51 protein-coding genes (1 of these 51 running past the window's edge) are annotated in these 57,671 nt (G+C 68.6%); 44 read left to right on the top strand and 7 right to left on the bottom strand.

What is annotated here, in order from left to right; genetic code table 11:
• From AB0J55_RS00255 to AB0J55_RS00175, 17 genes are all read left to right on the top strand, one after another.
• Nucleotides 1-808 carry the 3' portion of a helix-turn-helix transcriptional regulator gene (locus AB0J55_RS00255; protein WP_364240545.1) on the top strand. 44 nt of this gene lie to the left of the window's left edge, so 808 of the gene's 852 nt are visible here — the last part of the coding sequence; its start codon lies off the left edge, out of view; it ends in the stop codon at nucleotides 806-808.
• A gap of 138 nt (nucleotides 809-946) precedes the next feature.
• Nucleotides 947-2,089: a radical SAM protein gene (locus AB0J55_RS00250; protein ID WP_364240542.1), complete on the top strand. Its 1,143-nt coding sequence runs from the start codon at nucleotides 947-949 to the stop codon at nucleotides 2,087-2,089.
• The gene (locus tag AB0J55_RS00245) at nucleotides 2,086-2,664 is read left to right on the top strand and encodes an exonuclease domain-containing protein (RefSeq protein ID WP_364240540.1); all 579 of its coding nucleotides are present in this window, start codon (nucleotides 2,086-2,088) and stop codon (nucleotides 2,662-2,664) included. The genes AB0J55_RS00250 and AB0J55_RS00245 overlap by 4 nt, the downstream gene beginning before the upstream one ends.
• Complete coding sequence (gene tmk, locus AB0J55_RS00240) at nucleotides 2,642-3,289, top strand: dTMP kinase (protein ID WP_364240538.1); 648 nt, start codon at nucleotides 2,642-2,644, stop codon at nucleotides 3,287-3,289. The genes AB0J55_RS00245 and tmk overlap by 23 nt, the downstream gene beginning before the upstream one ends.
• 337 nt (nucleotides 3,290-3,626) lie before the next feature.
• Nucleotides 3,627-4,001 carry a hypothetical protein gene (locus AB0J55_RS00235; RefSeq protein WP_364240535.1) on the top strand — a complete coding sequence of 125 codons (375 nt, stop codon included), beginning with the start codon at nucleotides 3,627-3,629 and terminating at the stop codon, nucleotides 3,999-4,001.
• A 7-nt stretch (nucleotides 4,002-4,008) separates the two neighbouring features.
• The gene (locus AB0J55_RS00230) at nucleotides 4,009-4,407 is read left to right on the top strand and encodes a hypothetical protein (RefSeq protein WP_364240533.1); all 399 of its coding nucleotides are present in this window, start codon (nucleotides 4,009-4,011) and stop codon (nucleotides 4,405-4,407) included.
• Nucleotides 4,404-4,835 (top strand): hypothetical protein, encoded by a 432-nt coding sequence (locus AB0J55_RS00225; protein WP_364240531.1) that lies wholly within the window; start codon nucleotides 4,404-4,406, stop codon nucleotides 4,833-4,835. The genes AB0J55_RS00230 and AB0J55_RS00225 overlap by 4 nt, the downstream gene beginning before the upstream one ends.
• An 89-nt stretch (nucleotides 4,836-4,924) precedes the next feature.
• Nucleotides 4,925-5,803, top strand: a complete 879-nt coding sequence (locus AB0J55_RS00220) for a Scr1 family TA system antitoxin-like transcriptional regulator (protein WP_364240528.1) — start codon at nucleotides 4,925-4,927, stop codon at nucleotides 5,801-5,803.
• An 842-nt stretch (nucleotides 5,804-6,645) separates the two neighbouring features.
• On the top strand, nucleotides 6,646-7,101 hold the full coding sequence (locus tag AB0J55_RS00215; protein WP_364240526.1) for a YbaB/EbfC family nucleoid-associated protein: 456 nt from the start codon (nucleotides 6,646-6,648) through the stop codon (nucleotides 7,099-7,101).
• The gene (locus AB0J55_RS00210; protein ID WP_364240524.1) at nucleotides 7,098-7,409 is read left to right on the top strand and encodes a YbaB/EbfC family nucleoid-associated protein; all 312 of its coding nucleotides are present in this window, start codon (nucleotides 7,098-7,100) and stop codon (nucleotides 7,407-7,409) included. The genes AB0J55_RS00215 and AB0J55_RS00210 overlap by 4 nt, the downstream gene beginning before the upstream one ends.
• A complete protein-coding gene (locus AB0J55_RS00205; protein WP_364240521.1) occupies nucleotides 7,406-7,783 on the top strand; it encodes a hypothetical protein in 378 nt (125 codons plus the stop codon). Before AB0J55_RS00210 ends, AB0J55_RS00205 begins: the two co-directional genes overlap by 4 nt.
• Nucleotides 7,780-8,535 (top strand): hypothetical protein, encoded by a 756-nt coding sequence (locus tag AB0J55_RS00200; protein WP_364240518.1) that lies wholly within the window; start codon nucleotides 7,780-7,782, stop codon nucleotides 8,533-8,535. The genes AB0J55_RS00205 and AB0J55_RS00200 overlap by 4 nt, the downstream gene beginning before the upstream one ends.
• Nucleotides 8,532-9,122 (top strand): DUF3558 family protein, encoded by a 591-nt coding sequence (locus AB0J55_RS00195; protein WP_364240516.1) that lies wholly within the window; start codon nucleotides 8,532-8,534, stop codon nucleotides 9,120-9,122. The genes AB0J55_RS00200 and AB0J55_RS00195 overlap by 4 nt, the downstream gene beginning before the upstream one ends.
• Nucleotides 9,123-10,156: 1,034 nt before the next feature.
• Nucleotides 10,157-10,555, top strand: coding sequence for a hypothetical protein (locus AB0J55_RS00190; RefSeq protein ID WP_364240514.1), 399 nt, complete (start codon nucleotides 10,157-10,159; stop codon nucleotides 10,553-10,555).
• A gap of 45 nt (nucleotides 10,556-10,600) precedes the next feature.
• Complete coding sequence (dprA, locus tag AB0J55_RS00185; protein WP_364240511.1) at nucleotides 10,601-11,572, top strand: DNA-processing protein DprA; 972 nt, start codon at nucleotides 10,601-10,603, stop codon at nucleotides 11,570-11,572.
• A gap of 168 nt (nucleotides 11,573-11,740) precedes the next feature.
• Nucleotides 11,741-12,718 (top strand): DUF4192 family protein, encoded by a 978-nt coding sequence (locus tag AB0J55_RS00180; RefSeq protein ID WP_364240508.1) that lies wholly within the window; start codon nucleotides 11,741-11,743, stop codon nucleotides 12,716-12,718.
• 94 nt (nucleotides 12,719-12,812) lie between these two features.
• Nucleotides 12,813-13,337, top strand: a complete 525-nt coding sequence (locus tag AB0J55_RS00175; RefSeq protein ID WP_364240505.1) for a hypothetical protein — start codon at nucleotides 12,813-12,815, stop codon at nucleotides 13,335-13,337.
• Between the two features lie 290 nt (nucleotides 13,338-13,627).
• Here the strand turns inward: AB0J55_RS00175 and AB0J55_RS00170 are convergent, their stop codons facing one another.
• The 3 genes from AB0J55_RS00170 to AB0J55_RS00160 all read right to left on the bottom strand — a co-directional run bounded on the left by AB0J55_RS00170 (nucleotide 13,628) and on the right by AB0J55_RS00160 (nucleotide 22,035).
• Nucleotides 13,628-15,427, bottom strand: coding sequence for a GH25 family lysozyme (locus AB0J55_RS00170; RefSeq protein WP_364240502.1), 1,800 nt, complete (start codon nucleotides 15,425-15,427; stop codon nucleotides 13,628-13,630).
• Nucleotides 15,428-15,603: 176 nt separating this feature from the next.
• Nucleotides 15,604-15,828 (bottom strand): DUF2283 domain-containing protein, encoded by a 225-nt coding sequence (locus AB0J55_RS00165; protein WP_364240499.1) that lies wholly within the window; start codon nucleotides 15,826-15,828, stop codon nucleotides 15,604-15,606.
• Nucleotides 15,829-15,843: 15 nt separating this feature from the next.
• Nucleotides 15,844-22,035, bottom strand: a complete 6,192-nt coding sequence (locus AB0J55_RS00160; RefSeq protein WP_364240496.1) for a PA14 domain-containing protein — start codon at nucleotides 22,033-22,035, stop codon at nucleotides 15,844-15,846.
• 512 nt (nucleotides 22,036-22,547) lie between these two features.
• Between AB0J55_RS00160 and AB0J55_RS00155 the strand changes: the two genes are divergently transcribed.
• The 3 genes from AB0J55_RS00155 (at nucleotide 22,548) to AB0J55_RS00145 (ending at nucleotide 24,520) form a co-directional block, all read left to right on the top strand.
• On the top strand, nucleotides 22,548-23,552 hold the full coding sequence (locus AB0J55_RS00155) for a DUF932 domain-containing protein (RefSeq protein ID WP_364240493.1): 1,005 nt from the start codon (nucleotides 22,548-22,550) through the stop codon (nucleotides 23,550-23,552).
• Between the two features lie 86 nt (nucleotides 23,553-23,638).
• Entirely contained in the window at nucleotides 23,639-24,091 is a 453-nt protein-coding gene (locus tag AB0J55_RS00150) for a hypothetical protein (protein ID WP_364240491.1), read from the top strand.
• Nucleotides 24,092-24,133: 42 nt separating this feature from the next.
• On the top strand, nucleotides 24,134-24,520 hold the full coding sequence (locus tag AB0J55_RS00145; RefSeq protein ID WP_364240488.1) for a hypothetical protein: 387 nt from the start codon (nucleotides 24,134-24,136) through the stop codon (nucleotides 24,518-24,520).
• 55 nt (nucleotides 24,521-24,575) lie between these two features.
• On the opposite strand, the gene AB0J55_RS00140 is transcribed toward AB0J55_RS00145, so the two are convergent.
• The 3 genes from AB0J55_RS00140 to AB0J55_RS00130 are packed head-to-tail and all read right to left on the bottom strand — an operon-like array spanning nucleotide 24,576 to nucleotide 28,178.
• Nucleotides 24,576-27,056: a tyrosine-type recombinase/integrase gene (locus AB0J55_RS00140; protein ID WP_364240485.1), complete on the bottom strand. Its 2,481-nt coding sequence runs from the start codon at nucleotides 27,054-27,056 to the stop codon at nucleotides 24,576-24,578.
• The gene (locus AB0J55_RS00135) at nucleotides 27,049-27,324 is read right to left on the bottom strand and encodes a site-specific integrase (RefSeq protein WP_364240482.1); all 276 of its coding nucleotides are present in this window, start codon (nucleotides 27,322-27,324) and stop codon (nucleotides 27,049-27,051) included. Before AB0J55_RS00135 ends, AB0J55_RS00140 begins: the two co-directional genes overlap by 8 nt.
• A complete protein-coding gene (locus AB0J55_RS00130; RefSeq protein WP_364240479.1) occupies nucleotides 27,231-28,178 on the bottom strand; it encodes a hypothetical protein in 948 nt (315 codons plus the stop codon). Before AB0J55_RS00130 ends, AB0J55_RS00135 begins: the two co-directional genes overlap by 94 nt.
• Before the next feature lie 719 nt (nucleotides 28,179-28,897).
• Between AB0J55_RS00130 and AB0J55_RS00125 the strand changes: the two genes are divergently transcribed.
• From AB0J55_RS00125 to AB0J55_RS00105, 5 genes are all read left to right on the top strand, one after another.
• Nucleotides 28,898-29,248: a helix-turn-helix transcriptional regulator gene (locus AB0J55_RS00125; protein WP_364240476.1), complete on the top strand. Its 351-nt coding sequence runs from the start codon at nucleotides 28,898-28,900 to the stop codon at nucleotides 29,246-29,248.
• Between the two features lie 170 nt (nucleotides 29,249-29,418).
• Nucleotides 29,419-30,444 carry a site-specific integrase gene (locus AB0J55_RS00120; RefSeq protein WP_364243342.1) on the top strand — a complete coding sequence of 342 codons (1,026 nt, stop codon included), beginning with the start codon at nucleotides 29,419-29,421 and terminating at the stop codon, nucleotides 30,442-30,444.
• A complete protein-coding gene (locus AB0J55_RS00115; RefSeq protein ID WP_364240473.1) occupies nucleotides 30,410-31,681 on the top strand; it encodes a hypothetical protein in 1,272 nt (423 codons plus the stop codon). The genes AB0J55_RS00120 and AB0J55_RS00115 overlap by 35 nt, the downstream gene beginning before the upstream one ends.
• Nucleotides 31,678-33,801 (top strand): hypothetical protein, encoded by a 2,124-nt coding sequence (locus AB0J55_RS00110; protein ID WP_364240471.1) that lies wholly within the window; start codon nucleotides 31,678-31,680, stop codon nucleotides 33,799-33,801. Before AB0J55_RS00115 ends, AB0J55_RS00110 begins: the two co-directional genes overlap by 4 nt.
• On the top strand, nucleotides 33,798-34,223 hold the full coding sequence (locus tag AB0J55_RS00105) for a hypothetical protein (protein WP_364240469.1): 426 nt from the start codon (nucleotides 33,798-33,800) through the stop codon (nucleotides 34,221-34,223). The genes AB0J55_RS00110 and AB0J55_RS00105 overlap by 4 nt, the downstream gene beginning before the upstream one ends.
• A gap of 621 nt (nucleotides 34,224-34,844) precedes the next feature.
• Here AB0J55_RS00105 and AB0J55_RS00100 read toward each other — a convergent pair.
• The gene (locus AB0J55_RS00100) at nucleotides 34,845-37,703 is read right to left on the bottom strand and encodes a BTAD domain-containing putative transcriptional regulator (RefSeq protein ID WP_364240466.1); all 2,859 of its coding nucleotides are present in this window, start codon (nucleotides 37,701-37,703) and stop codon (nucleotides 34,845-34,847) included.
• A gap of 195 nt (nucleotides 37,704-37,898) precedes the next feature.
• On the opposite strand from AB0J55_RS00100, the gene AB0J55_RS00095 reads away from it, so the two are divergent.
• From AB0J55_RS00095 to AB0J55_RS00005, 19 genes are all read left to right on the top strand, one after another.
• Nucleotides 37,899-38,459, top strand: coding sequence for a hypothetical protein (locus AB0J55_RS00095; RefSeq protein WP_364240463.1), 561 nt, complete (start codon nucleotides 37,899-37,901; stop codon nucleotides 38,457-38,459).
• Nucleotides 38,460-38,636: 177 nt separating this feature from the next.
• Nucleotides 38,637-40,799 carry a pentapeptide repeat-containing protein gene (locus tag AB0J55_RS00090; protein ID WP_364240460.1) on the top strand — a complete coding sequence of 721 codons (2,163 nt, stop codon included), beginning with the start codon at nucleotides 38,637-38,639 and terminating at the stop codon, nucleotides 40,797-40,799.
• A gap of 2,292 nt (nucleotides 40,800-43,091) precedes the next feature.
• Complete coding sequence (locus tag AB0J55_RS00085; RefSeq protein WP_364240458.1) at nucleotides 43,092-43,850, top strand: hypothetical protein; 759 nt, start codon at nucleotides 43,092-43,094, stop codon at nucleotides 43,848-43,850.
• 266 nt (nucleotides 43,851-44,116) lie between these two features.
• A complete protein-coding gene (locus AB0J55_RS00080; RefSeq protein WP_364240455.1) occupies nucleotides 44,117-44,548 on the top strand; it encodes an ATP-binding protein in 432 nt (143 codons plus the stop codon).
• Nucleotides 44,452-45,156, top strand: a complete 705-nt coding sequence (locus AB0J55_RS00075) for an ATP-binding protein (protein WP_364240452.1) — start codon at nucleotides 44,452-44,454, stop codon at nucleotides 45,154-45,156. The genes AB0J55_RS00080 and AB0J55_RS00075 overlap by 97 nt, the downstream gene beginning before the upstream one ends.
• Nucleotides 45,157-45,591: 435 nt before the next feature.
• Nucleotides 45,592-47,637 (top strand): hypothetical protein, encoded by a 2,046-nt coding sequence (locus AB0J55_RS00070; RefSeq protein WP_364240449.1) that lies wholly within the window; start codon nucleotides 45,592-45,594, stop codon nucleotides 47,635-47,637.
• Nucleotides 47,638-47,785: 148 nt separating this feature from the next.
• Nucleotides 47,786-48,742, top strand: coding sequence for a hypothetical protein (locus AB0J55_RS00065; RefSeq protein ID WP_364240447.1), 957 nt, complete (start codon nucleotides 47,786-47,788; stop codon nucleotides 48,740-48,742).
• Nucleotides 48,739-49,725 (top strand): bifunctional DNA primase/polymerase, encoded by a 987-nt coding sequence (locus AB0J55_RS00060; RefSeq protein WP_364240444.1) that lies wholly within the window; start codon nucleotides 48,739-48,741, stop codon nucleotides 49,723-49,725. Before AB0J55_RS00065 ends, AB0J55_RS00060 begins: the two co-directional genes overlap by 4 nt.
• Nucleotides 49,726-49,739: 14 nt before the next feature.
• Nucleotides 49,740-50,456, top strand: coding sequence for a hypothetical protein (locus AB0J55_RS00055; protein WP_364240442.1), 717 nt, complete (start codon nucleotides 49,740-49,742; stop codon nucleotides 50,454-50,456).
• 191 nt (nucleotides 50,457-50,647) lie between these two features.
• Complete coding sequence (locus AB0J55_RS00050) at nucleotides 50,648-51,253, top strand: hypothetical protein (RefSeq protein WP_364240440.1); 606 nt, start codon at nucleotides 50,648-50,650, stop codon at nucleotides 51,251-51,253.
• Nucleotides 51,254-51,331: 78 nt separating this feature from the next.
• Nucleotides 51,332-51,619, top strand: coding sequence for a hypothetical protein (locus tag AB0J55_RS00045; RefSeq protein WP_364240438.1), 288 nt, complete (start codon nucleotides 51,332-51,334; stop codon nucleotides 51,617-51,619).
• Nucleotides 51,589-52,275 (top strand): hypothetical protein, encoded by a 687-nt coding sequence (locus AB0J55_RS00040; protein ID WP_364240436.1) that lies wholly within the window; start codon nucleotides 51,589-51,591, stop codon nucleotides 52,273-52,275. The genes AB0J55_RS00045 and AB0J55_RS00040 overlap by 31 nt, the downstream gene beginning before the upstream one ends.
• Nucleotides 52,268-52,507, top strand: a complete 240-nt coding sequence (locus AB0J55_RS00035) for a hypothetical protein (protein WP_364240433.1) — start codon at nucleotides 52,268-52,270, stop codon at nucleotides 52,505-52,507. Before AB0J55_RS00040 ends, AB0J55_RS00035 begins: the two co-directional genes overlap by 8 nt.
• A 171-nt stretch (nucleotides 52,508-52,678) precedes the next feature.
• Nucleotides 52,679-53,095, top strand: coding sequence for a hypothetical protein (locus tag AB0J55_RS00030; protein ID WP_364240431.1), 417 nt, complete (start codon nucleotides 52,679-52,681; stop codon nucleotides 53,093-53,095).
• Nucleotides 53,088-53,525, top strand: a complete 438-nt coding sequence (locus AB0J55_RS00025; RefSeq protein ID WP_364240429.1) for a hypothetical protein — start codon at nucleotides 53,088-53,090, stop codon at nucleotides 53,523-53,525. The genes AB0J55_RS00030 and AB0J55_RS00025 overlap by 8 nt, the downstream gene beginning before the upstream one ends.
• Complete coding sequence (locus AB0J55_RS00020; protein WP_364240426.1) at nucleotides 53,522-54,739, top strand: DUF4192 domain-containing protein; 1,218 nt, start codon at nucleotides 53,522-53,524, stop codon at nucleotides 54,737-54,739. Before AB0J55_RS00025 ends, AB0J55_RS00020 begins: the two co-directional genes overlap by 4 nt.
• Before the next feature lie 137 nt (nucleotides 54,740-54,876).
• Complete coding sequence (locus AB0J55_RS00015; protein WP_364240423.1) at nucleotides 54,877-55,920, top strand: DUF4192 domain-containing protein; 1,044 nt, start codon at nucleotides 54,877-54,879, stop codon at nucleotides 55,918-55,920.
• Nucleotides 55,921-56,321: 401 nt separating this feature from the next.
• Nucleotides 56,322-56,825: a single-stranded DNA-binding protein gene (locus tag AB0J55_RS00010; protein ID WP_364240421.1), complete on the top strand. Its 504-nt coding sequence runs from the start codon at nucleotides 56,322-56,324 to the stop codon at nucleotides 56,823-56,825.
• 258 nt (nucleotides 56,826-57,083) lie between these two features.
• Entirely contained in the window at nucleotides 57,084-57,542 is a 459-nt protein-coding gene (locus AB0J55_RS00005; protein ID WP_364240419.1) for a hypothetical protein, read from the top strand.
• Nucleotides 57,543-57,671: the final 129 nt, after the last annotated feature.

Below are 57,671 nucleotides of genomic sequence, written 5' to 3'. Positions count from 1 at the left end.
CCGTGAGCTGCGCCAACGGGCCGACCTGACCGGCAGGCAGCTCGCGGAGTCGTTGTCATGGCAAGCCTCCAAAGTCTCCAAGATTGAGAACGGCAAACAGACTCCCAGCGACGACGACATTGTGGCGTGGACCGAGGCGACCGGCAGCGAACCGGAGCGAGCCGACCTCCTCGCCTCCCTGCACACGCTGGAGGTGCAGCATGCGGAATGGCAGCGGCAGCTTCGGACGGGCTTGAAGCCGCATCAGAACGAGATCGCCGAGATCAACGCCCGGACCCGCCTGTTCCGGGTGTTCGAGTCCACCTACATTCCCGGTTTACTGCAGACTGGCGAGTACGCCCGGTCGCGCTTCGCCCAGAGCATCACCGTCTTCAAGGTGCGCAACGACATTGACGAAGCGGTGCGAGCGCGGATGCAACGCCAAGACGTGCTGTACCGGCCGGAGAAGCGGTTCCACTTCGTGCTTACCGAGGCCGCGCTGCGCTACCGGCTCTGCCCGCCCGAAATCATGCTCGGCCAGCTCGACCGGCTAGTCGCAATGACGTCCCTGCCCAACGTCAAGCTCGGCATCATCGGCTTCGAAACGGCCTACGTGGTCGCGCCTGCGCATGGCTTCTGGCTGCTCGACGACGAGCGGGTCATGGTCGAAACGTTCTCGGCGGAGCTGAACCTCGCCCAGCCCCAGGAGACGAGTCTGTACAGCACGATCTTCGACTCACTGGCCGCGGTAGCCAGCTACGGCCGGTCGGCTCGCGCCATCGTCACGCGCGTCATCGACGACCTTGCGCAGCAACTGCCCTCGGCGTAGCGGCGGGTTGCGTCGATCGTCGACTAGTTTCGCGGTTGCGAGCAATAGTGAGCAACTTGCTGTCCGGTTGGGTAGCCGCGTGCTTACTCTCCAGGAACGCCATTCGCTGACCTGGGAGAAGAGCCAGTGATAACACCGGTGCCCTTGCTCGACGCCGATCACATCGCCCGCTTACCCGCACGCGCCCGGGAGGTGGTGGAGTACCGCAAGAGCGGCTTGAGCCTCAACCACATTCAGGGCTGCCCGCTCGGGTGCGCCTATTGCATCCGCCACACCTACGGCCTGTGGGACGAGAACCAGCCGCGCGCCCTGATGACGGACGCGGCGGCCGTCAAGGAGCTGGTCAACCACCGGTACTTCCAGCCGCACGTCACGCCGATCCAGCTGTTCAACCGGGCAACCGAGCCGTTCCTGCCGAAGGTCCGCCCGCACACCTTCGCCGTACTCGAAGACCTCGACGCCCGCGCCCTGACCAACCACGTCCTCATCATCAGCCGGCACCAGATGAAGCCCGACGACATCGACCGGCTGAACCGGCTGCGGCACGTGAAGGTGACGCTGCTATTCACCTACTCCGGCATCGACAACTCGAAGATCGAGCCGTACCCGTCGCAGGTCGCGGCCGATTCCCTCAAGCTAATGAGCGCACCGCAGCTGCGGAAATACCGCACGGTGCTGTACTGGCGGCCGCTGGTGCCAGGCCTCAACGACACGGACGAACACCTGGCCGCCGCCTACGAACTGAGCCAGCACGCCGACGCTACGGTCTTCACTGGCCTATTCTACCGCGACCAGATCGCCGCGTACTACAAAGCCAACGCCATACCTGAGCCCTACGAGGACACGGCGCGGCGCAAGATCGTTCCGGAGACGCTGGAGCGGCGCGTCCTCGATGCGTTCTCGAACTCGTCGGTGCTGTTTCGCAAGACGTCGTGCGCGGTCAGCTATGCCCACGGGTTGCCGGATTACAACGGTCACTACGGCATCCGCGAGCTGTGCGACATCTGCCCCTTGAGCCAGCTCGAGGTGTGCGCCGGCGCCCATCGCGTGCCGACGCGCGAAGGCATACACCAAGTTGCCCGCGTGCTGCCCGAGGCTGACCGCCTCCGGGTCGTAGACATCACCGAGCGGGCCGCCGTCGTGACCGGCCTGGCCGTGGAGCAACCGCGCTACTTCCTGCAGCACGCGCTCGGCTTCCAGGTCCACGACGCAGGCCACCCGCACCACGCACGCCGACATGGCCGCGCGGACATCGGATGGAAGGACAAGGCCAGCTCATGACGGACTGGACAAGCCTCAGCTACGTCGTCGTCGATGTCGAAGGCAACGGCCAGCAGCCGCCCGACCTGGTGGAACTGGCCGCGGTGCCTATCGTGGCCGGCGTGGTCGGTGAGCCGTCGAGCTGGCTGGTGAAGCCGGACCAGCCGATCACGCCTTTCGCCTGCCGCATCCACGGCATCCGCAACGAGCAGGTCGAGAAAGCACCGACCTTCGCGGATATCGCGGCAGAGGTATTGAAGGCGCTCGACGCCGATGCGCTGATCGCGCACAACGCTCACATCGATGTCGGTGTGCTGCAGCGCAAGCTCGACGACTGGGCCTGCCCCGAGGTCTTCGACACGCTCAAGTTCGCCCGCCGACTGGCACCGGGACAGCCCAGCTACAAGCTCGGCGCGCTGGTCGACGCCTTCGACCTGGCGGACGACCTGCCGCCGGACTTCACGCCGCACCGTGCGACTTACGACGCGACGGTGACAGCCAGGCTGTTCATCCACCTGGCGGGTCGGCGGGCGCTCGAAGAACTGCGCGATCCCCCAACGGAAGGGAGCCAGGATGACATCCCGGCGCTCTTCTGACCGTCAGCACGGCCTGTTCGTCAGCGTCGACGGACCGGGCGGGGCCGGCAAGACCACGATCGTGCGCCACCTGGCCCAAATGCTGGTAGCGAGCGGTGAACACGTGCACGTCACGGCCGAACCGTCCACCAGCGCGATCGGACGGCTGGCCTCCGAGCTGACGCCGACGGTGACGGGACATGCGTTGGCCTGCCTCTACACCGCTGACCGCTACCACCACGTCGAGACCGAGATCCGACCTCGCGTCCGAGATGGCGACATCGTCATCTCTGACCGCTACGTGGCCTCCGGGCTGGTCGTCCAGCGGTTCGACGGCGTCGACCCGGCCTTCCTGTGGCTGCTCAACGAGAAAGTCGAACGACCAGACCTGGCGGTCATCCTCGAAGCAGACCCCACGGTGATTTCCGAGCGGCTGAGCGAACGCGGACCGCACAACCGCTTCCAGCTGACGCCCGGCGGTAGCCAGGCGGAGGTCACGTACTACCGCCATGCAGCCGACGCCCTGATCGAGGCGGGCTTCGAGGTCCTGCGGCTGGACTGCAGTACTCACCCGCCGGAGCAGTCAGCGACGGCGATCCGCGACCGGCTTGCGGCCCTCCTCGAAGCGGGCGAGGTGACCGCATGACTCGCGCGGCGGCCGGTTCAGCCTTGGATTCATCACCGAAGCCACGAAAGACTTCAGACCGGGACAAGTTCTTGTTCGCCGTCGAATGTCTCCGTCGACGAGATGCCGAAAGACAATTTCGAACAACAGACGAGGCGATACCGGTGTCCCACCCCGTCCTGCAATCTGTGCGCCGACCTGCAGACTTCGGCGTCAAGCCCCTGCAGATGTACGCCTTACTGCACGTCTACCTTGTCGTACACCGGCCGTCGACCAAGGACAGTGGCTGCGCCATGTGCCGAACGCCGTGGCCGTGCGCCAAAGTCTGCCAGGCCGCACGCCTGCGGGACGGCTTCTGATGCCGACCGCAACCCTGCTGCCCCAGCGCGCGAACTCCACGGGAAGCCCGGTCGCTCCCCTGGCCTACGGCTACATGCGCGTCCCGGACGGCCTGCCCGACCGCAAGGTATACAGCCTCGAGCAGGCCGTCATCCGATACGCGCACGACCTCGGCCTGCACTTCGTCCGCTTCTTCTTCGAGTTCCACTGCGGTGCCCGCGACGGCTTCGAAGACCTGATCACCGAACTCCGGCGAACTGACGCCCGGCACGTCGTGGTGCCGAGCCTGCGACACCTGGCCCTGAACACCCTCCTGCAAGACGCGATGCGCGAACGTCTCGCCCTCGACACCGGAGCACAGGTACACGCGATGCGCAGCCGGACGGCGGAGTAACCACCCCATGAACCAGCAAACAGCGGAACTGGTGCGGGCACTGGCCGGCGTGACCAAGCACGTACCGGAAGTCAGCCGCGAACTCCTCACCGACACCATGCCCGCCGATCGGGAGCGTGCCTTCGCCGCACTCCTCATGGAACTGGCGGACGTGCTGATGGCCCACGCCGATGACCGGGATGCACCCACGGGCCCGCTGACGCTGGCGGACCGCGTCAGCATCACCGGCCGACAGCTCGTCACCATCGCTGTGCGCCTGCGCACCAAGACCGCGATGCCAGACCAACTCCACGAGACGGCCGGATTGCTGGTGGCACTCGCCGACGTGCTGCAGCTCTACGGCGACAAACTCGGGCCCCCGGCCCCCGCAGACACGACTGACCCACCCGAGCCGCCAGATCAATGAACGTCGGCGTCCTGGTCGTGCTCGCCTGCCTGGCCTCTCCAATGCTGCTGGTCGCCGCGCACATCCGCCGAGACATCACACACAACCGGCAGATCCAACGCAGCCCCAACAGCGTGGCGAACATCCGGCGCAAGGTCGCCGCCGAACGTGCCGAGGCCGACGCCGCCAACGCCCCGACGGAAGTCCTGCCGGTCATTCACCCCGCCACCGCGAAGGAACCCACCGACGTCCTCCCCGCGGTGCCCCTCCCCCGCCAACACCCCTACGGCAGTCCTGCCGAGATCCCGCCCCATCCTCTTCCTCAACCCGACACCGAAGTCATGGCCCGGGTGCTGTACGGCCTGCACCACCTACCCCCGCAATTACCCGCAGCTGCGAGGCCACGGAGGCCAACCGAGCACCCGGACAGCACACGCTTCCCGGACTGACAGGAAGCCACCGCCACCAACGCCCTTTTGACCCCACTATCGCGCCCATCCCGAGCCACGTGAGCACACCACACCCTGAAAGAAGCCGCATGCGCCCGAAAATCCAGGATTCCCCCTACGGCGCGTGCGCCGTGCCGACCCCCGCGGCGGTCGCCGTCGGCCTGGCCCTGCGCGCCCTCCGCACCGCCCGACACATCGGGCTGCGTCAACTCGCCGCCACGCTCGACCTTCGCGCGGCAGACCTGTCCAGCTGGGAAACCGCCAAACGCAACCCCCCCATCACCGCCGTCGCCCACCTCCTCGGCGCACACCACGCCGACCGCGCCACCATCCAGCGCATCCTGGACCAGGCACGCCACATCGACGACCCCGCCCTCGTCGACACCCACGGCCGCGACCACACCATCCTCGCCTCGCACTACGAACACCTGGCCACCCACGTCTTCGTGTGGGCGCCCACCCTCGTCCCCTACCTGCTGCGCACCCCGGAATACCATCTTCACCTGCTCACGCACCCCTTTGCCGGCACCGGCCACGCCGACGCCCCGCAGTCCACCGAGCCCCCACGCCGCAACGGCCCCGCCGACAGCGACCGGCGCTACACGTTCCTCGTCGGCGACACCGCACTGCACACCTGCCCAGCTCAGCTGCGCGCCGGCCAGCTCGACACACTCGTTCGCATGGCCGCCCGGCCGAACATCACACTGCGCGTAGTCCCAACGGACGTGTGCCCACCTGGATTGATCAACCCGTTCACCCTTTACGGTGCCCACAACGTCACGCTCGCGGCTGCAGTGCACCACCATCGCGCCAGCACCTACCTCACCGGCCACGACACCCTCGCCGCCTACAAGGGCCTCACGCGCATGCTGCTCAACCATGCGGTCGACCTGCAGTCCGTCGAGGACACGCCGCTACCCGCGACGGCGGAGTCATCTGAGCCGCTCGGCGCAGCAGAGGCCTCATGACACCGCCGTCTTAGTTGCCCCCGTCACTCCAGGACTACTGGAAAGGCGCCGCTTGCGTTTAGCTAGTCAGAGCTGCTGCAACTTCGATGAGCACCTGCGATACTGCGCCTCGTCAAAGCTTCGCTCTCGCCGGTTGACCCACGCAGTGAGTGAACGGTTAAGTCCTCCTCGACCGACCTCGCCACGGACGGACGTAGTACCGGCCGCCGGGGTTTACCCGAATAGATCATGGGCTGGCGATGGCGACATAGTCGCAGCCGTCCTGCGGCGATTACCGCCCGGGCACCCGGGTGTGTCGGCGACAGGGGAGCCAGCCGGACCCGGCGGCCAGCACGGCGAGTGCGACGGCGCCGGCCCCGGCATAGCCGCGCAGCCGTTCGCAGCGCCGCAGAGCGTTGAAAGAGTCCGAGCTCGTCCAGACAAGCCGACGCGGTCGAAGCATCACCGCCGGGGTTGCTCAACCCGATGAGCTGATCCGACCGTACGACAGCGTTCCCGCAGGTGAGCGTGGCACCTGGTCGCGTACCAGCGGCGCTAAGAAGAATCAGCAGCACGGCACACGCCGCGAGGCCGAGCAGGGCCGCGAGCACCAGCCACCGGAGGGTGGACACGCCATCAGTGTCGCATTCCCCCGGCGACCTGGTCGGTGTCGCCTCCCGCTCTGCCGCGTCGTTGGCCCCAATCATCGTTCGCGCGTGATCCCGGTTCACCACAACCCGCGAAACGGCCGCGGAACCGCTGTTGATCGGCTACGCTGCCCTCGAGCGCTGGCTACACTGCGACGGAACGTGGTTGCTGCAGGTAGCGGTGCTCGGTCGGGAGCGTGGGGAGGCGATGCCGACGTGGTGTTCAACGCGGACGTGATGCGACGCCAGGCCGATGAGCTGGACGCCGAGCTCGAGCAAGCCCGGTTCACCGGCCAGTCCCGCGACGGCGCGGTGACCGCGCTAGTCAGTGGGCACGGCCGCCTGATCGACCTGAGAATCAGCGCGGCGGTGATGCGCGGAGCACATCCGCAGGCTATGGGTCCCCACGTGGTGGAAGCGGTGTCGGCCGCCCGCCGCGCCGCCGCCGGCCCCGCTCTCGCGAAGATGCGCGCCGTCCTGGACAAAGACCAGGTATGGCAGCCCCAACCCGCCGGGGCCCGTCCGGACCAGCCCGCGCCCGCCGCCGACTACCCGCCACCGGCGATGTCCACGGCTGCCCAACAGCGGCCGCGGGAAGAGGTCGTCGAGGAGAACTTCGACGAGCTGGACTTCCTGACCGACGACGACAGCGACGACCGGGGGCGCTGGTGAACTACCAGGACGAGCTGTACAACCTGGCGCGCGAGATCGACGCCGCCACGGCGGCGGTCGCCCAGACCGCCCAGCAGACCGAGCACCAGCCGCTGCAGCTGTCGCTACCAGGTGATCTGGGGACGATCACCGTCTCCGGCGCCGGCGAACTCACCGCCGTCACCCTCGACGGCACCGAGCTGCACCAATACACCGCCGACGCCCTCTCCCGCACCCTGCTCCACGCCATCCAGGACGCCGAGACCCAGGCCGAACGCCGCCGCGCCGACACCATCGCCGCCGCGGTGGCCCAGACGGGGCTGGCATGACCTTCGACGCAGGCGACATCACCGGCCGCGGCTACCGCGTCTACCCCGAATCCCTGCGCAAAGCCGCCGACGACGTCACCACCGCCGCCGAGCTCGTCACCACATTCGCGCAGCAGGACCTGGCCGGGACACTGCTCGGCGAGTTCGATCTCGGGCTACCCGGGACACTGACGACGATCATGCCCAACAGAAACGGCGCAGGGACGGTCGAGCAGTACAACCGGGCCATCGAGACCATCCGCGGGATCTCGAGCCAGAACGCAGAAGCACTGCACCAGCTGGCCCACGCTCTGCAGACTGCTGCCTCCTACTACGAACAGCAGGATGCCGCCGAGTACGAGCGGCTCAAGAAGCTCGAAGGAGGCCTCCCGTGAGCGTCTTTCCCCCGTCATGGTCGGCCGCGCCTCCGACACCGGTCACGCCGCCGCAGGCTGACATGCCTTACCCCACCGAGGCCGACGCGAAGATCCGATACTGGGCCGACTTCATCGGCGCACACGGCATCAGCACCTTGCTGGACAAGCTTCGTGTCTTCATCGCCGGCGACATCGGCAAGGTCCTGAACCTCGCCGACACCTTCGCCACCGAAACGGCCCTGACCAAAGCGGCTGAGCAGCTCAACGCCGCCCAGCTGACCCTGGCGAAAGCCTGGCACGGCGACGCCGCCGACCAGTTCAACGCCTACGCCGGCAAGGCCGTGACCGCCCTGGGCCAGAACCAGAGCTCGATGGTCACCCTGACCAGCACCATGTCCGCGGTTGCCGAAACGATCATCGACACCTACAAGAACCTGCTCATGGCCATCGGCAAGTGCGCGATCAACCTCACCCAGCTCGGAGGGAAGATCGGCATCGCCATTGTGGAATCGGCTGCGCTGCCGCCGCTGGCCATCATCGGGTTCAAAGACATCGCCGACGCGATCAACTCCGCGTTCGCGACATTCTGGAACGACTGCCTGACCTTGCTCGGCGGGCTGATGACCAACATCGGCAAACTGCTCGGCAACCGCATCCAGCTGACCACGATCGAAGCCACCTTCACCAGGCTCCCCGACGTCGGGGACAGCAACGAAGTCATCGACGACCCGGGCCGCTGGCGGGTCAAGCCCGGAGCTACTCACTCATGACAGGTCGCCGGACTTTCTGCGTTGTCGTCGCCGTGCTGAATCTCGGGCTGGGTGCCGGCTGCGCGCCCGGTCGGACACCGGCTCCGGCAGAGCCGTCGGTGGCAGTCCCCCCGATCCCCGGGATCGGAATGAGCGGGGCCGGGCGGTTCCGCGCCGATCCGTGCGCCGCCGTCACCGTCGAACAGCTCACCGCCATCGGCTTCTCCGGCGGTGAACGCCGCCGCGACGGGAACCGATGCGTCACCACGTTCGGCGCCGTCGCCAGCGTCAGCACCTCGAACCGAGGTGACAGCCTGCGCATCCTGTATCAAGAGCATGCCTTGGGCCACGACACCGGCAACCACTGGGAGCCGATCACCGTCGAAACCATCTACCCCGCAGTCATCCTCACCATCGAGCAGAACGTCCCCAGCAAGCAAGCCGAAGGCCCGCTCGGCTGCACCCTCGCACTCGCCGCTGACGACATCACCCTTGTCTACATCAACGCCGCCACCGCCAACGAATCCGAAGCCGGTCCGTGGCAGCACGACCCGTGCGGCGCCGCGAAAAAGGTCGCCGCCCTCACCGTCAACAACCTGACAGCGTAACGCGCCGCCCTCTCACCTGCCTGTTCCTCGGCCCGACCGAATAGGGCCGCCAAAACTCAGCGCCGTAGCCGGACGTGCCCAGCACCGGCGCCGTCAGCGGGCCACGACCCGATGCGCGCACCCGTCCGCAGTCACGATGATCGCGATCCAGCTTTGCGCGGTCGCGGCCGCCATTGACCGGACGATCGACGAGGTAGGCATGGACCAGGTGGTGGTGCCGTCGGCGCCACCGCCTGAATGCCGCGTTGGCCTCGCCCTCGCCGACCGTGCCGACGACCGGTTGAGCGGACACCACGTCGACGGTGGGCCAGAGTTCCGCTTCCTAAATCGGCTCCGCGGCCGCCATCGTCGCACTCGCGAGCGCTCCGAATGTCAGCAGCGACGCCGAATTTCGCTTCGTACACAAGAGACTCGCGGTCATGGAAAGGCTCCCGTCTTACAGGGCGCGCTCACGGCCGCCTGAACAAAAGGCTCATTCGAGCCTGGTGGCAACGGCTCATCAACGTGCGCAATGAAACCCGGCCGTCGATACAGGCCGTCCCATCACCTCAGCCTGAGGCGTGGCCACTGGTAAAGCCGGCCAGGCGACGTCGGACACGGAAAGTTTGACTCGGGAGAGGCGCCCTCCCCAGTGCCCTCTCCCGAGCCGGGAACCCTTCTACCGCTGGGGGTGAAGCGGACCGGATCCCCAGAAGGGTCCATTGTGGCCGCTCCCTGTGGACCACCGTGGATCACCTTCTGAAACCAGAGTGCCCCACAAACCAGTAATTCGCCACAACTGTGGCGGATTTTCTGGGAATAACTTTGGGTGGCAGAGCGTGCGCGAACAGCAGCTCCCGACGACGTCCTCCCCCTGCCAGCACCGGCTGGGCGTGGCTGCAGCTCAGTACAGCAGACCCGCGACCCGGGGCAAGCCCACAGTCCACGAGGGACACCCCCGCCGGCCTGCGGCCGGCTTGCCCCGGGCCCGCGGGGTCCGCAGGCGAAGGCCGCGTCCACCGCCCATCCCGGGCGTGTCCACTCAGGAGGAGTCCGTGTTGAAGTACTTCGTCTCCACCCACCGCACCCAAGTCGAACGGGACAACGACTCCACCAGCATCCCGGAGACCGAGATCGTCGACCTGGACAGCCTGTCGCACGAGGACCCGGACCACCCGTACTGCGGCTGCGCGCGCAGCTTCGTCGGCATCACCAGCCGTCAGACCACCACGACCGCCGAGATCGTCGAATCCGACATGACCGCAGTCGAATTCGTCGCCCGCTTCCACGCCGCCTTCGTGGCCATGGGATGTGCGGATACTCCCGAGCTGCGCGCCGAGGTCGGCAACGGCGCAACGGAGCTGCTGCGGCTGGCGGCTGTGTGGCCGGTCGGCACCGTCGTCGAACGCCGATGCCACGAGATCCGCGTGCGCGAATTCCCCGCCGCGACCTGACCTGACCGCAACCACCAGCCCCGTACCTCGCTTGAAGGAGTGCTCATGTCCATTTCCACCGACGCGCGGCGCGCCCGCGCGTTCCTCCAGCACGCCGCCGGACCCACCACCCCGGTCCTCGCGCGCTACATCGCCGACGTCGGGCCCGTCGATGCCGCCCACCACATCGCCGAGTGCTCCGCACCGGCCGACGTCCTCGCCGAGTCGCGTCGCCACGTGCGCTGGCAGCTCGCCGATACCAGTCTGCAGACCGTAGCCAGTCTCGGTGGCCGGTTCGTGGTCCCCGAGGATGACGAGTGGCCGGCCGTCGCCTTCGCCGGGCTCAGCACTCTGGCCCCCAGCGGCGACACTTATGGCGGGCCCCCTGTGGGTCTGTGGGTTCAGGGCGACGTACGGCTGGACGAGCTGGCGGCCGCTCCCTCGATCGCGATCGTGGGCTCCCGGGCCGCCACTGAGTACGGCGAACACCATGCCGCCGAGTTCGCCTACGGGCTGGCCTCCCGGCGGGTGCCGGTGTTCTCCGGTGCCGCTTACGGCATCGACGGCGCTGCGCACGGAGGCGCGCTCGCGGCCGACGGCGTGACCGTCGCGGTGCTGGGCTGCGCTGTCGATGTCGGCTACCCGGCGGGGCACGTCGGTCTGCTGGACCGGATCGTCCGCTCCGGCGGCGCGGTCGTCAGCGAATACCCGCCCGGCACCCCGCTGGCGCGCCACCGGTTCCTCGACCGCAACAGGCTCGTCGCCGCCCTCACCACCGCGACCCTGGTGGTCGAGGCCGGGCGGCGCAGCGGCGCCCGGCACACCGCGCGCCTGGCCGACAAGCTCGGTCGGCCCGTCCTCGCCGTGCCGGGTCCCGTGTCCTCGGTGACATCGGCAGGGTGTCACCAGCTGATCCAGGACGGCACCGCCCGCCTGGTCACCTCCGTCGATGACGTCGTCGCCGTCATCGAGGAAGGCGAGGACGCGGACACGGAACCGGAGACGGCCGTCCCTGCAGCTGAGGCCGGCCGACGCTAGCGCACGCTCCGGCGGCGGCCCCGACCTGACACGGACCTGCCGACCGGGCGGCTGTCACAGGCCGCCGCCGGGACGCGCGCCCGGGCGGTGGCGGCTCACACCTGCGTGGGCCGCCACCGCCTCCCCCGGCCCACACGGCCGCAGAGGCCGATCCGAGGAGCGCCGACCGTGACCACCTACCTGACCCCAGGTGAACTGATCGGATCCCTTCCCGACACCTGCGCCGACACCCTGCACGTCACCGTCCTGCCATCCCACCCACGCACCAGCCCAGGGCGCCTCACCGCCCCGACCGGCGCGGCGTTCCCGGTGACCCGGGTCCGCGGCATGACCACCCGCGAGATCGCCGGGCATGTGCAGGCCGCACTCCCGGCCGATCGCGACACGGACCTGGTCGTCGTCGTGGTCGCCGAGGACCGCGCCCGAGAGTCGCTTCCGCTGCGGGCCGCGATCGCCGCGCTCGAGGCCGACCTGCGCCTCGCCGGGCACACCGTCCTCGGCCGCTACTGGGCCCCGCACACCCGTCCCGGCGCCCCGTGGCGCGACTACCGCCGCCCTACCCACCTCGGCACCGCCATCGCGCCACGTCCCGAACTGGACTTCGCCGGGCCCGTCCAGCTCGGCGGGGACGCCCCTACGCCGACCTGGGGCCTGCCCTTCGCCGAGCCCGGCGAAACCCTGCCGGCCGGCCTCAGCCGATTCGCCCGCCGGGTTGTGCCGTTTCTGGTGCGTCGCAGCGACGAGGCCAACCGGATCGTCGCCCACGCCACCATCCGGGCCGGCAGCGGCGAGTTCATCGACGACGTCGCGGCGTTGGCGGTCACGACCGCGCTGGCCGACAACGCCGTTTACGGACCCTTGTTGCTGCCGCCGGCCGATCTCGACCCGCAGCGAATGGAGCAACTGTGGCTGGCCCTCTACCGCGGCAGCACCGATCACAACACTCGGGCTCGGCTGGCGACGTTGATCGCCGCCAGCGCCGTGCGCCGCGGCGACCACCACCTCACCGCCTGTGCTCTGGTGCACGCCCACGGCGCGCCGGGCGCATCCACCGTCGGGCTGCTGTTCCAGCAGCACGCCAGCGCCGACGTCGTCGAGCACGAGCTGGACGAGATCGCCGGCCGGGTCGGCGCGACGCGCTGGTAGCCGAGGTCCCTGACATTCAGCTGGTCCGCGGTGTCCCGGGCGTCGTGGCACCGCTCCGGGGCGCCGCGGCCCTTTCCTTGCAGGAGGTCCTGTGATGCACCACGTGATCCAGTGGTCTGGCGGCATCGGCTCCTGGGCCGCCACCGAACTCGTCCGCCGGGATCATCCCGACGACTCGATCACCCTGCTGTTCGCCGACACGACAATCGAGGACACCGATCTCTACCGGTTCAATGCCGATGCCTCCATACGGCTGGGGATCCCGATCACCCGGGTCTGCGACGGCCGGACACCATTCGAGCTGTTCGTGCAGCGCAGCTATCTCGGCAACGCCCGGATTGCTCCGTGCTCGCAGCTGCTCAAGCAGAAGCCCTGTCGGCGGTGGCTGACCGAGCACACCGAGCCCGCCGACACCGTCCTCTACGTCGGGCTTGAGCCCGGCGAGCAGCGCCGGGCTCCGGCGATCACTGCTGGGTGGCGGCCGTGGCGGGTCGAGTACCCGCTGATGCACCATCCTTTTCTGACCAAAGACGATCTGCTGGGCTGGTGTCGCAACGCCAGGCTGGAGCCGCCGCGGCTGTACCGCTTCGGCTCAGTGACAACAATTTTACCGGACTAGCGCTCGCCGCCCCTTCACGGCACTCGATCCATCCAAGGCACGTCGGCAGTGGCGCGTCGGACAGGCGCAGGCACGCGTTTCCCGGCTGAAGGTCCGCGACAAGCTGCCGCTGGCCGCGGCCCAGGCGACCGCGGCCAGCGACTCCGCCGGATCTGGCCGCATCCCCAGGTCGCAGGGACGCATGGGGAAAGAAGACTAGGTTGAGGATCCCGAATCGGCCGGCAAATCGGGAATTTGGCCAATATCCCAGGTTGAATCTACATCTATTATCTGACGCAGGTTCGGAACCGTCAGCTGTAGGTGACTTGGGTGGCGCCGGTGGTGATGTTGTAGGTGATGCCGCCGTGCTGGAAGGTGTTGCGCCGGCCGACGGACACGGCGTACTCGTCGCTGGTGACGTAGCCGAGCGCGCTGTATTCCCAGCCGAGTGAGGCCCACTTGTCACGGATTGCCCCGCGGATCGACCACGCTCCCGTGCCGGGGGTCCAGTAGATCGATGCGGAGTTCGTGAAGTGGTTGTAGCGGCCCACGCCGTCGGGGGTACCCGATTCGTCGGTGGTGGGGTAGCCGAGACCGCGTTCCCAGTCGAGCGCCGCCCACTTCTTGCGGATCTCGCCTTGGACGCTGTGAGCGCCGGTGTTGACCGTGTAGTAGATGGACGAGTTGGCCGTGAAGTGGTTGTAGCGGGCGACGCCGTCGGGAGTGCTCGACTCGTCGGTGATGGGGTAGCCGAGACCGCGTTCCCAGTCGAGCGCCGCCCACTTCTTGCGGATCTCACCCTGGACGTTGTGCGCCCCCGTGCCCGGGGTCCAGTAGATCGACGCGGCCATGCTGAAGTGGTTGTACCGTGCGGCGCCGTCGGGGGTGGCGGTCTCGTCGGTGGTCGGATAGCCCAGGCGTTTCTCCGCGCCGAGTGCCCGCCATTTCTTCCGGATCTCGCCCTGCACGCTGTGCGCGCCGGTGCTCGGTGAGGTGTAAATCGACCCGACGACGAAGTCGTTGTAGCGGCCGACGCCGTCCGACGTGGCGGTCTCGTCGCTCACCGGGAACCCGAGCGCGCCGCCGGGGCCGCCGAGCCGCTGATAGGCGGTCAAGAGGTCGGCGTGCACCGCCCACGCGCCGGTGTTCGGGGCGTAGTCGATGACGCCGCCGGTGTACTTCTGCTCCCAGCCGCCCGCGACCGGGGTTTCGCCACCGACCGGGGTGCCGAGGTAGGACGCGGGTCCGCCCAGCGCGGCGTAGTGCTCGGCGATCTTGTCCGGTCCGCTGCCCAGCGCTGCCGCCCGGACCTGGTCGGCCGTGCCGTTGAAGTAGTCCTGGTCGCCGGGGAAGACGCCGGAGTCGGCGTACTGCCAGAAGGTGAACGCGTTCCAGCCGCCGGGGATGGTGCCGGGGTCGGTGCCGTTGTGCTCGATCCACAGAGGACTGGTGGTGGCGGTGCCGGTGTCGCCGCCGGTGCAGTTCGTCCACCAGCCGTTGGTCGTGTAGATCGCCGGCCACCGGTTGGTGCGGTCGTGGATCGTGGTGGTGAAGTCGGTGATCCACGCGGTCATCTGCGCTGGGGTGAGGCCGTAGCACCAGCCGGGCCAGTCGGCAGTGCCGTAGGGGTTGTACTCGATGTCCAGCACCGGCGGCAGGGTGTGCCCGTCGGCGACCCAGCCGCCGCCCTGGCCGAGGAAGTAGGTGGCCTGCGCGACACCGGAGGAGGTGTCCGGCAGCGCGAAGTGGTAGGCGCCGCGCATGAGCCCGGCGTTCGCCGAACCGGTGTAGTTGGCGGCAAACTGCGGGTCGACGTAGGTGGTGCCCTCGGTGGCCTTCATGTAAGCGAAGGTCGCGCCGTTGCGGGCGGCAGTGGTCCAGTCCACCGAGTTCTGCCAGTGGCTGACGTCCATGCCCGGCGCGTACCCGGCTGCCGCGGCGCCGGTGGCGCGGGCAGCGCTGCGGGCCACGCTGTGCCCTTCGACACGATGCGCCATCGAACCCATGAAGTCGGATTCGGGGTGTGCCGGTGTGCTTCCCTGGGCGGGTGCCGTGCCCAGCAGCACGCCCGCCAGCAACGCGGGCACCACGAAAAGGGCGCGAACCACCATAAAAGTCCTCCCCGGCTTGGTTCGTTCGGAGACCTGTTCGCCGGCCGGGTCAGCGCAATCCGCTGGTAACCACGTCCCCGACCTCTCGCTCGGTCGCGGCGTTCCCTCGCCGGCCGCGACGCCTACCCGACTATCCAATAGACGCCGCACCCCTTCTTTCCAGCAGCAGATCAAATTTACTTTTCTTTCCCGCCCAGGATTGACAACGGCACCCCGCCTGAGGCGCCTAGTATTTCAATACCAAGAAGAATGCCATTCACGTCATAGTCGAGAATTACCTCGCTATCCCCAGGCGTTCCCTTGACCGAAACTTGCCTCACCGCTTCACCTGGAGAAATTTGTTCCTTCAGGCGAATATACAGTGCATCGACTTCGGCATCATAGACGCTTTCGATTGACAATGTAACCCAATTCCTCTAGTTCCAACCTAACGACACAACCCGACCAGACCTGCGGTCAGTGACAACCCAAATGCGTCGTCCACGGTGTTTGTAAGTATTGTCCCTACTCTTCGTCCGCCTGCCACTCTTGATGGCGTTTTCGACCATGTCTTCAGAAATTCCTCGATCACGCATCCTACGGTGCGCGTGGTCACTGTACTCACGGTGCCACACCTTGATCGGAATATGGGGGGTGACGCGGGGTATACGCGCAGCCAGTCGCCTGAGCTCCGCTGCTTCGTCTTCGAACGTACCCGCCCGCGCGGCCGGGCTGTTTCCGGCGCCGCCGCCGAAATGCGGCATCGGGATGCTGATGTGCGGGGGATGCATTGCTATCCACAGCGCACCGGCACCCGCGACGATGGCGGCACCCAACTCGAAGGCGCCGATTCCTTCGGCGATGCATGCATCCCAGAAGCACGCGCCGTTGAGGTCTTTCTGGTTGATGGGGTCCTGGGGATAGATGTAGTCGTTGGCGTTGCCACCTTCGACAGGGTCGACGGCGAGGAATCGGCCAAGGATAGGACTGTAGGGGCGGGCGCCCATTTCGACGAGGGACAAGGCACCCGCGTGTTCGTAGGGACGTTGGTGCTCGCCGAGCCAGCCGTAGTCCAGTTTGCCGGGCTGGTTGGCCGGGACGGCGTTGGCATCCGGGGTTCCGTCGGTGCGCAGCGGCTGGCCAAACGGGTCGTAAGCGAACGTTTGGCCGGCCTGTTTGCCGGCGGCGTCGGTGGTCAGCAAGATATCACCGCGGACGGTGGGGTGGTCATACTCGGCGCTGGCCGTCCCGCCGGGGTAGGACAGCGTCATCAGCACCCCACCGGGCAGCGACACGCTGCGGGTGAGCAGTCGCTTGTCTCCGCCGTAAGTGACTGCAGCGGAGTCACCGCCTCCGGTGTAGCCGTAGAGCACGGTGGTCTGCTGGTCCCCAGCGTTGGCGTCACGGCGCACCAGCCGGTTGGTGGCGTCGCGGGTGTAGCCGATCGTCGCCACCTGGGCCGGATCCGGGCTGGTGGTGGAGGCGGTCAGGTGCCGGTCGGCGGAGTCGAAGCCGAGATTGGTTGTGGTGGCACCTTGGCTGAGCTGGGTGGTGTTGCCGTGGCTGTCGTAGACGATGCCGTTAATCGGCGCTGACCCAGTGGTAGCCAGCAGCCGGTCGGCACTGTCGTAGCAGTAGCCGGTGGTTGTGGTGGAGGCGCCGACGGTGTCGTTCATCCTCATCCGGTTGCTGTTCGCACCGGCCGCCGCGACAGCACCGGCGGGGCAGGACGCGGCAGCGCTCGAGGTGAAGTCGTAGCTGAAGTGATGCCCACGAACCCAGGCGTCGGTGAGCCGGCCCACGGCGTCGTAGGAATAGTCCGAGCCAGACGGATTACCGACATCGCCCGGCAGGGTTTCATCGAAGATGGTGCCGGCACGAGTGCGCCTCACCGAGACCGCAGTCGTTGCCGAATCGGACGTCTTCCAGGTCAGCCCGGTCAGCCGGCCGGCGTCATCGCGGTCGACGCTCGCGAGCGAAGATCCGTTGCCGTAAGTCACACTAGCGAGTTCGCCGTTTGCGTTGTAGTTCGCGGTGGCCAACGTCGTGGTACCGAGCGTAGTGGACAAGATCCGCCCGGCGTCATCGTAGGTATCGATCGTGGTCTGCACCGGATCGGCGCTGTTGGCTGGGGTCAGCACCTGCTGGGTGGGTCGTCCGACCTGATTATAGGTCGTGGCGGTCGTGGTGCCGTGGACATCGGTATAAGACACGACACGGCCGAGCAGGTCGGTCTTCGAGGTCACTGTTCCGGCATAGTCGGTGACCGAGGTGGTCAGCGGGTCGCCGCCGACGGCGTAGTTGTAGGACACCGTACGGGCGCCGACCGTCGGGTTCGCCGGGTAGGCAATCTGAGAGAGTCGGTCACGATTGTCGTAGCTGGTGCAGATCCAGTCGCCCGATGTCGCTTTGGCGACCACGCGTCCGGAGGCGTCGTAGACCTGTTCGTCAGTCCGTGCACCGCCGGCCGCAGGGGTGGGTGAGGTGGTCAGCTTCGTCATGCCGCCCTGGTTGATCAGCAGGCTTCCTGGCACGCAGGGGTTGGCGCGAGTCTCCGTGTCGCCGTAGTAGACGTAGTTGTACTGGGCGCCGGTAGGCATCGTTTTGCTTGTTCGGCGCAGGTAACCGCTTCCGGGGGTTTCGTATCCTGCGCGACCCGTCAGGTTCAGGCCTGAGGGGTTGGCTGTGGTACTGGTTGTCCGCCCAAAGATGGGGTCGAGGCCGTTCTCCCCATACTTCACTGCGGAGACCTTATCGGGAATACCGTTCGACTCGGATGTCGTTGTGGAAGTGGTCATTCCGTAGCGCGGGCGAAGCTGGGTGCCGGGAACGAGTTCCTGGGTGCCGGTGGGGGTGGTCCAGTTGAGGTCGAGTTTGGCGTAGCCGCCGTTGTCGTAGTAGTCGATGCGGATTTTCTTGACCTGGCCGGGTGTGTCGCTGTGGACGACGGCTTGGCGTTCGGTGGCGTTGCTGATCTGCCAGTAGTCCATGACGAGCTGGTCGTCGATCCACATGCGGATGCCGTCGTCGACGTTGGCGCGCAGCGTGTAGTTCCCGGCGGCGGGGAACGCGATCTCGCCGGTCAGCCGCAGCGAGAACCCGTCGCTCGAGATACCCGGGGTGACGTCGTTGCTGTACTCCCACGCGCTCTTGAGCGTGCCGTCGGTGGTCCCGATGCCGGTGGTGTAGGCCTTCGGCGCACCAGTCAGCGTGAGGTTGTCGTACCAGGACGCGGACAGACCGTTGATGCCTTCGTCGTAGCCGGTGTGGCTGTGCGGGACGGTGGCCGCGCAAGCCGCGGTCGGGTTCTGGCCGGTGAAACAGGCCGCCGGCGCCGGCCCGTAGGTATCGGTGGGCCGGTCGGCGTAGTCGTAGACCGTGGTCGACACCCGCCCGGCCGGGTCGGTCGAGGTCAGCTGCTGGTCCTTGACGTTCCAGGTCTCGCTGGTGGTGCGGCCGGTCGCGTCGGTGGTCGACAGGGCACGGTCGGCGTCGTCGTAGGTGACCTTGGAGAAGAACCCGGTGGCCGGGTTGAGGCCGAGGACATCGACGAAGGTCTGGTGGTTGGCCGGATCATAGCGATACGCCCGGCCCGGATGCGGCTGACCGACGGCGGGTGGGGGCGAGGTGATACCGGTGACCTTCGGCTTGACCGCGGTGTCGTAACCGACTGACGTGATCAGGTCGCCTGCGTTGGCCTGACGGTTGGCGGGGTCGGCGGCGATCCAGTCGTTGGCCAGGCTGTTGCGCGTGGCGCCGAGCAGGCCCTGGGCGTTGTAGCCGTAGTCGGTGATTTCCGAGCCCGGGTCCTCGATGCGCCCTAGATTGAGTGTTCCGGTTCCGAAATACCAGAGGCGAGTTTCGGTGCCGTCCCAGTAGGTGATCCGGCACAGCATTTGCGACGGCGGCAACCCCGCGGCGCCGGGCGGCGGGGTGACACCGCCGTAGCAGTCATCGCCCGGGCGGTTGTAGTGCAGCACGTGCGAGCGCTGCGAGACCGGGTCCTTGATCTCCCGCAGCCGCGACGGCGTCCCGTCGTAGAGGTACTGCAACGTCGCCGGCTTGCGGCCGTCGAGCACGCTGGTCTGGGTTTCCAGCTTGCCATCGGCGCGGAAGACGTAGATCGCGCCGCCCTCGTTGAGGGTGACCTTGCCGGCGGTGTCGAGGGCGATCGTGCCGTCCTCGTTGTCCGGTGCGGTGTAGCCGCCGGCGCTCTTCTTGGTCCAGGTGTGCTTGGCGCCCGACGCGTCGGTCAGCACGATGTTCTGGTCGGTGACCTTGGCCTCGGTGTAGCTCGCCCCATCGCCGTCCAAGTCGGCCGACAGCGCCCAGCCCTGCGGCAGAACCGGGAGGTCGGAGGTGTAGAGCCAGTCGGCGGGAACGATCTGCGGAGCGACGGTGGTGTTGTCGGTGGTGCGGACGAACAACCGCATCTTCGCCGCGCCCATCGCCTCGGCGTTTTCCACCTTGATCGGCACCCGCTGGCCCGCGGTCAGCGACACGTTCGTGGATTGGGTCCAGTTCAGGTCGCTGGCGGTGTTGACCTCGTAGACCTTGGCGCCGTTGATCCACACCGTGCCGCCGTCGTCGTGCACCCCGGCGAACTGGTAGGTCCCGGTCACCGGAGCCTGGAAGAACCCCTCCCAGCGGGCGACGAACCAGTCCGCGGGCAACGCCGGCGCGAACGGCGAGTCGGTGCCCCAGTCCACGTTGACCTGCGGCTCCGGCCGCACCAGCACCGGCTGCTGCGCATCGTTGATGATCCCGTTGTGGGACAGGTCGACGAAGTAGGACGCCTTGAGACCCTTGTTCTCCACCTGCTGCGAGTTGTAGGTGAAGCTCAGCCCGGCATTGCCACCGACCGTGGTGAACGACGGTGTCTGCTCGGCGGTGGAGACGTTCCCGTTGGCCAGGTTGACACTGACCGGCCCCGCAGTGTCCACCGGCGACGGGCCGTGGTCACCGATCCGCTGGTCGATCTTCAGATGCCCGATCCAGGTCGGGGTGATCGTGGTGGCGCCGCTGTAGGTCATCGCCTGCCACGTGTAGGCGACACCGTCCTGCAGAACCCCCGCCGGCACCGTCCACGTCGGAGTGGTCAGGCACCCGGACTCGACCACGACACCCGACTTGCCGTCGGCGCCGGTGGCGATCCGGAAGCAGTACTTCACCGCATCACCGTCCGGGTCCGTCACCGGCGCCACCGACAACGTCGGCGTCACCGACGTCGACACCGTCCCGTCCGCCGGCCCCACCAGCGTGGTGGCCGGGGCCGGGGAACCGGTGTCCACTGTGAGGGTGGCGTTGAGGTTCTTGTAGGTCCAGGTGCCCGGGTTCTCGGCACCGATCAGCATGAACGAGACGTTGCTGTCACGGGCGTTGACCCGGGTCCGCAGGAAATCGGTGAACGCCTGGCTGGAGAACGAACCCACGTCGCCGACCAGGGCACTGGCCAGGAACGGTCCGACAGCGTTGTAGTTGTTGTCCAGGGCGTGGTACAGGTTGGCGTTCCAGGTCTTAACCGAGCCGACGACGCTGGTGTTGCGGGTGACGTCCACACTCGCGCCGACCACGGTCTTGCCCCACAGCGGCGAGTAGTCGAAGTGCGCCACCGACCGGTTGTAGGTGTCCCCGTTGGCCTGGCTGTTGCCGATCCGCAGCCCGCAGTTGGTGCAGGTGGTGCCGTCCGAGCGGTAGGCGAAGGAGAACTGGACGCCGAACGTCACCGTCGGGTCCACGAACACCGGGTACACGCGCTTGGGGTCACGCAGCCAGTTCGCGTCGACCGCGACCGTCAGCCACCAGTCCTTGCCGGACTTGTCGAGAGTGTAGGTGCCGCCGGTCATCGCCGGCGCCGTCACCCCGCCGCCGGCGGAGTCCCAGGTCTCGATCGGCGGCAGCACGAACTTCGCCGCACCGCTCTTGTCGGCCAGAGTGACCGAGCCGTTGCCTTCCAGCTTCGGCGTCAGATCACCGGTGGTGAGCTTGAACTTCCACGACGAACGCCCATCGGCCGGGGGTCGCTTGAGCTTGATGGACTCCTTGACCGCACCCGGGGTGATCTCGTAGTCCAGGTCCGTGCCCGCGGCGACCTCGGGGTAGGTGACCGAATCACCCTTCACCGCAGCGGCCGCCGGCGCCGCCTGGTCCAGCGCCAGGCCCGCGGTGTGCCCGCCCGATTCGACCTGCAGCACTGCCGCGTCGTTGGCCTTGGTCGCCAGCGAGGGGCTCAACGGATGGTGGTCCGCCTCGGCGCGCTTGGTCGACGGATCGGTCTCCAACGTGGTCTGGACCGGCTGCCAGTTCCCGGCCGCATCCTGCACGTTCATCGGCTGGCTCGACTGCCGCACCGAATGCGTGCCATCGACGTTGACGTACTCGGTCATGTACGTCGACCGCGACACCGGCCTCGACCGCTGCGGGTCGAAATGCGAGCCCGCACCCCCGTCCAACCGGGACTGAGCGGAGAAATCCGCCTTCGACGGCGCCTGGGGCGCCACTGGCGCCGGCGAGGCCGACGGCAGCAACCCGACCTCACGCGGATCGACCGGCGACGCCGCAGCCGCAGCCCAAGGCGCCGTGACCACGGCTTCCACGGTGCCGGCCAACAACGCCAGCACCAGCAGCACGATGAGCGATCTCGCTCGGCCCAGTCCCCGAACATGCTTTACCCGCAGCACGGCCCACCCTCCCCTGCACGACACGCGACGCGCGCCGCACCTCAACCGCCCACTGCGAGCACTCGCCCGGTGGGTAGAACGCGAGCAAACAGACGTATGTCCGTTTCACCCGTTTGACCTGGTGTTTTGCCAGGATTCGTCGATCACATCGGAAGAACCTCACACCCTCGTTACACCGTCGAGTGAGACGCACAACACAGTTGACGACGTGCAAATTACGCCGCAGTGCGCCCCGCCGCCGGCAACCGAGCCCGCCGTGCCTGGGCGTCGCGGCGGGAACCAGCCCAGCGAACCAGGCCCACGCCGGCGGTGCACAGCCACCAGCCCACGACACCGGCGCTCCACGTTTCGGGGCCTGTGCACCGCCGGCGCTCGGCCTGGTGAGCCGTAGCCGTCCACCCCGCGAGCCCGCCGCCTCCGAGCGGGGGGCAAGCACCGGCTACGAAGAGAGGAATCGGACCGTGTCGAAGGAAACCAGCATCTGGCTCAACACTAAGGTCCTCGTCGGATTCACCGACAAACGCGGCCACGCCTGGCACTATCGCGCCGAAGACCAAGGCGCCGAGTTGAATCACTACCCCGGCCCGATCCCCATCACCGAGGTCAAGCGGCGCCTGTTCGGCTGGACCGCCGAACCGGCCCGGGTGTTCGTCGAGGACCGGTTCGGGCTCCGCCTCGCCGAGCACCACCTGGGCGTCACCACCTCCGACACCGGCGATATCCTCGCCATCCACACCGACGAATACGGCATCCACCAGTACGACACCTGGCTGCTGGACAACGTCGCCGCCCTGCTCGACGACGGCCTCACCATCGGCTCCGCCGGGCTGCTGCGCGAACGCAAGCAAGCCTGGGTCAGCGTCGAAGTCCCCGACAACATCACCACCCCCGAAGGGGTGGAGTTCCGCCCGAACCTGCTCGCCTGCTCCAGCCACGACGCCAGCCTCAAGACCCGCTACAAGCGCGTCGTCACCAACGTCGTCTGCGACAACACCATGAACATCGGCCTGCGCGAGGACGGCCAGGAAGTCGCCGTCGTCCACAAGCGCAACAGCAACCTGCAGCTGCTCTCCGCCCGCGAGGCCCTGCAGATCGTGCACACTGTCGCCGACGACTTCGCCGCCGAAGTCAAGAAACTGTGCCAGACCACCGTCACCGACCGAGCCTGGAAAGCGTTCCTCGACGCCCACACGCCGATCCCCGAGCAGCCGGGCCGGAGGCGGACCAACGCCGCCAAGAAGCGCTCGGCGCTGACCCGGTTGTGGACCAGCGACAGCCGGGTCAGCCCGTGGAAGAACACCGGGTGGGGTGTGGTGCAGGCCGTCAACACCCACCTCAACCACGAAGCGGTCATCCGCGGTGCCGGCCGCGCCGAACGGAACATGACCCGGGTGATGACCGGTGAACTGGGCAAGCACGACCGCACCGCCGCCGCGACCCTGCACAAGGTCCTCGCCGCCGTTTGAGCGCACGCCGGTCCCCGCCCTCGCTCACTCTTCCGGCTCACGAGAGGAGATTTCGTCATGAGCACCAGCACCATCACGCCGATGACGTGCGGCACCGACGGCTGCACGAACCCCGGTCACGGAATCTCGATCGCGGTGTCGCGCCGAGCATCTACCGCTGCCACGACTGCATCGCCTGCCTGGACGCGCTCGCCCCTCGCTGGACCCGTGGATTCACCGACGAGCGTGCCTACGCCGACCGCAACACCGAACTCGGGCACCTGAACGCGACAGCGCTACGGGAACAGGCCGCACCGGCGCTGACTGCGATCGATGCGGCGCGGGATGCGTTCACGATGCTGGCCGACCTCGTCGGCCCGGCACTGGCCCGCGACACGGTCACCGCGATCGTCAACGCCGGCGACCACATCATCGACTGCTCCATCACCAACCGGTGGGCCGCCTACCGCTACCCCGAGCTTATCTGCACCACGTTTGACGCGCTACGCCGGTCTCCGGGCGGCCGTCGCATCCCAAGGGTGCCAGGCGGGGCGGTCTGATATCGCTGGACTCGGAGGTTGTCGACGTGGTCCAGTGGGAGCGTGACTCTGTCGGTGCACGTGTTCGTCGTTGGCGAGGACGGCAAGCCTGAGGTACTGGACACCCCGGAGATAGGGGCCGAGCTTGCCGGGTGGGAGTACTGGCGTGCTGCAGTTTGGGGGTCAGACGCGGTCCGGGCTTTGGGTGCGCGATACTTCCCGGTGCTGGCTGGCGCCGATCTGACGGTCTCGCCGAATGAGGTCCAGGGATTCCTGGACGAATGCGCGTGGTTGCGGGCCAACATCGATGCGGTCGCGCCCCATCCGGACCCGGGTCGGCCGCAGGACACGCACGGCGAGACCGTTGCTGCGATCTCACGTCGCCTTGGGAACATCGAAGACGCGGCCCGACGGGCTGTCAATGTGGGTGGCGGGGTCATCATCTGGTAGCACGTTGGATCTGTCGCAGCATGAACGTGGCCTGGCGGGCTGACGGTCTCGGGTGTCATGAGTCGGCCTCCAAGCGGGGGACGCTGGGTGGAAGGGGTATGCCGAGGTCGACGGCTGCTCTCCGTGTCCGGCGTTGGGTGTCGTCGCGCTTGGCTCGCAGGAAGGTGAGGGTCATGTCGATGCCCTCGATCTCGCCGGCCCAGTTCTCTGTCTCGGCGCGGGTGCGGCGGTCGAGCAGGTCGGCTTCGAGTTCGTCGAGCCGGGCGAGCATCTTGGGGTTGACGTGCAGCATCGGGCAGCGGATGCAGGCGTGTTCGTGCTGGCAGGGGGTGCCGTAAGGACGTCCGCAGGAGCCCAGTTCGACCTTCCGCTTGTCGAAATGTTCGTCGAACTCGGCCCATTCCTCGCCTGTGGCGTCGCGGTATTCGTCGGTCGGCCGGAGCTCGCGGCGGTGGTCGAGGAAGGCGACGTAGTGGCGGACGATGTCCTCGTCAAAGACGGCGACGTAGCCGCGAGTGGTCTGGATGTTGAGATGACCGAGCAGGGCCGCCCCGATGTGGATGGGCAGGCCGCTGTTGACCAGCTCGGTAGCGAAGATCCGCCGGAAGTCGTGGGGTGTGAACCGGGTCGTGCGGAAGCCGGGATGCTGCTCGGCCAGCGCGTCGCAGCGCCGTTTGATCATGTTCAGGACGGTGCCGCCGGCGATGACCCGATCGGTGGAGCCGATCCGGCGCTGGAACAGGAACGGCAGCTGGGCGCTCCAGACCTTGTCGTGTGGGTCGAACCTGCTCAGCAGCGGGATGCTGCGGCCGCCCTGGGTGTGGCGGCGGATGACCGAGGCGATCACGTGGAACAGTTCGGCGCTCATCGGGATGACCCGCTCGCGGTCCGTCTTGGACGGTGCAACCACCAAGAGCGCGATCACTTCTCCGTTGGACCGCTGGTATTGGCGGATGCTGAGGTGGGTCAGCTCGCAGAGTTCTTCGATACGGACCCCGGAATGGCGCAGCGTCTCGACGCAGGCCCAGTCCCAGAACGCGGCCTCCTCGTCGGTCTCGATGTGGATGAGCTCGCCGGTGGCTTCCTCGACGACGCGGATGGGGCTCTTGCCGCCTGATCGGCGCCGGGTGTGGTGGTCATGGCTGGTGACCACCCGCTGGTAGGGGCGCCCGTCGAGAAGGAACGTTTCGCCCGGCTGGACTTGCCGGGCATGATCGAGCAGAGTGCGCGCCTTGTCGTAGCGCTCTTCGACGTGCTGGACCAGGGCCGGCAGCAGTGGTTGGCGTTGCCGGGTGCGGTCGGCGGAGCGTTCGTTGATCCGGCGTCGTCGTTTGCCCAGGCCGCGGATTTCGCTCGGTGGCACGGGGCAGGGCGCGACCCAGCGGGCCCAACGTTCGGGCTCATCGCTGGCCCAGGTGTGCAAGTCGTAGTAGAGGCTGCGGACGCAAATCACGATGCCGTCGACACCAGCGCGTGGTTTGCCGGCGTTCTTCCCATCCTCGCGGGTGCTGATCATGTGCCGCCAGGCTGTATAGACCTCCGGGGCGATGCGCAGGTCCGCCTGGTCGGGGTTGATCCGTTCGATCTTCTCCCAGAAGTGGTGAGCGACCTCCAGCACCATATTGGAGATCGAGGCGTAGTCGGAGTCGGCGGAACGACGGGTGAAGTAGTCGATGAGCAGCTGCCGCACCGCCTGGTTGCGGATCGGGTAGCGGTCGACCAGCTGCTCGATGCTCAGCTGGCCGCGGGCCAGCGCCGCCCGCATCGTGGACGGTGTGTCGGGCGGGAAGTGACCCATATGGTGCAGGATGTTCCAGGCCGACGGGCCAGCGAACCGGTTGACGTCCCTCTTCCCGGGACGAAGGATCGCGCGGGCCCGACGGGTCTCGTGCCCGTAGTGCAGCAACGCCGCCGGGGTGAGATCAGCGAGGCTCACGCCTTGAACGGTCAGCAGGCAGCACACGTCGAACAGAGCTTCGCGGCGGTGCGACCACGACATGTCGGACGCGGCGACCTGCTCGGCGAACTTCTCCAGCAGCGGATCTCCCTGCACTGCAACGAAAAACTGCCCGTACTCGTGGAACGTATTCCTGCGAAACGCCAGCAGGGAAGGCTGCACCACCCGTAGGCAGAACAGGGATCGCAGACCGCGCCCGACGGCGAAGCCGCCGTCACGTGATGTCCCGAGAATGCCGATCTCGGCCTCACCACGGCCCACGGGACTGGCGTCCCACCGTTGCTGCCAGGTCTGGCCCGGGAATTCGGTCAGGTAGGTGAGGATGATCTCGGCTGCCTGGCCGCGATGCTGACAGCTTATCGGCGCGCCTTCCCAGGCGTTGAACACGAGCCGGACGATGCGGTCGACAGACGCGGTTGCGAGTTCGCCAGCCGGCCGCGGAGGTGTCGACGCGGTCGCCGGTTGGGGCTCGATCTTGCCCGACACGAAGCGGCTGCAGAAACCCAGCTCCTCCACTATCGGGCCGTGCCGGTGCCGGCGGCTCAGACCGGTCGTCGTGCTCGTCTGCGATTCAGGCACCGAACACCGCCTCGATGTCGGCGGCGGCGTAGCCGGCCGGGAAGTGGGTCTGTGGCTTCGGGCGGCTGTAGTGCTCGGTGAGTTTGTCGAACAGTTCTTCCACCGCGACCGTCAGGTAGCGGCTGGTGGTCTGGATGTTGGCGTGCCGCAGGATGGCCTGCACCTCCGCCAGCGTCAGCGTCCCGCTGTTGGCCATCCGGGTCGCGGCGGTGTGCCGGGCGTCGTGCCAGGTCCAATTCGTGCCCAGGACCGCATTGGCGCGTTGCAAGATCCGCCGCAGCGCCCGTAGGACAGCGGCCGGTCCTCACCGCGCCGGGTGCGCCAAATCGACTCGCCCTGCGCGGGGGTGCCGATCTCGTCGAAGTAGAGCGCGAGCCGGACGAACGCCTGCGGCGAGGCAGGAATCGCCTCACGCTCGCGGGTGCCCTTGGACACGACGTAGATCCGGCGACCGGCCCAGTCCAGGTCCTCCGGCGTCACGCCCAGCAGCTCGGCGGCGCGAGCGCCGCTGGAGACGAAGAACTCCAGTAATGCGCGATCGCGCTCGCAGCCCATCACGTCGAACAACTCGTCCCACAGCCGGTCCGGGATCGCACGTGGCGGCCGCTGCACCACCCGCTGCCGCAACCGCGCCCTGCCCACGACCGGCTTCGGTTCCAGCGGACTCAGGTGTGCCAGAGCACGACGGCGTTGCTGCGAGGACGGCACCGGATTCACGACCGGGCCCCGACCATGATGGCCGTGGTACTCGTAGAAGCCACTCACCGACGACAGAGCATGGTTGATCGTCGTGCGGGCGTAGCCGGCTGCCAGCGTCGGCTTGCCGGTCCGGGAATTGATCCCGCCGGGCCGACCGGGGGCCACTGTGCTCCGTCGTCGCTGCGGGTTCGGCGCAGTGCGTAGCCAGCCGACCACTACGGCAACCTCGGCCTCGGTCGCCTTCTCCCAGGCAACTTCGAGCAACCACAGCAGCCGGAACCATCGCAGCAGCCCGAACGCGTAGCTGCGTCCGGTCAGGGGGCTGCCGTCGCCCAGCGCCAGATCTCGCAGGTATTCCGTGACATCGGCGATCTCAACGGCTGCCGGGTCGATGACGACGTACGGCGGATGGATCCGCTCCACCTTCAAGACTGACCCGACTCAGGGCACGGACACACGGCCTTCCATGAGCTGACGACGAAGGTCCACTGGCTTTCTCCTTGATCACGACGTGAAGCGCCATGATCAACCAGTGGGAGATGGTGCAGATAACTGAGCACCACCCGCGCACCGCACCGGCCCGCGCGGCTTACCGATTCGATCACATCTGGACGGTGCGTGTCGACGGCCGCGCCGTCGGGACCGTCCGTCGCGTCACCGCCGGCGTGCTCGACCGCTACGAAACCCGCACCCTCACCGGATCCGTGCTACGTCCCGCCCTCCCCGACAACGAACAGCCCCGCTACGACTCCGTCCACTCCGCCACCGACGCTCTCATCGCATGGACCGCCGATCGCGAGCCCACACCCGATGCCGTGGCTACCGAACACCCGCGACCTCGCGGTGTCGTGCGACCTCAATCACGCGACCAGGTCCCGCGACACCGGCCAAGGCCCCACCTCGACACATCGACTTCCCGGCCGCAGGCACGGGCCTTGACCGGCGCCACGGCGGGACCTGGGTGACCGCGGTCGTCCGCACACCACCCCACGCGAGGCCACCTGAATGAACCGGGAATCCCCGAGCGGCACGCCTTCCCCCGGGCGAGCCGACTCCCGGTTCAGGGGCTGGCCGGGCCAGCGCACGCGCCGCGTTGCCCGGCCAGCCCCCTCTGCTCGCCACCTGCCATCGGAGATCCGAGCATGTCCCAGCCAGCCACACTGACCGCTACCGAACGGGAAGTCCTCGACGACGTCGTCCGCGGCCTGAGCAACATCCAGATCGCGCTCAAGCAGTTCCGGTCACACGAGACCATCCGTACCCACGTGAAGAACATCCTCGCCAAGCTGAAGGCCCGCAACCGCGCGCACGCCGTCGCCATCGCCTACGAGACCGGCATCCTCCGGTGTCCGCTACCGCACCTGCCGACGACGCAAGAGATACCGCGGCGGGTGTCGCCGCCGGGCCACGCGAGGTGCGAACCCGGGCAGCCGGGCCGGGCGGCGGTCACATCTGCTCGTCACGGCGTGCGCCACAGGCGAGGGTCGCGATGACCGAGCCAGCGCTGTTCTCGCTCGAGAACCAGCGCGGGAGCCGTCCCCTCGACGTGGTGTCCTGGGGTGCCGGTGTGGAAAGCTCCGTTATGTCGTAGCTTTCGCCTTGTCGCAGTTTCACCGCTCTCTGGTGTTGAACGGCTGTGACAGGAGGGCTGCTGCGCGTGCTGATGTACAAGACCTCCGTAGACGTGGGCTGGCTGGCGGTCGACGGTGCTGCGGTGCTCGATCGAGCTGGGATCGGTGAAGGGATGCCCTTCGTACTCGAGCCGGACGGCTCGTACGACGTGCACCTCAACCGGTTCATTCGCGAGCTAGCTACTTGGGGCGCGAGGTCGGAACACACTAGAGCCGCCTATGCCCGGGACCTGATGCTGTTCGGCCGGTTTCTGCACCAGCACCGCGGCGGTCGATCGATCTGGCACGCCGATCAGGAAGACCTGCGCGCGTACAAGCGGGCACGGCGCCGAACACCGGGGTTCGAGGTGTCGGCGTCGACGTGGAACCGATTCATCGCCGCGTTGGACAAGTGGGTGGCGTGGGCGATGCACGAGCGGCTGCTGGACCAGCGTCCGTTCCGACTGCTGGAGAAGGCGGTGTTCACGCCAACCGGTCCGGTGGTTGTGCTGCACAACGCCGAGCGGGAGCTCGACGAGGAGTCCACTGAAGTCCGGTTCCTGTCCTACGAGGACTATCTGCTTTGGCGTGATGTCGGACTGCGCGGCCAACTTCCCAGCGGTGCAGCGGATCCGCCGTGGAGAGGACGGCACGGCGAGCGCAACGCGGTCTTCGCCGACCTGCTGGTATGCACCGGAATGCGGTTGCAGGAGGCGTCGAGTCTGCTGGTGACCGAGCTGCCGCTGATCTCGCCGCGCAGACTGACCGGAGACCTGCACCTCGCGGCGACGGTCACGAAGCGTCGACGCGCTCGCACCGTGTACGTGTCGCGCCGGGTGCTGCATCGAGCAGGCGCTGATTCGTACCTACGGCGCAAGTCACCGGAATCCGCGTGTAGCGGTCGCCACCATCGTGTGGCTGCTGCGCCTCGAGTTCGATCGGCATCCGGAGTCCTTCGATCCCGAGTTTGCCGAGCGGCTGCGCTTCGCCGCGCGCGAACATCACCCGCGGGGCAAGCGGCCGCTGGATGCCTACCCGCCTCAGGTGTTCGAGGCGATCAAGAACGCTGCGCTGGCTGATGTGCGGGCGATCCAGCGCCGCATCCAGGCCGGGGAGGCGCTGGCGGTGGCTGGGCAGGACCCGGAGATCGGCGGCTGGGACCGGGTGGAGAACGCGCTGTGGCACATCGATCGGCACGGTCCGCTGACCATGGCGTTCTTGCGGCCGTTGATCGGCAAGCGCCTCGGCAACGGCCGCACCCTCAACGCCCAGTTGTACCTGACCCGTGCCGATGTGTGCGTCCTGCTCGTGGCCTTGATCTGCCTGACCGGCATGGAACCGGAGTGCGCCAAGCGGCTGCGCCTGGATTGCTTGAGTAGCCCAGCGCGTGGGTTCGTCACGATCAACTACGTCAAGCGCCGGGCAGGCTCGGCGAGGGCCAAGAGCATGCGGATCAGCGACGGTGGCGCGCTGCACCACCCCGGCGGGCTCGTGAGGCTGGCGCAGCGGCTGACCGCGCGGGCCCGCGCCCACAGCGGCAGTACCGACCTGTGGGTTGACCACGGCGATCTGGGCCTGCGTGAGACGTTCCCGCCTGGCGGGCAAGGCGCGTGGCAGCACCTACACGCCTGGCAGGTCCGGCACGGCATCACCGAGCTCACCGACTCCGACGGGACGCCGGTGCGGCTGGACCTGCGACGGCTGCGCAAGTCGTATAAGTCCCAGCAGTACCTCAAGGCCGCCGGCGTGCTGTCCGACTTCGCCCGCGGCCACACCACCGAGGTCGCCGCCCGCCACTACGCCGACATCCCAGCCCACGACGAGCTGCACGACCAGGCGGTCGAAGACGGCCTCGTCGACGCGCTCGGCGTGGCACTGCCGCCGCCTGTCGTGCTCGACGACGACGGCGCCCGACTCGACGACAGCCAGGAGACGTTGACCGCGCACGAGGTCGACGCCGCGCTCACGCGGGAACGCGACGTGTTCCTGGCCTCGTGCCGCGACTTCAACGACTCGCCGTTCGGCGTGCGGGGTAAGCCGTGCCCGGTGGCGCTGTGGGGATGCTTCGAGTGCACCAACGCGGTGTTCACCACCCGGCACCTGCCGCAGGTGCTCACGTTCCTCGACTTCCTCGAACGACAGCGCGAGGAGTACTCCAGCCGGGAATGGACTGTCCGGTTCGGCCTCGCCTGGAACCGGATCGTGCACGGCATCCGTGCGAAGTTCCGCGACGAACAGGTCGCCACCGCCCAAGCAGTCGCCGAGGCCGGAGGCGCTCGCCTTCTGCTGCCGCCCGAGTTCTGGAGCCGCACGTGACCCGCCCACACTCCGTCGATACCACCTCGACCGCCGCCGACATGGACACCGACCCGTGGGTCCTTCCCGAGGCGCTGACGACCCCGGCAACCGGGCGGGGACCCCAATTCAGCGAGGACATCTGGGATCTGCGGCCGTTCGCGCCGCGCAGCAACGGCTCGTTGCGCATCAACTTCGGCTGGTTTCCCGATGATGACGCGGCGTTCACCGCGAAGGAGTTCCTGTACTCGCGTCTGCGGCACGCCGTGCCGACGGCGTACGGCAAGCGGCCGGCGCAGCTGATGAAGCTGACCAATGCCTACACGGACGTCCACATCCTCAGCCTGCTGTACGCCGAGCTGCGCGAGCAGGGCGTCACCCGGCTCGCCCACGCGCGGCAACGACACGCCGACGCCGTGGTCCGAGCCTGGCGCACGCGGTGCAGCGCGAACACGATCACGGTCCGGATCGGAGTGATCCAGCACGTCGAGGCGCACGGCCGGTACCTGAGCCGGGACCGGCTCACCATCGTGCCATGGCTCGGCCGCCCGGCAACACAAGTCGCCGGGCGCCTGGTCGACGAGGAGAACGCCACGCCCCGCATCCCGGAGCCCATCCTCGCTCCGCTGCTGCGTGTTGCGCTGTTCTACGTCCAGACCGCCAGCACCGACCTGCTGGCCGCACAACGTGAACTCGCCGAGCTCGAAGCAGCACGAGCCGGGATCCGCTGCGAACGCGGCGAGGTCGTCCAGAAGATCCAGGCGTTCATGGAACGCCGCCGCGCCGCAGGCCGAGGCGTTCCCGCCCTGCCGCTATACTGCCTGCCACAGCGGCCCGACGCCGCGGTAGTCGACGGCGTCGTCCAGGCACCCAACGCCAGCCTGATCGCGCTCATGAGCGGCACCAACAGCTACCAGCACGCGCCAACGCGGCTGATGGAGCAGTACGGCGCGGAACTCGGCTACGAGGACGGCGGCCTCGACACGGCGATCTCCGAGTGGCCCGGCACCGGCCGGCCGTGGCGGCCCCGGCTCAACCACCGCAGCCTCTACGACGAGGTGCACCACCTGCGCACCGCCTGCTGGATCCTCATCGCCTACCTGTCTGGCATGCGCCACATGGAGGTGATGGAACTCCGCCGCGACTGCGCCTTCACCGCACCCACCCCCGACGGCCGTACGCGGCACAAGCTGCGCGGCCGAGTGTTCAAGGGCCGCCAGCTCTCCGGTGACGAGGCCGAATGGGTCGTGCTCGACGTCGTCCACGACGCCGTCAACCTGTTGGTGCACATCAACGACGACCCGACGCACCTGTTCGGCTACCGACTCTGGCCGACCACGCCACCCCGGCTGGCCCGCAAGATCACCAACCGAATCACGGCGTTCCACGACCACGTCAACGACCTGTTCGGCACACCGCAGAACCCGTTCATCCCCGCCGACGGCGACGCACCGTGGAACTTCACGACCCGGCAGTTCCGCCGCACCCTCGCCTGGCACATCGCCCACCAGCCGTTCGGCATGGTCGCGGGCGCCCGGCAATACCACCACGCCAAGCTCACGATGTTCGAGGGCTACGCCGGCACCTCAGCGTCCGGCTTCGCCTCCGAGGTGGCGGCCGAGGAAGCCGTCGCCGCGCTCGACTACGTCGAAGACCTCTACCGCGACTGGAACGGCGGCGCCCGCACCAGCGGAGCCGGAGCCCAGCGGATCGACGCCGAGTTCCAGCGCATCCGCCGGGAACTCGGCGACCTGCCCGGCACCGTCGCAGATTCGCCCCGGCTGCGCACGATGCTCGTGCACCTGACCAAGACGCTGCATCCCGGGGTGCTCAACGACTGCTTCTTCAACGCCGCCACCGCAGTATGCGTCAAGCGCGCCACCGCCGTCGGAAGACCCGTGCCCCAGCACAACATGTGCCTGCGCTGCTCCAACGCGCGTCGCTCCACCACCGTGCACCTGCCGCGCCTGACCCTCGCCCGCGGCCAGGCCGCCGAGCTCGCAGCCGCGGCGGCGGACGCCGGGCCGGTCCCTCAGTTCCAGCAGCAGGCCCTCAACAGCCACCTCGCCGAACTCGACCACCTCATCGCCGAACTCGACCACCTCATCGCCGAACTCGACTCTCCGGAGGCCAGCCGGTGACCCGCTCGACCACCCAGGCGCGCCTAGAACAAGCGCTCAACCGGCTGCTCGCCGGCCAACCGACCGCGAGCGACGGCGACCTGACGATCTCCACCTTGTGCCGCGAAGCAGGCGTCGGCAGGGACTCCTACTACCGGTCACCTCAACAGTTCAAGGACAGCGTCGTAGCCGCCTTCGCGCACCGCGAGGCCCAGCAACCGGAGCTGGTCGCGCTGCGCGAGGAGGTCTCCGCGCTGAAACGCGCGCGGAAGGAAGCCGATCGCGACCACACGCGAACCGTGCACGAACTGGAGGCCACGATCCGGCTCTACGCCAACCAAATCCAGGTACTTGCCCTCCGCAACGCTGAACTGGAGGACCTCCACCGACAGCGGACAGCCGTCGACCGCACGACGACTGCCTTGTTCAACAGCGACCGGTAAGGCCTCGTGCGACCGGACGAGCTAGGCAGCCCGTGCCGTCGCGGCGGGTTGGTGACCGCGGGAACGGCACGCTGGCAAAGGTGCGCAACCGGCGACACCATCGGTGAGAATGATTCCCGGTCATGTCCACCGGAATGTCTCGCCGCGTCGAGCTGCAGATCGGCTCGCACCGCTTCCTCCACGAGGTGGAAGTCAAAGCCCAGTAAACGGACCGACGACGTGTGGTGGCTGATCAACACCCCGGCCGTGAGGTGGCTGCTCGACCGAGTCGCCGCCGGTCGGATCGACTTCGCCCAAGCCGAGGAGTGGATGCGGTCGGTCACCGGCTGGCAGTCGGGCTGCTGCGCCCACCGTGATTCGGGCCGTAGCGAGCCACACCGAGGCCACGCAAACCAGCAGGTAATGCTGTTCAAGTCCGCGCCGAACTTGCAGTCCCATACGCCAGGGTAGGTGCGCGCTTCGCCACCAACTGCCAGACAGTGCCTGGATCACGGTCGCACCGGGCGAAAGCGACTCGTCCGCCGTCGTGCACGCGCGACACCCTGGTGGCATGAGGCCCAGGATCTGCGGGTCGGCCAGACCTGCCGGGCGCACATCCCGCGCCGGGACAACTCGGCGAAACTACTTCGCGGTTTCGGCGGATGGGGCTGGTTGGTCACCGTCATGGCGGTCGTCGAGGTCGTCGAGTTGTCGCTGCACCCGCTCGGCGTCGTCGTCGCGGCCTTGTTCCCGGTACAGCTCCAGCGCTTCCTGCCACACCTGGCGGGCCCGCTCATGTTGTCCAAGCGCGGCGTGGGGGTGACCGATGCTGTCGAGGGTGTCCGCGGCCTCGTAGGCGTCGCCGAGGGTGCGGCGCAGGGCGCGGGCCTGGTGGTAGTGGTCGATGGCCTGCTGGTGGTCGCCGGTGCGGTGGGCGATGAACGCGAGGCTGTCCAGCGTGGTCGCCTCACCTTCGAGGTTGTGGTGGTGTCCGTGCAGGGTGAGAGCGGCGTCGCAGTGGTCGCGGGCGGTGTCGAAGTCGCCCAGGCGCGCGGCGCACCAGCCCACCGCGTTGAGCGCCTCGGCTTCTCGTACCGGCAGGTCGACGGTGCGGTAGAGGTCGAGGGCGTGTCGGGCGTGGCCCAGAGCCCGCCGGTCATCCCCTCTTCGTACCCACGCGTAGGCGAGCGCCCGGTGGGTGTGTGCCTGTTCGGTGGGGTCGTCGTGGCGCACGGCTAGGTCGAGCGCCCGGTCCAGGTGCCCGATAGCCTCCTCATGCAGGCCCAGCCTCGCACAGGCGTTGCCGAGGATTCGGTGAGCGCGGCTGCGGGTGGCGGGATCAGGCAGGTGAGCGGCAGCGTCCAGCGCGGCCCGCCACGCGGTAAGCATGTCGTGCTGATGCCCTCGCCGGAAATGGAAAGTGTCCAGTGCCTGGGCGAGGTGCCAGACGACATGGTGGCATCCAAGGGCGACCGCAGCGCGTTGGGTGGCCAGTAGGGTGGCGTGCTCGGCATCTAGCCAGGCCAGCGCGGCCGCGGCGTCGGACAGCGGGTGCGGGTGGACGCCGGGCGCGGGGGGATCGGGTTGCACGAGTGCGCGGGCGGGGGCCAGGAGGTCGTTGGCGGTGTGGGCGGTGTGCAGGTGGAAGTCCATCACCCGCACCAAGGCTGTCTCCCGCACGTCGTCGGGTAGGTCGTGGGCGGTGGTGGCGGCGTAGGCGCGGATCAGGTCGTGCATCGCGTACCGGCCGCCCGGTCGTCGCTCGAGCAGGGACGCCTCCCCCAGCGCCGATAGCGCTTTGCGGGCGCGGGCCGGGGGCAGGTTGGTGAGGGCGGTCACGGCGGGCAGGGTGGTGTCGGGGCCGGGGGCGATGCCCAGCAGCGCGAACACGGTGCGGTGTTCGTCGGTGAGCCGCCGCAGGGACCACGAGAGGACGGCGGGCAGGCTGGCGGCGGGGTCGGTGTCGTGGTCGAGCATCTCCAACCCCAGCTCGCGCAGCTCGGCGGCGACCTCGGCCAGCGGGACGTCAGGGCGGGTGGCGGCGTCACGGGCGGTGATCGACAGCGCCAGCGGATAGCCCCCGCACAACGCGACCAGCTCCTCCACAGCGGCGGGTTCGGCGGCGACGCGGTCCGCGCCGAGGCGTGCGGCGAGCAGGGCACGGGCCTCGTCATGGGTCAGGACATCGAGTTGCAGCTGGCGGGCGCCGTGCCGGTCGATCAACGAGGCAAGCCTGGTGCGACCGGTGACCAGCACCGTGCACGACGGGCTGCCCGGCAACAACGGGACGACCTGCTCAGCGGTCGCGGCGTTATCCAGCACCACCAGCATCCGACGGTCCGCGACCAAGCTCCGGTACAGCGCGGCCTGCGCGTCCAGGTCAGTCGGGATCCGACCGGGATCGACTCCCAGGGCGTCGAGGAACCCGCGCACCGCCACCGCCGACGCCATCGGCTCTTCCGTGGGGCTGAACCCGTGCAGGTCCACGAACAGCTGCCCGTCGGGGAACCGGTCGGTGTGCTGGTGCGCCCAGGCCAGGGCCAGCCAGGTCTTGCCGATCCCGCCCGCCCCGCCGAGCGCCGAGATCACCACCGTTCCGGCGGCTGGTGAACCCGACGGCCGATCGTCCGGTTCGGCGGTCAGCGCCTCGTCCAGGCGGGCCAGTTCGGTGCCGCGGCCGGTGAACCATCGCGGCGGCGCGGGCAACTGCAGTGGCACCCGTGTGTCGGTCTTCGCGTCGCCGCGGACCGCCGGGGATGGGGTGAGGGTCGGGTCGGTGTCGAGGATGCGCTGGTGCAACTCCTGCAGGGCCGGGCCAGGGTCGGTGCCCAGCTCCTCGACCAGGCGTTCCCGCAGCTGCCGGTAGCAAGCCAGGGCGTCCGCGGTGCGTCCGGCGCGGTGCAGCGCCAGCATGTACTGGCCGGCTGCTCGCTCGTCCAGCGGATGTCGTGCGGTCTGGACCGACAGCTGTGTCGTCAGATCCTCACCGTGGCCCAAGCGCAGCTGCACCTCGGTCAGGTCCTGCTCGGCCGCTTCCCGCTCCTGCTGCCACTGGTCCCGCTCGCTGTCCACCCACTGCCCGCTCACACCCATGAGCGGCTCGCCGCGCCACAACGCCAGTGCATCAGACAGCAGCGCCACCCGGCGCGTGTCGTCGTCCGCGTGCCGGGCCTGGCCGCGCAGCGCACGGAACCGGAGCAGATCCACCGGCTGATCCGCCTGTGGCGCCACCAGCATGTAGCCGTCGGAGCGGTGCACGACCTCCAGCGCACCCGCGAAGGCCATGCGCAGCCGTGAGATGTAACTGTGCAGCACCGCCCGTCCCCGCCGGGGCGTGTCCGCACCCCATACCCGCTCGACCAGCCGATCCGCCGGCACCAGCCGGCCCGCGTCCACCGCCAGCGCCGCCAGCACACACCGCTGACGGGCAGGCCCGAGATCCACCCGCCGCCCGTCGACGCGCACGGTCACCTCGCCCAGCAAAACGATCTCCACCACCATGCCCGCCCCCTGGAGCGACCTCGTCTCACCCCCAGGGATAGCGCTGGGATAGCGCAGTGACCAGGGCAATGCAGAAACCTTGCAGCAGTTCACACGAACGGCCGCCCACCGTGAAACCCAAGGCGGCTCGAAGAAGTACTGGGGGGCGGGCCGCCCCAAAAATAGCAAAAGATCGTGCGTGGAAGGAGCAGAACGGTGCGGTCGAAATCCACAACGCTCGCGGCCCTGGTGGTGGCGATCGTCAGCTCGGTGTTGATGTCGATACCCGCCGTCGCGGCAGACGCTCCCGCGGACTTCGTCGCGCAGGCGAAGGCCGCCGGGTTGTCCGCCGGCCAAGCGACAGGTCTGCAGAACAAGGTCGACGGGTACCTGGCGAAGCTGGGCAATCAGGCCCACCAGGCCGCGCCGAACCGGATCGAGTTACCGGGGGCCGTGCTGAACGTCGCCGTTCCCGGCGAGACTGCACCTCGCGCGCTGGGAGCATCGGGGATCCCGGAGTGTCAGCTCCGGGCGAACTACGGATGGTTCTGCGCCTACGAGTATGCGTCCTTCCATGGCGACAACATCGGTTTCTACAACTGCGGCGAGTACAAGCCCATTCCCTGGTATACGACGGGCTCGTGGGAGAACAACCAGACACCCGGCACACGGCCGTACGTTTTTTACGGTATTCGATTCGAATCGCTGCCGGCGGCCTACTCCATGCAGCTCACGGGCATGGACTGGGGCCCGGTGTCCGGGATCATGGCCTGCTAGTGATCGCGACTGACTGCGGCGGGAGCGCCTGGGACGCACGCGACGCCCCAGGCGCTCACTGCCGACTTGGGTCAGCGGGTTAGGTAGGGAGCTGCGGCCGTCCAGCATTGCGCCGTTCGGGTATGACTTTGATGTCGGAAGCAGGTGCACCGTGCCCAGTCGCCTAGAACTACGTCGGTGCCTGAGGACAACAGCGACGCCATGCCTCACGTAGGTCCCGACTGGCCAACGTGCGCAGCTGACGTGTGCATTGGCCGGCAGATCGAGGGATTCGAGCGGTGTCTCGCGCATTTGGGAACTGACGAGCGCGACGATGTCCTTCGCCGCTTCGCTCCAAGCGATGATGTGGATCTGCGCGGCACGACGCTGACCATCGGGCTTCTTGAGCGGCTATTGACTCATATGTCCGAAGACCCGGCCGATCCAGCAGCCCTTGTTCGTCTCGGCCGCGCGGATTTCCGCTACTGCCACTTCCACGACGACGATGACGCTTCGGGCACGGAGCGCCCTGAGGACGCCGCGGTTGACGACGGGACCGGCAGCGTGTGCGCTCGGTTCAAGGGCGTCTGGTTCAGCGGGGACGCCGTGTTCAGCGGCGCCCGGTTCAGCGGGAACGCCGTGTTCGGCCACGCCCAGTTCAGCGGGGACGCCTGGTTCGACGGCGTCCGGTTCGACGGGGACGCCAGGTTCGACCGCGCCCGATTCGACGGAGTCGCCGGGTTTCACCACGCCCGGTTCGACGGAGACGCCAGGTTCGGCGACGTCCAGTTCGACAGGTACGCCGTGTTCGACGGTGCCCAGTTCAGCGGATATGCCGGGTTCGGCGGCGCCCGGTTCGGCCTGGACGCCAAGTTCAGCGGCGCCCGGTTCGCCGGGAATGCCGTGTTTCATTCCGCCCAGTTCAACGGGTACGCCTTGTTCCGCCGCACCCGGTTCGGCGACCTCGCTGGGTTCGGCCTCGCCCGGTTCAGCGGATATGCCAGGTTTGATGGCGCCGAGTTCGGCGGGGACGCCGAGTTCGTCGGCGCCCGGTTCATGCTGGGCACCGCGTTCGACGGCGCCCAGTTCAGCGGGGCTGCGGAGTTCATCGACGCCCACTTCAGCGGAGACGCGAAGTTTGCCGACGCGCGCTTTGAGGTAGCCACGAAGTTCGGACCGCTGGCAACGAGAGCATTGGATGTGGATCGTGCGTCGTTTGCCAAGCTAGTCATCGTCGAGGTAGAGGCTGACAGGCTCTCTGCCGACGACGCCCGGTTCGAACGTGGCGTCGAGCTCCGCGTACGCCGTCCGGAAGTGAGTATGCGGCGGACGCATTTCGGTGGGCCGTCATCAGTGAGCGGTATGCCAGCACCATTCAAGTCCCCTAAAGGCAGGTCTGTCGCGGCTGTTCCGGAGCAGCTCACCGCCGAGACGGCTGGCTCAGGCAGCACGGTGGCGGTGGTCGCCTCCGACGACCGGCGGCCTGTTGGTCTTGAGGCGTGGGTTCCGCGGCTGCTGTCGGTGCAGGAAACAGATGTGGCGCAGCTGACCCTGGCCGATGTGGACTTGCGGTGGTGCCGCTTCGCCGGCACACACCATTTGGACGAGCTGTCGTTGGAAGGGCGGAGTCCGTTCAACCGGCCGCCCAATTGGCAGGCTGGATGGGCCTGGCCGCCGGTGTGGCGGTGGACCACACGGCGGGTGCTCGCTGAGGAACACCCATGGCGCGCTGGGCGGCGCAAGTCCGGCGGCTGGAGCAAGGAGCTTCCCGACCTCGACGGTGCGGCCCAGGTGCCGCCGGTAGGACCGGAGCGGCTGGCGGTGCTGTACCGGTCTCTCCGAAAGGCATTCGAGGACGCCAAAAACGAAGCCGGGGCCGGGGACTTCTACTACGGCGAAATGGAAGCCCGCCGCCATGCCCCGTCTACCAGCCGCGCCGAGCGCGCACTGCTCACGGCCTACTGGCTGATCTCCGGCTACGGGCAACGCGCCACCCGCGCACTCGCCGCCCTGGTGATGCTGATCGGCGTGCTCTTCGTCTTGCTGACCCAGCACGGCCTGCCGGACAGCACGGCGCTACAGCAGATGACGGGCACCGTCCCAGCCGCGGCGGCCGGGCAGCCTCAGCAGATCACGTTCGAGACGACACCCGCCCCCGCCATACTCCCTCCCCAAGATCAACTGTGGACCACCGACCGCATGCGCAAGGCGATCCGCATCGCGCTCGGCTCGGTGATCTTCCGCGACACCGACCAGAAACTCACACCTGCGGGAGTGTGGACGGTGATGGCCGGTCGAGCGTTCGGCCCACTGCTGCTCGCACTCGCGGCACTGGCGATCCGCGCCCGCGTCAAACGGTAGAAACGAACGACAGCTGATCAGGCGACGATCGCCGACGCCGGGACCCGATAGGCGGGTCCGGCATCCCGTCACGGTTTGCGAGCTCTGCGCGTGAACGCCGGTGGGAGGGGTAGCTGGCCCAGGTCGCTCCGGCGAGGATGGCGTGGTCTTCGGCGCAGTCAGCGGTATAGCCCAGCGCCTGGCCACGACGGCGGGAGGCATCTCCAGCACCGGGTCTGGCTGTCACTGCACCCGACGCTGACCGCGAGCCTGACAACCCGTCCGAGCCGGAGAACTCAGAGTCGACCGGTCCCGTCGAGCCTGAGCCGTGGCGCCGGACGAGCCGGCGACCAGCGAGTCCGCACAGCGCGGTCGACGCCCGTCACGCACCGCCACTCCGGGGTGCCCCTGCCTGCCCCCCGGCCACCGCACCGGTTAGGCATAGCACCTCACGGTCTGTACGAAGCTCGACGCTTCGCAGCGTTGCCGGGCTGGCACTGGCTGGCCGTGGTTGACCCACGGCCAGCCAGGTGGGACTCAGCGCCCAGAGGTGAACACGTCCATAACCTCTGGACGCACGATCAGCACAGCTCCGGCAATGCCGGCCACGAAGACAAGGCCAACGGTGACAACTATCGTGAACTTGATTAGGCGGTCGGCAGCCCGCTCGTCCGCGAAGAGTTCGACTACTGCCCGCCAAAACGCGTCACGCTCTGTGTTGAAACCCCCAGTAGGGTGCGGCGCACGCGAGCGCCTACTCCACGGACGACCAGAGGCCAGTCGCGACCAGGCGCGTCGAGCAGTCAACTCTTTGCGTGAGATGACGCCAATACTGTTAGACTTCATAACGGAACGACCTTGTTGGCTCGGATTCGACTCGGTTTGTTCCGGCGCCTGGACTGTTACAGCAGTTCAGGCGCCACCCATTTCTCCGAAAAAATATTCAACCGTTATATTCGGAGACGTTGTTCATAAATGTAAATTATTAACCTGCATGACCAATTTGGCCTCTATTTCGAGTGCAAAGTCCACCGTACTTCTTGGATGATCAAGTTCTGCACCGCCCCCAGCAGGCGGTCAGCTACAAGTTAGCACATCCCACAAGGGCGCCCTAGTTGGTGGATTTCGATTTCCAGCAACATGTCGCGCGGGATCCCCGCCAGAAAATGGCCGGAACATAACAAGATGATGACGATCCGTATTTGCCCGCAACTCGCAAAAACTACGTAGCGTGCGCCGCATTCTCCGTTGCGCTTTGTTCGCAGCTAAGGCGCCATGCTGATCTTGATTCAGTGCTGAGCGCATGAGAGGTGGGTGAGTCCGCGCATACCAGACACCCCAGAAGAGTGACGCTCCTGAATCCGACTTCCGCCCGCTTACCGACGTGCGCCGCCTCGACCAGTTCTCGGCGTGCACTCTCTCCCGTCGGAGCCGCGGAGCTGCCTCCGCCGGGCGGCCACACGCTGACCCGGCCGTGCCGCTGCTCGTGGCGCCCTGCAGCTGGCACGCCGCGCAGTACGCCGTACTGCGCTGGTACTACTCGCAGAAGATGCCGCCCAGCAAGATCGCCCCGTTCGGCGTCTGGGAGCACGGCGAGTTCACCGACGTGATCATGTTCGGCCGATCCGCCACGGCCGCGCTCGGCAGCCCCCTACGACCTGGACCAGACCGAGTGCGTGGAGCTGCTCCGCGTCGCACTGCGCCCGCACGAGCACCCGATGACGCAGATGGTCGCCACTAGCCTCCGTCAGCTCCGCGCTGTCTGCCCCCGTCTCTGGCTGATCGTGTCGTATGTCGATTCCGCCCAGGGACACGAGGCGGCATCTACCAGGCCGGGAACTGGATCTCCACCGATGCCACCAGCGCGGCTGCGCCACTTGGCGGTCCATCGGCCGGCCGGGAGACCGCGCACCGGCTTGCCCAAGGGCGCGTCTCGGCCCGGGTCGTCGCCGATGTCCTCGGTAGCTGGGGTTCGCCCGCCCCGTTCCGGCTGTCCGATCCCGGCTGGACCGGGCAGGTCTTGGCCGCGCTCGACCGGCACCTCGCCGAGTCCGCCGAGCCGGCGCACCGCCGCCGACCAGCCCGCGCGACTGCCTGTCCGAGATGCCGCCGGCGTGGACGTCATCGGAGTGCCATCCCGTCGTCGCGACTCGCCGAGCTAATCTGATAACCGGCTTGTGAATCCGGATAGGACAGTCCAACCCCACGGGCCGCCGGAGTCTCGTCGCCGTGGCGTAACAGGTGTACAGTGGAAGGAACCGGATCTTGGTGTGGCCTCCCCATGCATCGAGTGGCATGAGGACGGTGGACACGATGACGCTGCTGCGACAGAACCGCGAACTGAAACGGCTCGGGATCTGGAACTGGTCCCTACCCGCGTTCGCGGGCAAGCTTCCCGATGGCCGCAACTACAATGCCTGTCCCTCGGCCGGAATCTGTGCGCAAGCCTGCTACGCCCGCAACGGCACCTACCTGTTTCCCCAGGTGAAAGCACGCCATCAGGACAACTTGCGCTGGACCATGGACGATCTGTCCGGCTGGCAGCATGCGATGCTGGATGAGTTGTCGCACAACCGGTTCATCGACGCGTGGGTGCGGATCCACGACAGCGGTGACTTCTACTCCCGCGCTTACCTCACGGCGTGGCTGGAGATCATGCGCGCCCGCCAGCGCACCCGCTTCTACACCTACACGAAGGAAGTCGCGGCGTTCCGGGAGCTGGTTGAGCCGAATCCGCCACGGAACTTCTGGTGGGTCTACTCCTACGGCGGAACCCAAGACTCCACACTGGACCCGACCGTGGATCGAGTCGCCGACGTCTTCCCCGACGAACAATCCATCACCGCCGCCGGCTGGCACTCGCAAGAAGAGTCCGACCTGCTGGCCGTGCTCGGGCCGGCGCCGGTCGGGATCCCGGCAAACAACATCGCGCACTTCAAGGCCCGCCAAGCCGGGCGCCGGTGGAGCCGCTGGCAGGCCGGTGTCGAGGCCGCCCGCGCCGCTCGCCGCACCGGCACCCCGCCCACCACAGCGGCCGGCGACCGGTCGGGCGCGTCCGGCGACCCACGGTAGCGCCGCCCGGGACCACGGCGGCCGCTCCGGCCTGACGTGGCCCGAGGGTGTCGTGCACCTGACCGCCTCCGCTGCGCACCCGCGCTCTGACGTCGATCTCGCCGCCGCGGCCGCGGCGTTGCTGGTTGCCGAGGCCGTGCCGGCGCGGCGGCTGACCGCGACGGCACTGGATCGGCGAACTCGGTCTCGACGGCACCGCCCGGCCGGTCCCCGACGTGCGGACGCGGGCGATCGCAGCCGCCGGGGCCGGGTTCACCCACCTGGTCGTGCCAGCCGCCAGCGCTGCCGAAGCCCGCGATGTCCCCGGCCTCACCATCGTCCCGGTCGCCTGCCTGAACGACCTGGTCAGCTGGCTGCGAAGCGGACCCAACCAGACCCAGCGGCCCGAGTCGCGCGACGGAGCATCGCCTACCGCACCTTGGACGCCTGAAGCGTGGGCCCGGCTGTCGCCCACGGCGGTCCGGGCCGCCGCAGTCGCCGCCGCCGGCGGTCACCACACCCTGCACGTCGCGGCCCCCGGCACCCCGGTCCTCCTGCTGCCACGGTTGATCCGAGCGCTGATGGCCGACCTCACCGACACCGAGGCACTCGAGGTCAGCACGTGGCACTTCCTGGCCGAGCACCCCTGGCCCGGCAACGAAGCGCCCACCCGGCCACCTGCCGCTGCCTGCGCCCAGACGACACGGTCGCCGCAGTAGCCGGATCACTCAGTCGCCCGGGACTGCTGACGCTGGCCCACCGCGGCGTCCTGACCGTCGAAGACGTCCCCGAGCTTTCCGCCCGCATCGTCGAGGTCCTGCGTCCGGCGCTGGAGCACGGCACGATCGGCATCACCGCCGCGGCAGGCGCCGAATCCCGCCCGGCCGGAGCACGCATGGTATTCATCGCCCGCGACTGCCCTTCCAGCAGCGTCCGGACCAAGAAGTGCCGCTGCACCCCGGCGCAGCGTGCGCGCTACCTCGCCCGGATCCCGCAGTGGTTGCTCGACCGCGTCGACCTGTTCGTGCGGCAGGTCACCGTCGCCGAGCCCGATCCGTCGCTGCCGTCGCTGGAGTCGCTGCGGGACAGCGTCGCCCGAGCTCGGGAACGCGCGCGCTACCGATGGGGTGCCGCACCTGAACCCGGCGCCGCAATCGACTACATCCAAGCCGTCGCCGGCCTTCCCGCCAACGCGGTACGGGAGCTGGATGAGGCGATACGAGACGGCCGGATCACTCCCCGGATGGCTGCGCGGTGCCTGCGGCTGGCCTGGCACGTACCGACCTGGACGGCCGGGCGCACCCGGACATCGCCGATATCTGGCTGACGTTCTACCACCGCAGCGGAATGCTGTGCCTGCTGCGGAATCCGGCTCCCAGGTGAGCTGCAACAGGAGATGAGTTGTGAGGCAAGAGCCCGTTGGCGACGAACCGGTGCAATGAACTTGGCAGGAAGATGAGGAAAGTGTTGCTGCGCTGAGAAAGGGGGTGCGGGTGGTCCGGTCGGGCCGACGCACTCTAGCGAAGCCTGGCGTCGGCGGAAGCCCGCCCAATCACGATCTCTGCTTTCCGTCGTGCGGTCGGGGCGGGCTTGCCGCCGACGCGGGCGGCCCCGCTTGGGCGAGTGCGTCCCGACCGGGACGCCCGCACTCCCCTTCTTCTCCACCGCGACTTGGTGATGGAGAAGGAGGTGGTGCGGGGTTCGTGGCCGGTCATCGGATTCGTTGCCGGTGACCGGCCGGCCCGTGTGAAGGAGCGCCTTCGTGACCAGCACGATGGATTTGCCGACTCAGCGCGACACCGATAGCCCGACGGCCGCACCGGACACCGACCTCCCCACGACCGACCTCCCCACCAACGAGCTGGGCGGTGCCGTCACCGTCGGCACCGCCCCCGACGGCGACACGTCCTCGACCGAGGTCGAGGAGACCTCGCTCGACGAGCTGTCCGCTACGGACCGCGCGGCGCTGCACGCGCAGTGGGACGCCGAGATCGACACTATCGTCCGGGCCGACCCGGACAAGGTGCTGCTCGCCGAGAACGTGCGCACCGACAACGCCGAAGCCGACGAGGACACCACAGCGAACTTCAAGACTCACGGTGTCAAGACCGCGGTCAACGGCTACCGCGACTACGACACCGGCGCCGTCGTGGTCACCGAAGGGCAGCGCCGCGTCCTCAACGCCCGTGAAGCCGGCTGCCAGGTGCCGGTCTGGATGAAGACCCCGCCGCCGGCTGACGAGCGCAAGGCCACCATTGAGCGGATCGTCAACCAGTTCATCGAGAACGATCCCGCCTTCCGCAGGTCCCTTACGCTGGCGGACACCGCACGGGCTCTGGAGCAGCTCGCCGCGTTCAATCTCAAGCCCGCGGGGATCGCCCGGAAGCTCGCGCTGGGCAGGAAGGGCAAGACCTACGTCGAGAACGTCCTGCGGGCCGGGCAGAGCGAGCTGGCGCTCAAGGCCAGCGAACGCTACGACCTGGATCTGCTGCAGGCCGCGGTCATCGCCGAATTCGATGAAGCCGGTGACACCGACACGGCGAAGGAGCTCATCCTGACCGCGCGTACGGCGCCGAACAACTTCGCCCAGCTCGCCGAGCGCAAGCGCACCGAACGCGCGGACAAGCAGCGGCTCGCGGCCCTGACCGAGGACCTCACCGAGGAACTGACCGCCGCGGGCGTCACGATCTTCGATGCGAGCCTGCCCGGGCACGACGGGGACGCGCGCTCGCTGGACCGGCTGCGCCCCACCCCCGAGGACGAGCCCCACACCGAGCTGACCGCGGAGGATCACGCGTCCTGCCCGGGACACGGCGCCTGGATCGAGACCGATCACCACGACGAGCAGGGCAACCAGATCCCGGTGGCCGTCTATGGCTGCGCCGACTTCCTCGCCCACGGTCACGCCCTCAGCTACGCCCCGGCTGGCCGCGCGGACTTCACCCCCGCGTCCACCAGCGCCGGCACCTCCGTCGACCACGAGTCCTCCGAGGACGAGGATGCAGCCGAGCGGGCCGATGAGGTCGCGGCCGCGCGTGCTGCCCACGCCGCCGCCGAACTCGAGCGCCGGAAGGCGGCGATCATCCGCAAGTGGGTGATCCAGAACAATAAGGACTGGGACGCCTCGCAGGCCACGCGGCGGCAATGGCTGGCCGCGCTGGTGCAGCGCAGCACCGCTCCGAAGGGCGCGCAGCTGTTCCTCGCGCTGCAGAAGGCGCACGGCGGCTACGAGCTGCGGCGCGCGTTCGAGCGCAACCACCCGCTGGCCATGACGCTGTTCGGTCTGCGGGACGGGGCCACGCTCGCCGATCTGACTGCCAAGGTCGCCAAGGCCCCCACGGCGGGGAAGGCCACCCTCTACGACCTGTTCCTCACCCTCTGCGCGATCGAGGCGGACCTTTCCCGCAACACCTGGCGCAGCCCGTGGGGCTCCGCGAAGGCGTACATGGCCGCGATCATCGGCTGGGGCTACCCGGCTTCCGATGTGGAGCGGAAGGTGATCGACCCGGAAACCGAGCAGGAGGTTATCGCCGCGCAGCTCGGCGACCTCGCCACCGACGCCACCAGCGACGGCGGCACGACCGTCGCGGGTGACGAGGCCGGCGGTGCCGAGGCCCCGAACGACGCCGACCACACCGAAGTCGAGGACCCCACCGCCGGGGTCGACGGCATCGACCGCGCGGTCACGGACGACCAGAGCGACACGGCAGCCGACCACGCCGATGGCGACGCCGCGGACGGCACCGCTCCGGAACCGGTCGAGCAGGACACCGAGGTCGAGGCGGAGCTGATCGGCGCCGCGATCTAGCCGCCCGGACCGCCGCCGCACCCGATTCCTCGCCGGGGGCGGGCCCGCTCACTACAGCCGGGCCCGCCCCAGCTTCCCGCCCCGCCCCGTCCTCTCTCGCCTCCCGCCGGGCTCGCCGCGAGCCCCGCGCGTGAACGGAGTTCCTTCGATGCATCCGCACCTTCCTCCGGTCTTCGACACCATCCACCGCACCAGCACCTACGCCGCCGGGCACCACCCCGTCTGGCCGTACGCCCCACTGCCGCCCGGCCCATGCTGGACCCACGCCACCTGCCGGTGCGGCTGGGCCGAAATCGCCGAATCCCACAGCGACGCCCGCGCCCTGGCCCGCCACCACCGCCGCCACGCCGCCGACCACCCCACCTACCTCCCCGGAACGGCGCTGCGCATCGGCGGCCGCACCCACCAGGCCGACGCCACCGGCACCCACGTCTCCCTCGTCGGCACCCGCCACGGCTGGGCCGTCGCCGACGGCATCGGCGATTCCCCGCTCGCCGTGCACGCCGCCGGCAGCGCGGCCGCCACCGCCGCCTACGTCGCCGCCGACCGCGGCGCCGTCGCCGGGCTGCTCACCGCCGCCGGCACCCTCGCGGCCGTCCACGACGGCGACACCGTCATGGTCGTCGCCGCCCCACGCCCGCCCGAGCACGGTGGCGGATGGGACATCGCGTGGGTCGGGGACTGCCGCGCCTACGAATACGACCCCGACGCGGGCGTCCTCACCCAGCTCACCGTCGACCACACCGAAGGACAACACCTACGCGACAGCCTCGCCGAGCACTACCGAGACCGGCCGCAGGACCTCGAACAGCTGGCCGCCCGGCCGGACAACGTCGTCACCAGCTCCGTGGCCACCGCCGACGAGAACACCATCGGCCACATCACCACGACCGGGCCCCGTCGCCGGTTGCTCCTCACCAGCGACGGCGTCCACAAACCCGTGCCGCACGCCTCCCTCGTCCGCGCGTGCCGCACGTTCCGCGCCCCGGCCGCGTGCGCGAACCGGCTGACACTCGCCGCCCGGTACTTCGGCGGCACCGACAACGCCGCCGCCATGGTCATCGATCCCGTCCCAGCCCCGATCGCGGCCGAGCTGGTGCCATGACCACCACGACTACGCCGACGCGGGCGCTCGTCCCCGCCACCAACGGACTGCTGGCAGCCGCGTTGGGCGCCGCCGGGCGCGGATGGCCGGTATTCCCGCTCGCCCCGCGCAGCAAGCGGCCCGCCATTCCCGACTGGCAGCAGCGAGCCACCTGCGATCCCGACCGCATCCGCCGCTGGTGGCGCCGCCACCCGAGACACAACGTCGGCATCGCCTGCGGACCAGCAGGTCTGCTCGTGCTCGACCTCGACGCCGCCCACGGACCGATCCCCCTCCACTGGGTCCGCCGCGGCATCACCCACGGCCGCGACGTCCTCGCCCTGCTCGCCCAGCAGGCCGGCGAACCCGACCCGGTGGACACGTTCACCGTCGCGACCCCACGCGGCGGCGAACACCGGTTCTTCTCCCGGCCGTCCGGATCGCGGCTGCGCAGCACCGTCGGCGCCCGCGGCCGCGGGCTCGGCTGGCACGTCGACACCCGCGGCCCCGGCGCGCTCGTCACGGCCCCGGGGTCTCTCGCCGTCGTCCACGGCGTGCCGGTGCCCTATGCCATCACTTGGGACCTCCCGGTGGCGGTCCTGCCCGCCTGGCTCGTCACCGCCCTCACCCCGCCACCGGCACCCCCGCCAGCTGCGCATCCGCCACCACCGCCGCTGCCGGCGACCAGCCGCCGGGTCAGCGCCTACGTCCAGGCCGCCGTCACCGCGGAGTGCCGCAACGTCGCCACCGCCACCGAAGGCCATCGCCATATCACCGTCTACGCCGCCGCCGCGGCACTCGGCGAACTGCACGGCAACGGCTGGATCAGCGCCGCCGCGATCACCCACCACCTCACCAACGCCGCCCGCCACCACCTCGGCGTCGCCGACTTCGACGACCGCGAACTGGCCACCACCATCCGCGACGGCATCGCCGCCGGCCGCGAACACCCCCGCATCCTCACCGACCGCCCGGCACCCCGACTGCAGCTCGCCATCCGCTGAGAAGGAGACCCGCCATGCCCGAAACCGCGCCATCGGATCCCGCCGCCTCCGGCACACAGGAGCTGGTCTGGCTCTGGCAGCGGCAACCGGACAGCACCGACCTGGAAAAGGCTCTCATCCCCGCCCACCTGATCCCGGCGGGCTGGCTGCCCATGCTCCAGCACCGCTACACCGAAGGCGACCGCATCGACTTCACCTGGGACGGGGTGCAACAGCCGGGCACGGTCGTACAGGACCAGGGCATGTGCGTAGCCATCGCCGGCGAACGCCCCGGCTCAGGGTTCACCATTTACAAGACCGACGTCCGCCCACACGACGGCGAACCCGCCGCACCGGTCGACCCGGTCATCGTCTCGGCGATCACCCCGCATCCCCACCCTGTCATCCGCGGGGAAGGCCACACCGCGACCGCCTACTGGAACCTCGGCCGCCCAACCTCCCACGGCTGGCTGCCCCGGGCGCGCCTGCACATCGCCTTCCAGCCCGACATCGGGTTCACCGCCACGCTGTCCAGCGTCGAAGAACACGACCAGGCCGGCGAGCACCGCGAGCGCCAGCGGCCTCTCGACCCGGTCGTCGTCCATCACCACCCGGCAAGCCGTCCCAGCCACCACGCCGTCCGCAGCTGCCTGCGCGACGCCATCGGCATCGTCATTTCCGAGGCTCGGCAACGGCAACCAGTGGTCTGCGCCCACTTCGTGCCGATCCCGGACGTGCCGCACGAGAAGTAGCCAGCTGCCGACCTCGCCGGGACGCCGCGCGGCGCACCCGGTCACCAGAAAAGCACGGCGCGGCCCGGACCTTGCCAGAACGCCGATCTACTGTCCGGCGGTGGCCGGCCCGGGCCGCGCCGTGCTCGCGAGGCCCCGTTCACCACCGGCGGGCCCCGCCCGCCGGTGACCGACCGTTCACGGAGGTGCACATGACGGAGCCGACGATCCACGTTCCCGAGGGATACCGCCAAACCCACCTGCGCGGGCTGTGGGCTCTCGCCCGCTGCCGCGACTGCGGCGGCAACGGCGAATTCCTGGTCAGCGACCGCGACGACCCCATCGAGCCGTGGGACTCCGACGAGCCCGAACCGTGGTACCCGCAGCCCTGCGACTGTCTCTGGGCACCGCCGCCGCACGAGCTACGCGCGTTCGACGCGGCACAAATCCGCCTGTGGCGACATCGGGAGCGAATGCGCGAGGTCTTCGACGCGATCGGCCCGCGCCAGGTCGGCGGCACCTACTGGGACGGGTACTGGCATCGCCGGTACCTCGTCGAGACCGTCACCATCCGATTCCGCGACGGCGACCTGACCGAACCGGACTGGTCGATCACGATCCGCTGGGACAACTCGCAGCGCAACACCCACCGCACACCGTGGAATCCGCGCTACGACAGCACAACTCCACCAGCGCGGTCGCCCGGCGAGGCTCCCGCACCGCCGGAACTGCGCTACCCCGCCACGGTCTCCTGCCGGCTGTGCCGCTCTCGGTTTGCGCTCGTCCGCACCGTCCACCACGCATTCTGCGCCCACTGAAAGGAAATTCCGATGTCCGCACCTTCTCTGCCCGACGTTCTCCGCCGCGCCGCCGGGGCCGCTTCCTCTCGCCGGTCGGTGGACGCTAAAGCTGACGACGGGCTCGGGGCCCTGCGCCGACGCGACGAACCCGTCCGCTGGCACGGCCGCAACGAGATGACCCGCGAGTACGTCCACCCGGGCCGCACCGTGATCGAGGTACCGAACTGGCCCTGGCCGATCGGGCGCCCGGAGGACTACGACGACCAGACGTGCCCCGGGCTCTGGTTCAACGCCACCGGCACCCCACAGCCCGACCCGGCAGACCGCAGCGCGCCTGAGGGTGTCGCGCTGCTGTGCTGCCGATGCGGCCTGGACTGCACCTGACACCCGCGAACCAAACACCCTCACGTCCACTTCAGATAGAGGCAGGTGACCCGATGCCGGACAACATTGAGCCGCACGGCCTCCCCGCCGCCGTTCTCCGCGTCGACGAAGGACTGGTGTGCGGTGACGAGCAGCCCTACTTCCCCGCGCAACTGGGCGAGCCCCAGTTCGCGGCCGACGGTGAAGACGGCCGCCGCTACTACTCCGTGACACTGCGGTTTCGTCGTGTCGTCACCGAGTGGATCGCCATCATCGTCGAAGCCACCTCCGACCATCTGCGCTTCCGCTGGGACGGTGACGACCTGATCGTCACCGATGACGACGGACTCCGCGACGACACCGATCCGGCAAGCGGTCCCGCCGTCGAGCGCCTCCGGCCCGACGCGGACGGCCGGTACGTCTTCCCGACCTGGCTGTGGCACGTACCCGACGTTGACCTCGATCGCCTCGACGAGGACACCTGTGAGGCGTTGGCCCTCCTGTCACACGACGATCCGATCCACGTCGACACCGTGATCCGTTACGTCACCGAAAACACCTACCCCGCAATCGATCCGCAGATGCTCTGGGACATCCGCGCCCGGCACCGGACGCTCGCGGGTTCGCCCACAGCACCCGCCGACACCGCCGAGTCCGAGGAGACCCACGATGAGTAGCGACTACGCCGGTATCCCCGCAGGATGCGACGTCACGCTGGCACGCCCGGGCGACGAGGCCGGCGTCGAACTGCTCGCCGACGGTGACTTCGCTCTCGTCCTGACCGATGATCGCAACGTCACGGTGGTCACCGTTGAGGGCAACCGGGCCGAACTGCTCGACTTCGTGCGCCGGACCCAGCAGGCGCTGGAAGAAGAGGTCGGCCTCACCTCCCCGCCGCCCGCCGACTGACCGTAGCCGCGCTCAGGCACTCCGGCCGGTGCGGACGACCGCCGCCAGCACAGCACACCCGAGCCCTCGGGCGCCGACTCCCGCGCCACGTCACGCGAGCTGACCGGCGCCCGAGGACCACGGGTGCGCTCACCGAGGTCGGGTTCACCGCACCTGACCCGGAGGCACGCCATGACCTCGACCACCGCCCAGAGCACGCCGTCCGACTACACCGAAGCCGCCTACGCCCGGGCGTGCCGGTTGATCGAAACCGAACTCGGCGGCCGCCGGCTCGCGCCGGAACCCCGAACCTGGCTCGAGGACCTCGCTCGCGCCCGGCGGCACAAGACCGCGTTCATCACCGCAGTCTGCAATACCTGCTTCCCCTCCGGTGTCGTGGAAGCCTGCCGGGTCGTCGAAGCCGTCTACCCCTACCTCGATCCCGACGGGCTCTGCACCGACGCCGCGCTCACCGCCGCCTGGAACATCCTCGAACCCGACGCCGGCACCTGGCCCGAGGATCTGCAGGACGAGCGGCGCTGCTTCACCGACAAGTGCGTGACCCGCGCGCTCGCCGAGGCGAACACGGCGGTGGCCGACCATGCCTGAGGACCGGTTGTGGTTCACCGCATACGACTGGAGCCGCTCCTACGTGCTGCCCGAGTCGGTCGCCTGCAACATCCCCCGCCGCGGCAGCCTCGACGGCTACGGCGCCTGGAACCTCGCGCGCGGTGTGCTCGTCGAGCTGTGCCACGCGCTGCCCGCGACGCCGGTCTCGCTGCTCTACGACGAGCCTGTGCAGCGCCGCGACTGGATGCGTATCGCGATCCGGATCACCGCGCACGCCCGGCGTGCCGACGGGCAGGACGTGCGCGTGATCTATCGCAGCGAACGGACCGACGCCGAACCCTGGCCGGAGTTTTGGAGCGTCGCGGTCAACGGATTCATCCCTGCCTTCGGCCGGAACGTCCGACGGCCGTCACCGCCGTGGATCGCCCACATCGCCGTGCAAACGCTGCGCACTGAACTCGGCCGGTGACCTCTGGTCTCCAGTCGTCTGCGCCCTTGTTCCTTGCCGGGAAGGCGCTCGTGCGGGGGACATCCGCCGTCGATTCACCGGCGACGTCGCCGACCTACCAGCGACCGATCGGGCCACCGGCCGCCGGCACGTTCCTCTCATCCGCACCATTCGTCCACTGTAGTCAGCGAGGTTCCCTGATGCCCGAGCCGATTTCCTTGACCGACGAGGATCTCCTGGCCGCCATTCCCGCCCTGATCGGGTTCGTCCCCACCGACTCGCTCGTGATCGTCGCCGCCGTCGTACACACCGACGGCACCGTCCGCCTGGGCCGCACCACCCGATTCAATCTCGACCTGGCCATGCGGCTGCCCCGCGCGGTCGTGACGGAACTCAGCCGCGCGCTGGGCGACCAGCCGGTCCAGCGCCTCATCGGCACCGTCGTCCACGACAACACCAGTGGCAACAACGATCTGCCCTACCGGGCTCAACTGCACGAACTCACCCACCGGCTGCACGAGGCCGGATTCACCAACATCGAGCTCCTGCACGTGCCGGCCTTCACCGCCGGCGCTCCCTGGTCGTGCTACGACGTCGCCGACCACACCGGCACCCTGCCCGACCCCGCCATCTCCCCGCTCACCACCGACCGCGTACTCCACGGCGACCGTGTCTACGGCAACCGCGACGCCTTCCTCGCTCAATTCGTTCCCGCGCCCGCCGACGTCCGCGACAGCATCGCCACTCTGGCCGACCCGATCGCCGAGGACGTCCAGGCCGAAGAACTCGCCGGTGACTTCCCGCGGCTGCGCCGGCGCCTGCAGCTGATCGACGATGCGGTCACCGCCGCCACCCACGGCCGGCTCCCCACCGACCACCACGAGATCGCGGAACTAATCGCTGCCCTGTCCAGCTTTCTCCTGCGCGACATCCACCTCATCCAGGACACCGAACGGCGATGCGGGGCAGCCCAGGCACTGTGGCTGCACCTGTGGCGACACGCCTGCGACCGATACGCGCCCACGATGACCGCACTGACCGCCGTCACCGCATTCCTGCGTAAGGACAGCGTCGTCGCCGGGCTCATCATCCAGCGCGGTCCGCATCCTACGAAGCTCACCCGGCTGGTACACCGCTGGATGCGCGAGAGTGTCGACTTCGCCTCTCTGCACGCCGACATCGCGGACGTTGCACAGCAGTTGCGAGCGACTCTCACCACGTCCACCGAAAGCTGACAACTCTCGCACCGTCGACGGGTTCATCCCAGCCTCCCGCCACGCGGACGCTGCACGCCGAACTCGGCCGCCGGTCTCCCCGACCCGGCTCTCACCCGGCAGTCCGTGCTCGCTCTTCGCTGAAAGGACGATCGTCGATGCCGCTCACTCTCGCCAGCACCAGCGTCGTAGTCGCCAGCATCCCGGCGCTGATCGGCTTCACTCCCGAGAACTCTCTCGTGCTGATCGCCACGCTCACCAACGACGACGGGTCGGCCGGTACCGGCCCGCTCACCCGAATCGACCTCACCCACCTCACCCGCCACGCCGACGACTGCGTGCAGCTGTTCAGCCGGCAATGCGGTGAGCTGGCCGTCTCCTGCGTGACCGGCGTCGTCGTCCGCGCCGACGACGAGGACACCGCCGACGACGGCGCGCTGCCGCCGCGCGCCGACGTCGACAGCGTTATCGCGCAGCTGGCCGAGCGCGGATTCGTCGACGTCGACGTCGTGTCCGTGCCGGCCATCGCCGAAGGCGCGCGCTGGCGTTCCTACCGCGACACCGGCCGCACCGGTGTCCTGCCTGACCCCGCATCCACCGCTGCCGCGGCCGCCGCCATCGCCGCCGGACACACCATCGCCGCCTCCCGCGACGACCTCGCGGCGCGCTTCACCCCAGCACCCGGAAACCTCCGCGCCTGTCTTCAGCCCCACATCGCCGACGCCGTCGAACATGCCGTCATCGACCAGGACTCGAACCTCGCCGCACACCGCCGTCTGGCCCGCGCCGACGCCGCGATCCGCGCGGCCTGCCACGGCGAGCTACCCGCCGACGATGCCGCCATCGCCGATCTCGCCGCAACCTTCGCCACGCTGCTGTTCCGCGACGCCCTGCTCGCCGTCCCCGACGAGACCGCGCGCCTGGCCGCCGAGAACCTGCTCCTGCACCTGTGGCGCCACACCGACGAGCCCATCGCCAGTCAGCTCGCCACCGTCCTCGGCATACACGCCTACCTGCGTGGCGACGGAGCCGGTGCCCGGATCGCGCTCGCGAACGCCGACCCCGAACAACCCCTGGCGGACCTGCTCTCACACCTGCTCGGCCACGCAGTGGCGCCGTCAAAGATCTACGACCTGGTCCAGAACGGCAGCGCCGATGCTCGCCGCACGCTGCTGAGCGAACCCGTGCCCGACCAGGCGTGACGCTCACCCCTCCTCACCGTTCGCGCTGGGGGGCCGGAGCCGTTGGGTGCGAGGGCATCGACCCGTGGCCAACGGCCCGCCACGGGCGAAGGGGCGTGGTGGGTGGTGGCGTGACGGTGGGTCGGTGTCACCGGCGGTGGCCTCGCCCGGCTCGCCGGGTCGTGGATCGCCCGAAGGTAAGCACACCCCGGCCGGGGGCAGTGCGTCCCCGAAGCCCGGCCCGATCCGCCCGGGTGAACCAGCCCCTCACCCAGACGAGCTCCGATGCCGGTCGCGCGCGAGCTGGTTCACGCGCGGGCGGATGAGCCAGGCCGGGGACGTCGCCTGACGGCGACCCCCGGCCGCCGCGTGCTCAGGCTGCGCCGCGTTCCACACCCCAACGAGCACCAGGGAGACACACCATGGCCGGCGACACCACCCTCACCATCATCGGCAACCTCACCGACGACCCGACCAGCCGCTTCTTCGACAGCGGCTCCTTCGTCACCAACTTCACCGTCGCCTCCACCCCGCGCAAGCTCAACCGCGCCACCGGCGAATGGGACGACGGCGACGCGCTGTTCCTGCGCTGCAACGCCTGGGGCCGGCTCGGCGAGAACATCGTCAACAGTCTCCGCAAGGGCCACCGCGTCATGGTCCAGGGCCGGCTGCAGCAGCGCAGCTACACCACCAAGGACGATGAGAAGCGCACCGTCCTGGAACTCAACGTCGACGAGATCGGCCCGTCGCTGCGCTACGCCACCGCCGAGGTCACCAAGAGCACCCAGGCCACCCAGGCCAAGGTGAACCGGGACCTGGTCACCAGCACCCGCACCGCCCCGGCCGAGGACCCGTGGAGCGCCGACGCCGGCCGCGACCTGGTCGGCGTGACCGCCGGCGGCTTCAGCGACGAGCCGCCGTTCTGATGAGACCCGGTGTCCGGCCGGACCTTCCCCTCCGGCCGGGCACCACCCCAAAGGCCGGGGCCAGCCTGACGGCTGGCCCCGGCCTTTCCCATGTCACACCACCGCACCCGGGAGGTCACTATGCCCGCCGCTCTCAACACCACGCCGTCCGCCCGATCCGATGCGCCGACGAAACGCCGTGTCGCGCGCGAGCGGATACTGCGTGCCTTGGCCCGGAAATCACCCTTCAGAGTAGGAGAATCGCCTTACGCTCGAAACATGAGCAATCGTTACGGCGTCACGATCCCCGGGCTCGTCCTCGCCGGAGGAACCGGCTTCTACCTCGGCATCCAGCCCTTCGGCTACATCGGACTCCTCGTCACACCCTTCACCGACCCAGCCGGCCTGCTTGCCCTCCCCGGCGCCGTGATGTTCGGTGCGCTCCTCGGCTGCGTCGTCGCCTACCTCAGCCGCAACCGCATCAAGCCGAAACTCGCCCACCGCTACCGCCGCGGCACCATCCTCGGCGCCGTCACGCTGCCCGGCTACCTGTTCATCGGGCACTTCCCCGGCGCAACCGAAGGCGGCACCGCCAGCCAGTGGGCGTCCGGGATCGCGTTCTGCTGCGGCATCACCGCGATGATCGTCTACTACCAGCGCCGCAAGCGCGCCACCTTGGCCCGCCGAGCCCGGCGTCTCGCCCAGCAGCAGGCCAACCAGCCGACCGCGACGCGCTGACCTGCCGACACACACGAGGGGCGGGGGGGGGGGGGGGGGGCGGCGGGGGCGGGCGCCCGGGCCCCCCCCCCCCCCCCCAACCAGAACGATCCGAAAAACCCCCACAACAAAGAATCGAGACAGCGCCCG

Origin of the sequence: Amycolatopsis sp. NPDC049688, from assembly GCF_040674975.1 — a bacterium.
Taxonomy (GTDB): Bacteria; Actinomycetota; Actinomycetes; order Mycobacteriales; family Pseudonocardiaceae; genus Amycolatopsis.
Note: the sequence above shows the minus strand (reverse complement) of the source record. Positions and strands in the feature narration are given on the sequence as shown.

What these genes read in the sequence shown, in the direction of transcription:
- AB0J55_RS00245 (WP_364240540.1), top strand. Translation starts at nt 2,086, where the DNA reads ATGACGGACTGGACAAGCCTCAGCTACGTCGTCGTCGATGTCGAAGGC.
- tmk (WP_364240538.1), top strand. Translation starts at nt 2,642, where the DNA reads ATGACATCCCGGCGCTCTTCTGACCGTCAGCACGGCCTGTTCGTCAGC.
- AB0J55_RS00235 (WP_364240535.1), top strand. Translation starts at nt 3,627, where the DNA reads ATGCCGACCGCAACCCTGCTGCCCCAGCGCGCGAACTCCACGGGAAGC.
- AB0J55_RS00230 (WP_364240533.1), top strand. Translation starts at nt 4,009, where the DNA reads ATGAACCAGCAAACAGCGGAACTGGTGCGGGCACTGGCCGGCGTGACC.
- AB0J55_RS00225 (WP_364240531.1), top strand. Translation starts at nt 4,404, where the DNA reads ATGAACGTCGGCGTCCTGGTCGTGCTCGCCTGCCTGGCCTCTCCAATG.
- AB0J55_RS00220 (WP_364240528.1), top strand. Translation starts at nt 4,925, where the DNA reads ATGCGCCCGAAAATCCAGGATTCCCCCTACGGCGCGTGCGCCGTGCCG.
- AB0J55_RS00205 (WP_364240521.1), top strand. Translation starts at nt 7,406, where the DNA reads ATGACCTTCGACGCAGGCGACATCACCGGCCGCGGCTACCGCGTCTAC.
- AB0J55_RS00195 (WP_364240516.1), top strand. Translation starts at nt 8,532, where the DNA reads ATGACAGGTCGCCGGACTTTCTGCGTTGTCGTCGCCGTGCTGAATCTC.
- dprA (WP_364240511.1), top strand. Translation starts at nt 10,601, where the DNA reads ATGTCCATTTCCACCGACGCGCGGCGCGCCCGCGCGTTCCTCCAGCAC.
- AB0J55_RS00175 (WP_364240505.1), top strand. Translation starts at nt 12,813, where the DNA reads ATGCACCACGTGATCCAGTGGTCTGGCGGCATCGGCTCCTGGGCCGCC.
- AB0J55_RS00170 (WP_364240502.1), bottom strand. Translation starts at nt 15,427, where the DNA reads ATGGTGGTTCGCGCCCTTTTCGTGGTGCCCGCGTTGCTGGCGGGCGTG.
- AB0J55_RS00125 (WP_364240476.1), top strand. Translation starts at nt 28,898, where the DNA reads ATGTCCCAGCCAGCCACACTGACCGCTACCGAACGGGAAGTCCTCGAC.
- AB0J55_RS00120 (WP_364243342.1), top strand. Translation starts at nt 29,419, where the DNA reads ATGTACAAGACCTCCGTAGACGTGGGCTGGCTGGCGGTCGACGGTGCT.
- AB0J55_RS00100 (WP_364240466.1), bottom strand. Translation starts at nt 37,703, where the DNA reads ATGGTGGTGGAGATCGTTTTGCTGGGCGAGGTGACCGTGCGCGTCGAC.
- AB0J55_RS00085 (WP_364240458.1), top strand. Translation starts at nt 43,092, where the DNA reads ATGACGCTGCTGCGACAGAACCGCGAACTGAAACGGCTCGGGATCTGG.
- AB0J55_RS00065 (WP_364240447.1), top strand. Translation starts at nt 47,786, where the DNA reads ATGCATCCGCACCTTCCTCCGGTCTTCGACACCATCCACCGCACCAGC.
- AB0J55_RS00060 (WP_364240444.1), top strand. Translation starts at nt 48,739, where the DNA reads ATGACCACCACGACTACGCCGACGCGGGCGCTCGTCCCCGCCACCAAC.
- AB0J55_RS00055 (WP_364240442.1), top strand. Translation starts at nt 49,740, where the DNA reads ATGCCCGAAACCGCGCCATCGGATCCCGCCGCCTCCGGCACACAGGAG.
- AB0J55_RS00050 (WP_364240440.1), top strand. Translation starts at nt 50,648, where the DNA reads ATGACGGAGCCGACGATCCACGTTCCCGAGGGATACCGCCAAACCCAC.
- AB0J55_RS00035 (WP_364240433.1), top strand. Translation starts at nt 52,268, where the DNA reads ATGAGTAGCGACTACGCCGGTATCCCCGCAGGATGCGACGTCACGCTG.
- AB0J55_RS00030 (WP_364240431.1), top strand. Translation starts at nt 52,679, where the DNA reads ATGACCTCGACCACCGCCCAGAGCACGCCGTCCGACTACACCGAAGCC.
- AB0J55_RS00025 (WP_364240429.1), top strand. Translation starts at nt 53,088, where the DNA reads ATGCCTGAGGACCGGTTGTGGTTCACCGCATACGACTGGAGCCGCTCC.
- AB0J55_RS00015 (WP_364240423.1), top strand. Translation starts at nt 54,877, where the DNA reads ATGCCGCTCACTCTCGCCAGCACCAGCGTCGTAGTCGCCAGCATCCCG.
- AB0J55_RS00010 (WP_364240421.1), top strand. Translation starts at nt 56,322, where the DNA reads ATGGCCGGCGACACCACCCTCACCATCATCGGCAACCTCACCGACGAC.
- AB0J55_RS00005 (WP_364240419.1), top strand. Translation starts at nt 57,084, where the DNA reads ATGAGCAATCGTTACGGCGTCACGATCCCCGGGCTCGTCCTCGCCGGA.